Here is a 57,671-nt window from a genome sequence, read left to right as displayed (position 1 = left end):
TTGGTGGTTAGCTTCAAAAACCTTTAGGGCCATTTTCGTGTCACCGCTACCAATCATTTGGCGACCTATTACATGAATCTGAAAGCTATTGGCACCGGGATAAGCTATTGCTGCCTGGAGTTCGGTTTCAGCTTCCTCTTTCCTATCCAGGGCATAGAGTAGCTGTGCTTTGGTACTTAGTGTGTTAAAGTTAGCTTGTCCTATAAAAGGAAGTGCTACAGCATTCTCGGCCCAGGTTAGTGCTTCTTCCAAATTAGTGTTTTGTTGCAGGCAGTAATTAGCTGCTTGATTCCAGCCCTGCCAGTTGAATCCGGCAGTACTTTCCAGTTCTTGCCGCATATTGGCCAAGTAGACTTCCGTCATTTCCGGAACCTTGATCGTAAAAGGCAGTTTTTTGTTTTCCCACCTCATGGCCACGGTGCACTGATCGGGTTGCCGGTCAGTAAAACTATAAGTCAGCCACTGAGCAAAAGGAGCATCTTCTGCTTCTGCTGTTACACGTAGTGCATCTTCACTTTCTTTGTAAAAAAAACTGCCCCAGGCAGTATGATTATGAGATAAAATAATTGTCCAAGGTTGACTTTCTTCCACAATCAGGTGTAAACCATAAGTGCCTGCCTGGATTTTTTGCCCTTGAATCTCTACATCATGGGAGAAGGAAATAGTCGTGTTTTCATTGGCGCCAGCTCGCCATGGCGACGGGTTTTGAAGGCCAAAACCTAAATCCGTCAGGCCATAAGGAACCAACTGCCCCCATATTTGCCCCGTTCGATCCTGCCCATTTGGGCCAGTGACGTTTGGACTGGAATAGTTGATGGTGACTTTGACAAGTGAGCCGATGTATTGCGTTACCTCACATTTTTGATTGTTGCCACTTGGTGGCTGGGTAACTGTTTGAGCCGTAAGGCTAAAACTAAGGAGAAGGAGTGTTGTTAGGAAAAATAGTCGCATACTGATTTGATTTAGTGAACAAGTCGGGTGTAATTTTACTGATGAGGTCGCTTGGTGCTTTCCTCCATTGTATCAATTTATTCAAAAGGACAATAACAATTTTGAAAACGCAACGAAGAGGGTTAAAAAAGAAGTACCATAGCCTTAAGTTGCTACGAACTCATTAAGGAAGAAGTAGAGGGTTTTGAAATAGCGTTTGAAAAAAGTTTTAAGAGTGGTTTGTGTATCTTCGGCAATGCTATCCTGTACAAGGTTTTCCTATAAATGCATAGAAGCTGCTTATAACCCATGAATTACTGTAGCCATTGTGGGGCCCCAGGCCCGGTCTTAGAAGTCCCTCAAGGAGATAATCGCCCACGATTTATCTGCAAATCGTGTGATACGATCCATTATTCCAATCCTAATATTGTAGCGGGGTGCCTGCCAGTCTGGGAAGATAAAGTCTTGCTTTGCCGCCGTGCTATTGCTCCTCAGGAGGGGTACTGGAATGTCCCTAGCGGTTATCTCGAAAATGGAGAAACTGTTGAAGAAGGGGCGATCAGAGAGGTGTGGGAAGAGGCAGAAGCGCGGGTAACGATTCGTGGAGTACACAGCTTGTATAGCCTGCCTCAAATTAACCAGATTTATATTCATTTCCTGGCCGACCTCACTGATGGCAAGTACGGAATAGGCCCTGAAAGTTCCGAGACTCAATTGTTTAGCGAAGCGGAAATTCCCTGGGAAGAGATTGCCTTTACCTCCTCGGTGTTTACCCTCAAAAAGTTTTTTGCTGACCGAGAGGAGGGGCGGCACAATACTCATCTAGGTGTTTATCATCATCCTAAAAAAGATCCGTCAAAATAGAAGGGGAGGAGGACTTTTGCGGAAGCCAATACATATACTGGCCCGCTTTCACCTTGTAGCAGTATTTTGATGTCGCCACTTTGCCTGTGTTCTGCTTCGACCATCACTTGGCGACAGGCTCCACACGGAGCAGCTGGTTGTGCAACAGGCTTTTGAGGGTTTCTGACCCTAATGGCCATTTGTAAAATTTTGGCCTCCGGGTAAGTGGAAATGACAGTAGCCAAGGTGCTGCGTTCGGCGCACAGACACATGGGGTATGCTGCATTCTCGAAGTTGGCGCCTGAAAGAATTTCGCCATTATCGAGCAAAACTGCGGCCCCAACATGGAAATTTGAATAGGGAGCGTAGGCCTTGTCCAATGCTTTCGCTGCTGCGGCTAACAATGCTTGATCTGCTTGGGGTAGCATTTCCGCACTAACGGATTGCCAATTAACTTGAAGACTATGGTTGTGGTTGGGCATAAGATTCTTGTATAGTGGACTGTATAAAATAAAGCGTTCTTAGAGACTGTATTAAATCAGTATTAATTATGGTAGACTTAGCGTAAAAACGAAACTAAGTCCACCATATTATTCCTAAAGGTAGTATCTTACGCCTGATATCCTCAAAAAAAATACTGTTCAGATATGAATAGCATCCTCATCATAGGTGCAGGCCGCTCTTCCGGCGCATTAATCAATTACGTACTCGAAAAAGCCCAGCAGAAAGGGTGGTTTGTCACTGTCGCGGACGCTGATCCTGCTTTGGCTGATGCAAAAGTAAACGGTCATCCCAATGGCCGCCCCGCTTGGTTAGATGTACTCAAAGTCAACGACCGTAAAGAACTCATTAGCAGGGCTGATGTAGTGGTCTCGCTATTGCCTGCCCATTTACACGTAGAAGTTGCTCAGGATTGTATCAAGCTTAATAAGCATCTCATTACAGCTTCTTATGTTTCTAAAGAAATGTATAGTTTAGGTGATGAAGTTCGTGATCGTGAACTCATCTTCATGGGGGAAATGGGCCTCGATCCGGGAATCGACCACATGTCGGCGATGCAAAAGATCGACGAAATCAAGGAAAAAGGAGGGAAGTTGCTTTCGTTCCGCTCGTACACTGGCGGCCTTGTAGCCCCTGAGAGCGACGACAATCCCTGGCATTATAAATTTACCTGGAACCCACGTAACGTCGTACTTGCAGGTCAGGGTACTGCCCAATATTTGCGTAAGAAGAAGTACAAGTTTATTCCGTACAATCGCTTATTTCGTAAGACTTGGAACATAGAGGTGCCGGGTATGGGCCCTTTTGAAGTTTATGCTAATCGTGACAGCCTATTGTATCGCGAACAATATGGCCTTAAGAATATTCCTACCATTTTGCGAGGTACTATCCGATATCCTGGTTATTCTGCGGCCTGGAATGCACTTGTCAAGATTGGTTTGACAGATGCAGATTTTCCTATTCTCAATAGTGATAAACTAACTTACCATTCCCTCATGGAAGCTTTTGCGCCCGAAGGGAATAGCTCTGTGAAAGACCGTATTGCTAGCATGATCAAGGAGAAGCCAAATTCAGACGTAATGAAGAAACTGGAATGGCTTGGTTTGTTTAGCAAACGCAAGATTAACATTCCAAATGCTACGCCTGCTCTGATTTTGGAGAACCTCTTGCTGGAAAAATGGAAGCTGGAGCCTACAGATAAGGACATGATCATTATGCAGCACGAGTTTGTCTACTCACTGAATGGCAAGAAACATAAGCTGATTTCCTCCATGGTGATGAAAGGAGATGGTGAAGATGATACAGCTATGGCCCGGTTGGTTGGGTTGCCGATGGGAATCTTTGTAGGCCTTATTGCAGAAGGTAAGATCAAGTCTACGGGTGTACAGATCCCTGTTATGAAAGAGGTTTACGAACCCGTTCTTGAAGAGCTCAAGCATTATGGGGTAGAATTTACAGAGCAAGAAGAAATACTTAAATAAAATTATTGGGCCGATTTGCTACCATTGAGAATAGCTTGACCAACGCTCGTGCATTCCAGTTATTTCAGCTGATGCGCCAGGGCGGGCTTATTGTTATTGCGGTGGCTTTGGCCAAAGCTCCATTGTCTGTAGCCCAGGTAGGTAACTATGAAATGCTTACCTATCTGGGCTACTTGCTTACCTTTTTCTGGGTGTCTGGTTTCATGCAGGGGTTATTGAGTCAGTATCCGACGTTATCACCTCCTCAACAACAACAGCTTTTCTTTCAGTCTTTTGTTGTGTTTACGGGAATAGGTTTAGGCTTAGCACTACTTCTGCTCTCGGCAGGTAGTTTTTTGTTGCCTTTGTTGGTGCAACGTACCTCCCTTCCTTATTTAGGTATTTTTATCGTCTTTCTGGTTACCAATCTGACGGCCAGCTTGCAGGAGCATTTTTACTTGCTTACCAATCGTAAACTGATCTTGGTTTTATATGGCGCACTTAGTGCTGGTGCCCAGGTGTCAGCGGTGGCATTGCCACTCTTTCTTGGCTACGATTTTGCTTATAGTTTTTGGTCATTGGCGATGGTAGGCATACTTAAGTGGTGCTGGTTACTTTTGTTTGTCATTCGGCGTGGTCGGTGGCATTGGTCTGGTGCAATATTAAACAGTTGGTGGTTAATTTCGTGGCCGTTGGGGCTTTATGCGCTGGTGGCGGGACTGAACCAGTCGTTGGGGCCTTGGCTAGTGGGCTATTTCTTTGCAGGTGATACCGAGGTATTTGCACTTTACCGCTATGGAGCCCGTGAACTTCCACTGCTTTCGGCGTTAGCTGGTGCATTGGGGAGTGCATTGATTCCAGCGATTGCTCATCATCTTCAAAACGGCCTAAAAGACCTTAGGGAAGAGTCTGTAAAGCTGTATCACCTGCTGTTTCCCATAACTATCCTTCTTCTTCTTACTGCGCATTGGTGGTTTCCGCTAGTGTTTTCGGCGGATTACCAGGATAGTGTTCCTTTGTTTCGCACTTTTTTATTACTGACTCCTGCTCACCTGCTTTTTGCGCGTACGGTCTTGGTGGCCAAGCAGGATACGCGTTTGATTCCTTTCTTTGCAGTGGCGAGCTTTTGTTTGCAGTTGTTTTTGGGCTTCCTGTTGGTGCCTGTGCTGGGGCTAAATGGTGTGGCTCTGGCGGCGGTGCTTGCCTTTAGTGCAGAGAAGGCACTACTGATCTTTTATGTACAAAAGAAATATACCCTTTCGTGGTGGGTTTATACGCCTTGGCGGTGGTGGTTGTTTTATAGTGCGGTGCTGCTGGCGGCGTATTTTTTGGTTTCGTAGGTTTTAAAAACACCAAAGGCACCAAGGTTTTTAAACCATATGAGGGATTATAAGGGCATATAAGAAGGGCAGTAAACCAAAAGATTGGTTAACTGGTCTTTATGTTTTTTATTGGTAGATCATCATTTTTTGAACCACATATTACTGCGGAGGTTAAATTCACGATTTTAACACGACGGGGCATAAGGTAAATTCACGAATTCACCCGACAGAAGGGAGGCAGAGCAGGAATTGCCGCGCAGGCCATGAGGCCGGAGCTCGGCGGACGGAGGAGCAGGACGAGGGATGGTAACCGCTCCGAAGGGCAGGGTTTCATACCCTGCATGAAGGAGCGGTGGACAGCCCGGTGCCGTAGGAGCGTTTGCGCAGCAAAGCGAATACCGGCATGGCCCCAAATAATCAGAACAAAATCTATTGATCCTAATTTTTGAAAAGTGGGCAAGCCGGAGGAAAATGTGTAGTTTTGTAGGTCTAATCAACAACCATCAAACAGAACAATTTACATGTCTAAAGTACTCATTATCGGTGCCGGGGGAGTAGGTCGGGTGACGACTATCAAATGTGCTCAACATCCGGACGTCTTTTCGGGGATTATGCTAGCTAGCCGTACCAAATCTAAATGCGACGTTATTGCAGAAGATATTCGGCAGCAGTTAGGTTATACCAATATAGAAACAGCTGCGGTGGATGCCGAAAATGTGCCGGAATTGGTAGCACTTATCCGCTCGTATCAGCCCAAATTGGTGATTCATGTAGCACTTCCTTATCAGGATTTGACTATCATGGATGCTTGCCTGGAAGCTGGTGTGCATTATCTGGATACTGCAAACTACGAACCTAAAGACGAAGCCAAATTTGAGTACAGCTGGCAATGGGCTTACCAGGAACGGTTTAAAGAGGCTGGTTTACTCGCCGTTTTGGGTTGTGGCTTTGACCCTGGTGCTACTAGTATCTTTACTGCACGGGCGGCTAAGCATTTCTTTGACGAAATCCATTACCTGGACATCGTTGATGCAAATGCTGGTGATCATGGCAAAGCTTTTGCTACCAACTTTAACCCCGAGATTAATATTCGCGAGGTTACGCAAAAAGGCCGCTACTGGGAAAATGGCCAGTGGGTAGAAACTGAACCGCACGAAATTATGAAAGTGCTCAACTACCCGGATGTAGGCCCCAAAAATTCCTACCTCATTTACCACGAGGAGCTTGAATCATTGGTGAAAAATTTCCCTACCCTCAAGCGGGCCCGTTTCTGGATGACCTTTGGTGATGAGTACTTGACCCACCTGCGCGTTATTCAGAATATTGGTATGGCGGGTATTGAGCCAGTGATGCACAAAGGTGTGGAAATTATTCCGCTGGAATTCTTGAAGTCTGTATTGCCTGATCCCGGTGATCTGGGCGAAAACTATACGGGCCAGACGAGCATTGGCTGTCGTATTCGTGGCATCAAAGACGGTAAAGAAAAGACTTACTACATCTGGAACAACTGTAGCCATGAAGCGGCTTACAAGGAAACTGGTGCCCAAGGCGTGAGTTATACCACGGGCGTACCTGCGATGACGGGCGCTATGATGGTGGTGACTGGTAAGTGGGGCGGCGTCGGCGTCAAGAACGTTGAAGAGTTCAACCCAGATCCATTCCTGGAAGTATTGGGCAAGCACGGCCTGGAATGGCACGAGGCTCATGATGTGGACTTGGAGCTGTAAAGCTTTTAGTTCGTTTTAAATGAAAACATGAGTCATCCCGAATTTTGGCTAAGGCCAAAATCCAGCCTGACTTTGATTTAGAAAAGGTCATTGAACATCTGAAAAGAATAATTTATCTGACTTTTTGTACGAAACCCCTTGATTTCACTAATAGAAATTAAGGGGTTTCGTTTTTAACGATAAGTTTTGCGGTTGGTCAGCACGGATTTTGATGACAATCAAAATTCGGGATGACTCATATTTGTTTTGTAACGCTAGTTGAAAACTACTGCACCACTATCTTCTTCATTCCTCCCCCGAAGGAGTCTGTATGTAACCTTAGCCAGTAGACGCCAGCCGGGAGATTTAGCGCCAGGGGAGTACGGTAGTTTCCGCTGGGTAAGCTGATGCTTTGCTGGCTCATCTGTTCTCCCAGCGCGTTGAAGATGGTGACTTTACCATCTGTGATAGCGGGCCAGTCGATCACTTCTAGCCAGATTCTATCGCGTGCGGGGTTGGGGTAGAGGTGCCAAGCCGATTGCAGACCTAGCTCTATCAGGTTGGTTGTGGTTACGTTGATGGTATCGGTGATGTCCACGGTTCCACATTCATTTCCTACCGTCAGAATTACTTCGTATTCTCCGGTTTCGAGGTAGGTGTGTACGGGGTTTTCTTCCAGGCTGCTATTGCCGTCGCCGAATAGCCAGCTGTAAGTATCCGCATTGGAGACCGTACTAGTGAATGCTACCATCAAAAGATCATTCTCAGCAGTAAAATCACCTGACGGAGGAGCGCCTACTTCTATGTAATCTGTTTGCGTAAGGACGCTGTTCCCAGATTCGTTGGTGGCAGTCAATTCTACGGAGTAGATGCCTGGTGTATTGTAAATGACGGTTGGGTTTTCTTCCTCAGATGTTGCCGGGTCGGCACCGGGGAATGACCATTGGTAACTCACACCATCGATGGTCTCATTGAGGAACGTAACGCTGAAGGGCGCACAACCCTCTGGAGGCCCCTCGGTGGTAAATGCTACTGAAGGAATGGGGCGCATGACACCGACTTCTTGTGTGAGCGTAGTCGTGCCACATTCGTTGGTCAACTCCAAGGTAACCGTGTAGGTGCCTCCTGTTTCATAGGTGTGGACAGGGTTGGCAGAGGTGTTAGTATTCCCATCTCCAAAGTCCCATGAATAACTGCTGGTATTTTCAACATCACTCATGAATTGAACCTCTAGAAGGTCATTGGTATAAGAAAATTCACCACTTGGTTGAGCGTAGACTTCAATATAAAACTGAGCAACCAGTGTATTGGTGCCTGATTCATTTGTTGCGTTAAGCTGTACGTCGTAAATTCCTGATGTTGAGTAAGTAACCGTGGGGTTTTCTAAGGTGGAGTTGCCCGGTTCGCCACCAGGGAATACCCACATGTAAGAGTTGGCATCAGCGCTTTGATTAATGAAGTTAACCGTCAGTGGCGCACAACCTTGTTGGGAATCTTCGGTGGTGAAGCTCACTTGAGGAATTGGCCGATTTACACCGATTTCCTGCGTTATCACGACCGTTCCACAGTCATTGGTGATGGAAAGGCTCACGGAGTAAGTTCCACCCACATTGTAAGTATGGCTAGGGTTTGGATCCGTACTGGTTTCGCCATCACCGAATTCCCATAAATAGCTATCTGTATTCGTGGTGGTACTTGAAAACTGTGCGGTCAACAAGTCGCTGGTATAACTGAAACTTCCTGCCGCCGATGGGAATACCTCTACCAAACTCTGCGTCTCAGATGTGCTACTGCCTGTTTGGTTAGTGGCCACTAAGGTCACATCGTACACACCCGCCTCAAGGTAGGTAACCGTCGGGTTAGGCAGGGTAGAGGTTTCAGGTACGCCGCCAGGGAAAGTCCATTCATAGGATTCCGCATTGACACTTTGATTGACGTAAGTAACCGTCAATGGCGCGCAGCCGATTGTCGACGCTACGGAGGTGAAGGCGGCTTGTGGTGCTGGCTGCAGAAGGGTGACCTCTTGTGTAATAATCGCTGTACCACATTCATTGCTGATGGTTAAACTTACGGTGTAAGTGCCATTGGTAGCATAGGTGTGCATGGGGTTGGAGGAGGAGCTGGTCATGCCATCTCCGAATTCCCACAAGTAAGTGTTTACATTACTTGTAGTACTGGTAAATTGAGCCGTAAGTTCATCTGTAGTCGTTGAGAAATTGCCACTGGGCCCTGCAAGTACTTCTATATAGTTTTCTTGACTGCCGGTCGCAATCCCGCTCTCATTGCTAGCGATGAGTTGTACCGCATAGCTGCCGGGTGAATCGTAGGTAACCGTCGGGTTTTCATCATTAGAAGTACTGGGTGTCCCACCTGCGAATGTCCATTGATAATTGACGGCGTTTGTACTTTGATTAAGAAATGTGACCGTAAGTGGTGCGCAGCCTTGTGTAGGGTCTAATGTTGTAAATACCACCTCGGGAGCGGGTCTTTGGACGGTAACTTGTTCGGTGATGACCACGGTGCCACAGCCATTGGTAAGCGTCAAACTCACATTGTAAGTGCCGCTGGTGCCGTAGGTGTGTTGTGGGCTTAAGCTGCTGCTAGATGTACCATCTCCAAAGTCCCAGAGGTAGCTGTCTGCATAATCTTCCGTACCGGTAAATTGCACTTCAAGTTGATTTACATCAAAGGAAATGCTACCCACAGGTTCAAAGTCTGCTACTTGAACCACGCTGAAAGTGGTCAATACGACACTACTTACCTCGTTGGTAGCGGTCAGTTGTACCTGATAATCTCCTGGTGTATTGTAGGTGATTACCGGGTTTACATCTGTTGATGAGCTGGGGTTTCCGCCAGGAAAATTCCATAGGTAGGTGTCGGCATTTATACTTTGGTTAATAAAGGTTACCGTTAATGGGGCACAACCTTGTGAAACATCGGTCGTGAAATTTGCTTGTGGCGGTTGCTGTAAGCCAATGGTTTCGATAAAGACGTCGAGTCCACAGCGGGTAGTCACCGTTAATTCTACATCAAAACTACTTCCTGCCGGGAAAGTGTGTTCTGGCGCGTATTCCGTAGAGGTCGTGCCGTCGCCAAATTCCCAAAAGTATTCGGTATCGGCATGTTCTGGTGCTGTAGGCTGGAACTGGTACGTTAGTCCGTTATTGGTGTAGGTGAATTCAGCAATAGCAAGGTTCGTCGAAAGAATGCTGATTTCTTCTACTCTTTCACAACCATAAAAGTCAGTAGCGGTAACACTGTAGATGGAGGTTGATCCAGGTATGGAAGGTACGTAGATACTCGACGTTGTTTCTCCTGTACTCCATTGGTAATTATCTGCCGGGCTGGCTACAAGCAGGGCCGAATCACCAGGACAAACAATCGTGTCTAAAGACATTAATGCTAATCCTGGCCCAACGACAGTGACGCTGTCTTCGTAAGTACAGCTCAGGTCATTGTAGGTGACAATAACTGGAATGACATTTTCTTCTCCTGGGCTAAGGTTTTCAAATGTTCTTGGGTTTTCTGGAGCTTGCAGGTCCGACCACAAGATGATGGTTTCTCCATTGTTGTCTGGAAAGCTGACTTGCCCAACTGTTGAGGAACAATCATCCACGGTGAACTCATAAACGAATGGTGGTGCCTCAAGGTAATTAGCTGTAAAGTCGAGCGTATCGCTACATCCTTGGGGATCGTACCCGACCAAACGCAATTCAAGGTCATCGTCGATTGGTCCGAAATCCCACAAGTTTTGACTGGGGAAGTAGGAAGGACTAAGCACTTGGCCGGTATTGGCCTCCAGCCATTGATAACTGCTGCCGCCTGCTGCTGTCAGTTGTAGGCGGTTGTCGGCACAGGGGGCTCCAATAAAATAATCGACCTCCAGCGGTAGCGAATCCCGGAAAGAGACCATAATAGAATCACTAATTCGACAGCCATTTTTCCTGATAGTTAGGTAATAAGTGCCATCTTCATACACAAAAGGATCTTGCTCGTTACTGGTAAAGTCATTGGGGCCATCCCAGCTAAAAGTAGCGTTTTCCAAAACGGGCCACACTGCTCCGCGCAATTGGATACTGTCTAAGCTACAACCTGCTATCACTCGGGGCAATACCTCGAAAGGATAGTCAATGTGGACGATGTCTATGACACCGGTATTGCAGTAGCCAAAAGACGGGGCACTAGGTGCTTCGACGAGAATGCCATAATAGCCGGTATCTAATTCGGCAGGAGAAACAAAGGGCATAGTCACTCCGGGGTAGGAGTAAAGCAATTCATCATCGAGGCTAAATACGGATACATCGAAACTACCTAGGTCAGTAAATGGACTGTTTATCACCAAGAAGCCATCCATTTCCCCAGGACAAGAAACAGGTTGTTCATCAATCAGGGCAAACCAAAAGTCGCAATTTTCTATGTTGCAAAGGCTGTTGTCTACATTCAAAGATAGAACCTCATCTAACTGATCATCACAAGTGTTAAACGTCCATGAACCGGAATCTCCATCACCGTTTACTCGGATTTCAATGCTTAAATCGAGGTCAAAGGCTGTAGGGTTTGGTGGACAATCTGCGACGGTGATGTTCCAGCAGAATTCACGAGGAATGGGAGGGATTGAGGAACATTGGCCTTGACCATCCCCCCAGTTATTGCCAGGGTCCCCGTCGTAAGGGAAACCTCCGCATTCTAACCCTTGAGAACTGTCGTAAGCAAATCCAGGTCCAAAGTATTCACCGGTAGAGCAGCTTACCCAAGAATCATACCATTCCCAATATCCTTGGAAATTGCAACTTTGAGGTAGCTCATAGACCAAGCTAGAAAGGTCCCAGCCCTCGCCATGGAAGATTTCTACGGAGTGTACCCAGTTGGTGGCAATAGGGTCCCACTGTTCAATCGTGTAGCAGATATTAACCTCCTGCCCGGGTTGGTAGGTGTTGCCCGGTTGGCTGGGGAGCGGGGAGAAAGAGACACGGTCACTTACCAAGCAACTGGGGTCAATAGAGGGATTTATGTCATTACAATAAAGGGTGGTAATAGTGAAGTTGAAGTTGTTTTGATCGCTGTTGGAGCCACCACTAATTCGTAAAAAATAAGTGACGTCAGAATTCAATTCAACCTCTCCTTGGGCATTGCCATCGCTGCTGCTAGCACAAATTAGCTCTATGCCTTGGCCGCAACTTGCATTTTCAATAACATTGAATTCGGGGGTGTTCAATCCTGTGACGCTGATAGAGATACAAGTATTTTCAGTAGGTGTGAATTTATACCATACATCGGCGCCAAACCCACTGAATAGCCCTCCTGGAGAGCAGTCCATATAGTATGTCGGTAATTCTGGCGTTGCACCAATATTATTACCCTCGAAGGCGTATGTTAGTCCAGGTTGGGAAGGAAAAAAAATCTCGCGTGCTACAGTACAGCTGTCATTGGTAGGTTGTGCCAATAAATCGTTTCCTCCAAATACGTTGAGCAAGAGTGCAAGTAAAAGATACCTGTAGGCATAAGAATGGCCTTGAGACAGGTGGCCTGTCAATGATTTCAAAAACATAGTCGTGTGGTTTGTTATACGTAGAAAAATACCCAGAGAAAAGCTCAGTAAGTCAACTTTTGTAAGCACTATCCATTGTTACTTTTGTCGTAACAATGGCAAGTGTCTATTTAGTTTTGGTTTTTTGGGTGTGGGTACCAGTAAGACCCTGCTAGATGCAAAATCGCTGCTTTATACCAAATAAAAATGGGAGCTGTAGGGATATTATTACCTTTGGGTTAAATGATTAGTAAGCCTTAAAAAATTTATGAATTAGCAATGGATGTAAGTCAATTTCCCTCTCCCGCGTTTATTTTGGAAGAAGAAAAATTAATCGCCAATCTGGAAAAAATAGCGGCAGTTCAAGCTGCTGCTGATATTCATATTATTCTGGCACTCAAGGCTTTTTCAATGTGGCCAATGTTTCCTTTGGTAGGGAAATACCTCACCGGAGCAACGGCTTCTTCGCTAGGAGAAGCTCGCCTTATTTTTGAGGAAATGGGCGTGAAGGCACACACCTATTCTCCGGCGTATTTGCCCGAAGAATTTGGTGAATTATTGACGTATAGCAGTCACCTTACTTTTAACTCCATTGGCCAATATCTTCAATATGAAGACCAGGTCAAAAACAGTGAGGTGTCCGTTGGCTTACGCGTAAATCCCGAGTATTCAGAGGTAGAAACAGACTTGTACAACCCGGCATCGCCCATTGGGCGGCTAGGAGAAACGCGACCTAATATCCCCGATGTTTTGCCGGATGGTATTGAGGGTTTTCACTTTCATACGCTTTGCGAATCTTCCAGTTTTACTTTTGAGCGGACATTAGCGGCTTTTGAAGAGAAGTTTAGCACCTTCTTTCCCCACCTGAAGTGGGTAAACTTTGGAGGCGGCCACCTCATGACACGAGCCGATTATGATCGCGAACATCTAGTGAAGGTATTGAAAGGCTTCAAAAGCCGCTATCCTCACCTTCAAGTCATTATGGAACCAGGTAGCGCGATTGCCTGGCAGACGGGCTTCTTACTCTCACGCGTACTGGATATCATTGAGAATAATGGCACGAAAACAGCCATCCTGGATGTCTCTTTTACGGCTCACATGCCGGATACGCTGGAGATGCCCTATCGGCCAGCCGTACGTAATGCAACAGACCCTGTAGAAGGCAAACCGACCTACCGCCTGGGTGGCGTGAGCTGCCTTGCCGGAGATTACATGACGGAGTACAGTTTCGACAAACCACTAAAAATCGGCGATCGCTTGATCCTGGAGGATATGATCCATTACACGATGGTCAAAACGTCGATGTTTAATGGCGTGAAGCATCCTGATATCGCTGTGTTGCGCCCTTCTGGGCAGTTGGAGGTATTGCGTACTTTTAGCTACGAGGATTTCAAAAGCCGTCTGGGATGAGCAGTATGTTGACCGCCTACCGTAGTTTGGTAAATGACTTGTCTGAAACAGTAGGAGAGGGGGAAGCTCAATCCATTGCTCGCCTATTTTTTGAAGACTTATTTGGCTGGCACCGTGGCCGGAGAGACCGAGATATCTCGCCCAATGAAGAACAATTGTTAGCGAGTAGTAAAGCGCGGTTACTGGCCGGAGAGCCGGTACAGTACATTACCGAGCAAGCTGATTTTTACGGCTTGCGCCTAAAAGTTGGTCCAGGTGTACTGATCCCTCGCCCGGAAACGGAAGAATTGGTGGAATGGGTGTTGGAGGAAAAAGGTAAGAGTAACAAATCACCAAAAATACTGGACATTGGCACCGGCAGTGGCTGCATTCCGCTAGCGATCAAGAAAAACTGGCCCGTTGCTGAAGTGTGGGCGATAGATGTGAGTGAAGAGGCCTTGGCCATTGCTCGCGAAAATGGCGCCCGCCAAGGCTTGGAAGTACACTGGAAACAAGTAAATATTTTGGATTCCACTACTTGGACCGACCTGCCGAAATTTGACATCATCATCAGTAACCCTCCCTACATTCCGCACAAAGAGGCCGTATTAATGCCAGATGGTGTCAAACGCTACGAGCCTAATCTAGCCCTCTTTGTGGAGGACGATGATGCGCTGATCTTTTATCGAAAAATCATGGAATTGGCGATTCAGCAGGCGCAAGCTGAAAGTGCACTCTTCTTTGAGTGCAATGAATTCAATGCGCAAGAGGTAGCTACCATGGGGACGACTTTGGGTTTTGAAAATGGCGAGTTGCGCAAGGATTTGCAGGGGAAATGGAGGATGTGGCGAGGGGGGGATAGATAGGTTAAGTTATGCACGCCGTCCACAAGGTAGGCCGGTTCTTATGTCTCGTTAATCTCCAAAATTATAGCCTCGAATCTTCAATATTCTCGTCACTCATTTTACTGGAAACGCCCACTGACTCAGAGCGTATCTGGGTAATAAATCTAGTTGCCTCTAACCCAGGTCTGATGGGATATTTCAATGACTAAAACAGAAACAGGCTGATATTTCTGTAGATAAGAAAACATGATATACTACGACTAGGATAAAAGTCAATTATTTACCAATAATAATAATAATATCCCATCAGATTTGTTAAGAAATAATTCTTAAAGTATGAAACAAGTTTTATTCATATTGATTGGTCTTCCCTTATTTCTAATGGCTCAAGAAAACGATAAGCAACATTGCTATTACATCAAATTCTTAGATTTTTACGGAGTCGATAGCTCTCAAGAAGTAGCGATATGGTCTAACGATGATATTAGTCAATTTTCCCATAGACTTACCGATAGTTATGATGTGACCAATCCTAATTTTCTAATTCCCGTCATCATCGCACAACTTCCTTCCTATCATTCTAATTGTAATGCAAATATAGATACGTCTACTCTCGATAATCTTACGCGGCTTTATGGTCTTCTCAGCAAGACGCCATTTTCTAAGCTATTAAATGCAGATAAGGATACTCAGATCGACAATGTTCGAAATAGCTTCTATCACCTAGTCGAAAAGGACTCGTTAGTCTCTGAAATGTTATTTACTATGGATGATGGCCCTTTTACAGGAGAAAATATATCTGACAGTGTCATCCTGACTGGACCAATCCGCACTGTGCAATTGCCACTTGGAACTTTATCCATATACGAACAACTCAATAAAGTTATTCTAGAGTATAAAGGAACGAGCAATAGAGTGACATGGAGAAAAGCAATAACCTATAACGACAATGAATACCTCTCAGATCTTTTCATTCCTGATGAAATTATCACTACAAGTAGTTTAGCGATAGAGGTTAACATATACTTAAATAAAGAGAAAGTAAGCTTATTTATCAGGAAAACTGGTGGATTTATGTTTTACTTCTATTCTTGGTAACTTAAGATTTGTGCCTTCAGGGTAATGATCTTTGATCTCCCCCCAATTGTTAGGACAACGAAATTGAATCTTTTTTTGAGACCGCCCTTTCGCTTTATACTGGGTAGAATACGAAACCACTAGGCTATTAAATACTGGTCTACTTTAGCCTATATTTCTCCCAAATGATAAATGCGTCGCACCCGAAACTGGTTTTGGTTTGCCCCCTTACAAACCGAACTGTAGAAAGTCCGATTTGTAGGGGCGCAAACGACTGACACCAAAATATACTATTATGAAAAACTTAGATTATCGCACCAAGTATGGATTAATCTATTTTTTAATTCTATTTTTCACATCAAATATAGAAGCACAATCCGCATCTAATTTAAGCAACCAATCTAAAGAAATCAGTATACAACTATTATATGGGCGAACACCTGCTTTAGATTTTGAAAGAAATTACCCCGTGCTACAGCCTGGAAAAGGAGACGCAGTCTCTGATGGGTCTGCTTTATTTGCGTTATGTGCAAATTTTTCAAAAACCGTCCGAAAAAACTTAATGTGGGATATCGGGCTTGAAACAGGGCTTAATTCTTACCAACTACGCGTCATTGCTGATGAAGAGTTTTTAGACCTTGGATGGGAACAGCCCTATGTCAGCGAATTAACGTTCTATGATGTACTCTATTCATCAGCAATACTAAGTTTTCGATACAATATCCCTTTAACACAAAAGAATTTGATTTTCTTAAAAGCTGGTGTGAGAACAAGTTTCTTTTTGCCGATTGTTGCAGATATTCAATTTAGAGCCTCCCCTCAGCCGAATCAGAGCTTTAATATTTTTTCTACTACAGTTCAGTATAATGAAAAAAACAATGTTATTATTTCCCCTAATTTAAGTGTCGGATATTCCCACAAGCTGCCTGAATCCAAGATTTCACTAAACACTGTAATCAATACGTCATTTTCCAGAAAAGAAATCCTCGCTGGAAATTATCGAATCAACGGCGATCAAGAGACACTTGAAGGTAGGTTGTCAAAAAAAATGATGCTCTTAACTCTAGGCGTAGGTGTTAGCTATAGTTTTCAATAAATAAAGTTATTCTTTGCAGTAGCGCTGTATACATAAAATAGCTTATCTTAAGATTCAGAGAGAGCGCGTTAAAAAGGAGCTACTCAGTCGCCCGACTGCTGTAGCACCTTTGCTTTCTATTGCCATTCCAACTTGAACTACAAATATCCAAGATAAGCGACAACAGAGACATCAAAGGGTGAAGGGGGTAATGCTTTCGCCTTATACTGGGTAAAAGGCAAAAATTCAGCGTAAAGCTATTGCTCACTTTTCTGCAATGATTTTCTAAGGAAGGTAAGCTTGATCCTATGGCTATTCCCTGCGCTAGGGGTAGTAGCCAGCCCCGCAACGCGGGGAGCCCGACCAGCGGAAGGGCCGAGTGAGCAGCGAGTGGCGAATGACCCGACCCCGATCATCGGGAGGGGGAGCGCCCTTTTTTAAGTGGGAAGTCAGAGGTGGGAAGTCGGAAGTAAGGTGGTATATGCCAAAGTTGGAAGGGTGTAAGCGTAGGCTGTACAATCTGATGTTAAAAGGAGTGAGACGCTTTTAGGCCTGTGTTCACGACCCACCCTCTAGCTCCCTCCCTTTGTGATGGAGGGAGAACTTTGATTCGTAAAGTGTTGATTATCAATAAAATTAAGTGATGCGGAAAGCCCCTCGCCTGGCTAGGGAGGGGTTGGGGTGGGTCGTGAATTAAAGCTAAATACGTCTCAGCCCAAACAGGTACAGATTGAACAGCCTAGGTGTAAGCGTTGGGTGGCCGAATGTAGGAATCATCCGCAACTGGCACTAAAAAGTCGGAGTTCGGAAGTGGGAAGTATTTGGCCCCAACTTTTGCACCCTTACACTTTTACATTAACAAACAAACCATCAAACCAACACTAAACCACATCCATCCCCATTATCCGCTCCTCCAGCTGCTCAATCAACTCCTCTAAATTCCAAGCATCTTCGATACGGAAGTCTCCAACTTGAGTACGACGAAGTTCCGTCAAATGAGCACCACTGTCGAGTACTTGCCCCATATCGTGGGCGAGCGATCGTACATAGGTACCTTTAGAACACTGCAAGCGAAAGCTCACATCGGGAATCTCGATATTGGTAAGTTCAAACTCGTGGATGTGAACGGTACGTGCCTTGATTTCAATAACCTCACCTTTACGTGCTCGCTTGTAGAGCGGTTGCCCATCGACTTTGATGGCCGAAAACATGGGAGGTACTTGCTGGATGGTGCCCATAAATTGCTGACGAGCGGCCTCCAGGCTTTCTGGTGTGATATGCTTGTAGGGGAATTCGCGATCTACGTCTGTTTCAGAATCGTAGGAAGGCGTGGTACCACCTAGGCGGAAAGTACCTGTATATTCCTTGCCTAATCCCTGAAAGTCGGTAAGCTTTTTGGTGAACTTACCGGTGCAGATGATGAGTAAGCCAGTAGCTAGTGGGTCGAGTGTGCCCGCATGGCCTACTTTGATGCGTTTAATACCGGTAATCCGCTTTAGTCGATGCCGGATTTTATTCACAACATCAAAAGAGGTCCAGCCTTGCGGCTTATCCACCAAGAGGGTTGTACCCGCTTGAAAATCCATCAACTTTACGGAAGGAGGTTCAGTTTCGTTCATCCTATTAATCTGGTTAAAGCGCCCAAGCTATCATGGCAATAGCAGCTATGATAAAGCAATAGATGGCAAAATAGGTTAATTGACTGTTTTTCACAAGTTTAATCATCCACTGGCAAGCAAACAGGCCAGTAATGAAAGCTGCTGCGAAGCCAATCATCAGCGGAAGAAGGTTAGGCGTTTCCACAAAATCACCATCCAAGACATCTTTAGCGATCTTACCTAAAATTAGTGGAACGACCATCAAAAAGGAAAAGCGTGCTGCTTTTTCTCGGTCAATACCAAGTAATACAGAAGTGCTAATCGTAGCCCCGGAACGTGAGATGCCAGGAATAATGGCGATGGCTTGAGCAATACCTATGAGTAAGGCATGTGACCAGCCTACCTCTTTGTCTGTTATCTTAGCCCGATCTGCCATGAATAGCAAGAGGCCAGTAATGACCAACATCCCTGCTACGAGTGGAATTTGTTGAGCAAACAATTGCTCAATTGCATCCTCAAACAGAAGTCCGACCAGTGCAGCTGGAATCATTGATAAGATAACCTTTCCACTAAAACGACTTGCTTCGTTGTTCTCGAAAGCAAACAGTCCTCGGAAGATTTCCATGATGTCTTTCCGGAAAATGACAATAGTACTCAAGGCTGTAGCAGCATGAAGGACAATGGTCATCAGTAGACTTTCTTCGGCAGCACTGGTGTCTCCAAGAAAGAATTTTGCGAGCNNGATGCCCGCTACTACTCACCGGCAGAAACTCGGTTAATCCCTGAATGATACCAAGCAGGGCAGCTTGTAAAAATTCCAAGAAGAATTATTTTTTGAAAATTGCATATACTTCTACAACCAGACCGGCGAGAATTACGATAGGAGCCAAAACAGTTCGGCGGAAGCTATAGATAATATCTTCTTCCCAAACATCAGCGCTGGGCATGTGACCGCCGCTCATGAGCATCATCCCTATTAGTACCAATGCAAAACCTACGCCCATCCAAATATAGGTATCGCGATTAAAGGTAAATTCACGTTGGGTAGAGGCTGTACTACTGCTGCGGGTACGGGCAGTGGCAGGGCTGCGATCAGAATCTTTAGAAGTTGTGCTTACAACAACTTTCTTCTTGCTAGGCTTATTACTCATTGATTATTTTTCCTTGATATTGCGCAAAAAATATATTGAATATTCTCTGGTGTTTCTCAATTGGGCAAAGGTACACGTTTTTTAGTAGAGTTCATCTTCCCGCATTCGCAGGTACTTTCTTACGACGACATAGGTGCTAAGCCAGTTGATGACCATTCCTAAAATAATGAGCCCTGCAAATAAACTAGCGAAAGCCAGTGGGTGCTGAAGTGCTCTAATTTCAGGGATCTGCTGTTGAAACCAAAATTGCAGCAAAAGGAGTAGCCCAATGGCAAGCAGCGCACTTAGTAAGCCGTGCCAGAGTGATTTTCGTAAATAGGGCCGCGAGATAAACTCCCAACGAGCGCCTACCAATTCCTGTGTTTTTATGAGAAAACGATTGGCATACAGAGCCAGGCGGATGGTGTTGTGAATGACCGTAAGGGCCAGCAAGACAAAAAGAGCGGCTATACCTAATAAAATCCAACTGATCCTTTTGATGTTTCGTGTCAACTGATCAATGAGGCTTTCCTGATAGTAAACGTCGTTGATGATCGGGTCTTTAATGAGTACTTCGCGGATGCGTTGAAGGCTGTCCGGTGTAAGGTAAAGCGCACCTACGTTGAAAGTGTAAACATCATACAGCGGGTTGGGCAAATCCAGGCTCAGGAGGTCCTCGCCGAGGTCGTCGCTCATCAATTCCAGGGCCTCCTCCCGCGAAGTGAACTCTACGGATTGAGGGATCACAAATGAACTTTTACTAAGCTTGTTTTCCAGTGCCAGTCTTGCAGAATCTGCTGGGGTATTGGTCAGCTCAACAATGATGTCAACTTGTTCTTTGAGGACTTTGGTCAGTCGTTGGCTCTGTAGCAGGAGTAGCCCAAAGAAGCCTAATAGAAAAAGTACGGCAGCTACACTGATGATGGTGTAGAGGTAATTTGGCCGATGTTGAGGTGGTTGCTGTTGCGGCTTACTCATGGAGCAAATGTAGGAAAATTGAAGGACTAAGGAACAGCACGAAAACAAAAACACACTTTGTTTTCTGTGCAATGCTAATGCTTATTGGTGTGAGATTTATCGAGCGGCAAAGAGACGCCTAGTTTCCCAAACATCCGGGCGATGCGAAAACGCCGGAAATAAGCACCTTCTTCTTTGGTTACCGCGTACTTATCTCTACGCAGCCAAGCCTCGCAGAAGCCATACATGACCGCCAAGCCTGAAATGATAAATGGCCGATGACGAGTGGCCGTTTTGGCCGCAGAAATCAGGCTGATCCAAAAACCATAACGAAGGCGATAGAAGCTGTAGCCAATGCGCACTTGGATTTTTACCAAACCGGTTTTAGTGCCTAAGGGGCGGTAGTGTTTGATGGGCAAAGACTCATCAACCTTCACTTCCCAGCCATGGTATTGCAGGAGGATTTCGTCTGCTGAATCCCAGCCGATGGTAGACCGTATGCCATTGATATCCTCAAATGCGGCTTTGCGCCATGCTTTGAACGCCCCTTTTACATGGTCGCGATCAGAGATGTTTTCGTAGACCCATTTCCCATTTTTCTCTGTCAGGAGTTGCCCGCCGGCAAGCCCCACTTTAGGGTGTTTTTTGAAGATATTGGTGATTTTCTCGAAATAGTCAGGCGCTAATATGATATCGGCGTCCAGTTTTACCAAAAAATCATAGGATGCAACAGGAATGGCGTTGTAGCCATGATAGAAGGCGTTCACGATTTTAGCGCCCCCAGCGTAGCCTTTGTCCTGTGAAAGGTGAACGGGGTGAATCCAGAGATGCACTTTAGCATATTCATCAATAATTTCTTTTGTGCGATCACTGGAACCGTCATTGACGACCATCAGTGCGGCAGGCAAGTGTGTTTGTTGAATAATGCAATCAATGGTTGCGGGTAAGAATTCCTCCTCGTTGTAAGCAGGGATGATAACGATATACTGCATATTCCTTGATAAGGCGAAAAAACTAAAGGTTTATCTCCGAAATTTGTACCAAATTTGCTGGGTCAGAATAATCGTACTGAATGATCTTTTCAGGTCCAATGACGAGTAACTTGTCATTGAGTACAATCACATCATTCGCATGAATATTGGTCAGCTGGCTAATGGTATTCACTTGGTTAACATCGCTGATATCGAGGATTTTTAGCCCGTTAGCTCCTTCACAAAGAAAGAGCACGTCGCCAGCCAAACCCAAACCTCGCGGGTCATTCATCGGATAGGAGGCTACTGGATTGGGGTTTTGGATATCCTGGACATTGTAAATATTCAGTACATCTTCGGTGACCAAAGGTCGGAACAATCCAGCACAACTTTGAATGCGTAAGGTTACGAAAGCAAATTCATCATTGGCGACGACAGGGTCACAGCCGACGACGTGGTCAACCTGGGAGCGAAATACGGGTTCTCCTGTGCTGCTGATTTCATAGATGCTCATGCCCGAAGTTGAACCCAGAAACAACAAATCATCTAGGGGAAAAATGGTTTCCTGCCCTTCGTTTAAGCTGACCTCCCCTTGAGGCGTTAACCCACCGTTTTCTTCTGTTTTAAACCACTTGAGCGTAGTTACCTCCAAAGTGTAAAGGTAATCACCAACGACGGTGAAACGTGCCAGTGATCCACCCTGCCCTGTAGAGCTGCTACTGTTTAGCGTAGCCGCTGAATCGTTGGAACAGGCTAATAGGGCAAAACAGAAGAAAAAATAAATTATGTATTTCATCAAAATATTATTTAGTTAGACCTTCGGTTTTTTGCCGAAAGTTGTCAAGGGATGCGTGGCGATACAATCGCCACTTTGAGTAGTGTGTAGAGAGATCGTTTACTGCCTCTCTACTCTTTACCATGAGGGCGCGAAGCAGCCCGAGAGCCCTCTGCAGACTTTTGCTGGTGGCAAATTCGAGCCTATTCCCGCCAGCATTCCGGTTCACGTATTGTCGTTTCAAACCAGCCAACCACTTGGCCAAGATTTGGATCAACGCATTCAAAATACCCGATGTAATTTTCGGGAAAATCACTGCCGGTAACCTGATAAACATTGGCTAACCGCTCTACGACCTCAATATCGGTAAGGTCGCTGATATTGATACCTACCAAATCATTGACATTATTGGCATAGAGAATCCCATTGCGGATGGCGAGGTCAGAATTTCCGGCAATTTGCAGAAAAGCTTCGGCTTTAGGTTGTGTCGGATCACTATTGTCGAAGATATGGATGCCTCGCCCGCGCTCGGTGGCATAGATAAAGGGGGACTTGTAGTAAATCTTCCCCAGGTTTTCGATGCTTTGAGGGGCGAGTATTTGTATATCTTGCCAATCATCACTGGCATAAATAGGAGCAAGGCCAATGACTTCTGCTGGAATGGTCTGGCGCTCCTGGATACACGCGTTTAGAAGCAAGGCAAAGAAACAACAACAAGTAAAAATTCTCATAACCTAGATTTTTCAACGGTGAAATTACGGTAAAATATGTAGATGAACACAAGATGCTTTTGCATTCCTTGAGGTAGCTCAGCAGGGATACAAAGCGGCAAGGATAAAGAGGTTTCGATGTAAAAAAAATAACCATTTGCACGTTAGCACAAATGGTCAATTCAATAAATTAATTTCTGCCGGTTTTTCGGGTGTCAGTAGAGGCGTAAAACAATGGGTAGTGTTGCTCCGAAATGAATTTGGTTTATAAACCGGGGCGCATTTCTAAAGGAGCTTTTCAGCAACAAAACTAAAATTAAACTAAAAACGTCCTTTCTAGGATCATTTCGTTTGTTTTAGCAAAGTTTTAACGCTTTTGTCAGCTGTATTGCTGCTTGATGCCCTTGCATCAAAGTGAATTTAACCATTGATCTATATCTAAGGCCGTTTTGTAGGCCGTTCGCTTTAAGTACAAATTACGCAGAATTATATCCTTATACAGTTCTTCCTGCTCGCTCTCGTATTGTTGTCGGGCTTCTCGTTCGGCCTCTGGATAATATTCCAGCCAATAATCTACTCGTTGCTGTAAGAATGTCAGATAATCAGTATAGCGGTCGGCATCTACATTATTTTGTAAGCTCAAAATAGCCAACTGTAAAACACGGATGTCAATGGATTGATGTCTTATAAGTGTTTCCAGGTAGACCTTCAGCTTTTCTTTCGCAATTAAATTATCGGTATGTATCAAATAGTCATCAACCACTCGGAGCAGCATTTCTTGAATTTGGTTGGAATACTGTTGCTCCAAAGACCAATTCGGTGTCATTTGTAGTAGATACTCATCAGACCAAGCTACTACTTCTTGCCAATTTTCATCGGGGTTAGGATAATTTTTTCTGATCTGATTATAATACAAACTGATTTCTTGTGGCTTTCGCAATTGAGTTACTCCAAAAAAATCTTTTGTGATGACGCCTGGCTTACCTTTATGCCAGTAATTTTTCACCATGTCGTTAAACTGTCGCTCACGATGAGTTTCATTTAACCCTTCTTTCCAATCACTAGAAAGAGATGGAGATTCTTCTATTTGTAGTTGAACCACATTATCGCTACAGGCAGTGCAACACAAAATGAGGCTTAACGCAAATACAGGATATATAATGTTTTTCATTTTCATTTTCTATTTTTGTTTAACAACCTTGACATTCGAAAACACAGTCTCCCCATAGATTGTCAGGGCAGTCTGTACAATTTGATGTATTGAACCAGCATTCTGAACTACCTCCTGAGCCACCCCCTGAATCACTACTACTACCACCACCACTACTACCACCGCCGGAATCGGCATAAGGGCAACATCCGTGATGACCTAAATCCCAAGTAAGTGGAGGGACAAAATCTGCTGAGTTTCTTATGAATACATTACCTTCTGAATCAGTAATTATCAAATACCAGTCAGTAGTTTTACAGTCACCATCAGGATCATTGAAATAAATCTAGTTAATAAAATCACCAGCTATAAAAGTGCATTCAAAGATGTAATCTCCAGAAGAGCCATCTTGTCCAGAACTATTTACTCCAAGACCAATTAATAAGATAAATGAAAATAGATGTTTTAATTTTATGAGCGCAGTGTTTTTTGTTTTAGAGCTTTGAAAAAAAAATCTTCCGAAGAAGTACATATGGCTATATAAGAGCCAAAATAAAGGATTTTTTTGATTCTACCTCTAAAATATATTTTAAATGTATGTGAAAATATTTGTAAAACAAAATAGGGAAATTGTTTTTTGTAAATCCTAATTTATGTTCTCCAAATATAAAATTTGTAAATTTCATATTGGCAATATAAATGCGTTCCTTTTAAGTCTAGACAAAGGAATAAGGATAATTTTCTGGAATCGTTTATCTTCGCACCTATTTCCTGCTGGCCTACAGGAACTTTTTATGTTGTTCAGGCTTTGTTTTCTTTCAACCAGAAGAATTAACCAATGGATTATCAAGCTCGCGACATTGAGCAGAAATGGCGGCAGCGCTGGGAAACCGAAGGTACATATCATGTATCTAACGAAAGTGACCGTCCGAAATACTACGTTTTAGATATGTTTCCTTATCCTTCGGGGGCAGGGCTACATGTGGGGCACCCGCTGGGGTACATCGCCTCGGATATCTATGCACGCTACAAACGACTACAAGGGTTCAATGTACTGCATCCAATGGGGTATGACTCGTTTGGTTTACCCGCAGAGCAGTATGCAATCCAGACGGGAATTCATCCGGCTATTGCTACTTCAGAAAACATTGACCGTTATCGCCAGCAGTTGGAGAACCTTGGTTTTTCTTTTGACTGGAGCCGGGAAGTACGCACGAGTAGTCCGGAATATTATCGCTGGACCCAATGGATATTCCAGCAGTTATTTAAGCACTATTTTGATAAAGATGCAGGGTGTGCCAAACCCATTACCGAGTTGGTCGAGCGCTTAGCCTCTAAAGGTAATGCTGGGCTTAATGCAGACTGCGAAGAAGAGACGCCGATCATCACTGCTGCAGATTGGAATGCGATGAACGAGCGGGAACAGCAGTTGTTTTTATTGAACTACCGCCTGACTTTTCCTGAAGAGAGTTACGTCAACTGGTGTCCTGCCATGGGAACCGTTTTGTCGAATGACGAAGTTAAAGACGGTGTCAGTGAGCGGGGTGGCTATCCCGTAGAGCGTAAATTGATGGCGCAGTGGAGTATGAGAATTACTGCCTATGCCGACCGTTTATTAGACGGTTTGGATGATATTGACTGGCCGTATAGCTTGAAGGAACAGCAACGCAACTGGATTGGTCGTTCTGTGGGCGCTAGTGTGAAATTTTCCTTGGCGGAAGATGCAGCTACCAAGATCGAAGTGTTTACTACAAGAGTGGATACGATTTATGGAGCAACCTTTATGGTATTGGCGCCTGAGCACGACTTGGTAGATCAGATTACCACCGCTGCTGAACAGGCAAATGTAGACGAATACCGCACTTGGGCAGCTTCTCGCTCGGAGGTAGAGCGTATGGCCGAAGTGAAGAAAGTGACGGGTGCTTTTACGGGAGCTTACTGCATCAATCCGTTCAACGAGCAGCCTATTCCTATTTATATTGCCGATTACGTTTTGGCGGGTTATGGCACTGGTGCCGTAATGGCCGTACCATCTGGTGATCAGCGCGACTGGAATTTTGCTACCCATTTTGATTTGCCAATCATCCCTATTTTGGATGCCCAGCAAAACCTGGAAACAGAAGCTGATGCGACCAAGGAAGGAAAGTATATCAACTCTGGCATGATTAATGGCCTGAGTTATGAAGAAGCAACCCCTAAATTGATTGCCTGGCTTGAGGAGCAAGGTATAGGCAAGGGGAAAGTACAATATCGTTTGCGCAACGCGGTTTTTAGTCGCCAGCGTTACTGGGGAGAGCCTGTGCCCGCTTACTGGAAGGACGATGTGCCTTACTTGGTTGCGGAAGAGGAATTGCCGCTGGTACTTCCTGATGTTGATAAATATTTGCCTACCGAAACCGGTGAACCACCACTAGGACGTGCTGAAAACTGGAAATACCAAGGTAAGTATGATTACGAATTGAGTACCATGCCTGGTTGGGCGGGCTCCTCTTGGTACTGGTACCGCTATATGGACCCTCACAACAGTGATGCATTTGTAGGAAAAGAAGCGGTCGATTACTGGCAGGGGGTAGACCTTTATGTTGGTGGATCAGAGCACGCTGTAGGGCACTTGTTGTACAGCCGTTTCTGGAACCATTTTCTGTCTGATTTGGGACTTGTTCCTCAGAAGGAATATGCTGCCAAGCTGATCAACCAGGGCATGATCCAGGGCGTAATCGAGTATATCTACCTTATCAAAGCAGACGAGGGGGATAGCAGCCGGGTATTTGTATCTGCCGATAAATTAGGTGACTATCCTGATGCTGATTTTGCTCAGATTCCTGTTCACGTTGATTTTGTCAGTGAATACGGGAGGGATGAATCCTATCTGAACGAGGAAGGCATCAAGCAGTTTATCGAATGGCGACCTGATTATTCAGCAGCAACCTTTGTCACCAATGACGCAGGCCATTTGGTGACCAAATCAGAGGTCGGAAAAATGTCGAAGCGCTACTTCAATGTGGTGAACCCTGATGATGTGGTTGCGAAGTACGGCGCCGATTGCTTCCGTATGTTCGAGATGTTCCTTGGCCCGGTTGAGCAAGCTAAACCATGGAATACGAATAGTATTAGCGGAACGAGCCGGTTCTTAAATAGTTTCTGGCGCTTGTTCTATAATCGTGACGAATGGGTAGTGAATGAGGACCAGCCTACGAAAGAGGAGCTGAAGAGTTTGCATACTGCCATCAAGAAAGTAACAGAAGACGTAGAGCGTTTTTCATTTAATACTTGTGTGAGTGCCTTTATGGTAGCGACCAATGAACTTGGTAAAGCCAAATGCCACAAGCGCGCTATTCTGGAACCACTTTTAGTACTGATGGCTCCATTTGCGGTACATATGTGCGAGGAGCTATGGGAAAAGCTGGGACACACGACCAGTGTACACCACGCCGCCTGGCCAGTGCTGGAGGAAAAGTGGCTGATCGAGGAGAATATTACTTATCCTATTGCTATTAATGGCAAGACGCGAGCTACTGTTGATTTTCCTGCCGACTCGACCAAGGCTGATCTAGAAGCTGCCGCACCTGGTTTGGAAGAGATCCAAAAATACTTGGAAGAGAAAACGATACGTAAGATTATCGTTGTACCAGGTCGGATGATTAACATCGTAGTAGGGTAGAAGACGTTCGCGGAAAATAACTAAGTAGGATAGAACACAGATCAAACGGATAGAACAGATTAACACGGATTTCTTTTAAAGAAAAAACCGTGTTAATCTTGTTGAATCCTGTTAAATCCGCGTTCTATCCTTTTTTATAGTAGCTGACCTGACCACATTAAACCGTCTGCAAGATATCGTACTGTGTTACAATCTGCCAAGTACCTGCCTGGGTTTTGGTGATCACAGCAGGAATACGCTTGTTGAGGTAAGGACGTAACTGGCTCAATGGAGTTTCGCACTGTACTACCGGGAAAGGATCATCCATGATATCGGAAACGGGTTTCTCCCCATTGTTGAGCGGGTTGTCAAGAAGGAATGACAGGACGGTACTTTCTGTTAGTCCACCAATGATTTCTTCTCCTTCCATCACAGGAAGTTGAGAAATATCCTTGTCCTTCATGATTTGGAATGCCTGGCGTACCGTCTGGTCTTTCTGTACAGCAATGAAGTCCTCGGCTTTACGACTTTTAATGAGGTCTACTACCCGTAATTCGGTATCCAGGAAGCCGCGTTCCCTCATCCAATCGTCGTTGTAGATTTTACCAACGTAGCGGCTGCCGTGGTCGTGAATAATAACGACAACTACATCTTCTGGCGTAAGTTCATCCTTTAATTGAATTAAGCCTGCCATTGCTGATCCAGCAGAATAGCCAAGTAGTAAACCTTCTTCTCTTGCTAATCGACGGGCCATTACAGCGCCATCTTTATCGCTTACTTTCTCGAAATGGTCAATGATGTCGAAGTCAACATTTTTGGGTAAAATATCTTCGCCAATCCCTTCGGTGATATAAGGGTAGATTTCTTTTTCGTCGAATTCACCCGTTTCGTGGTACTTTTTAAAGACAGACCCGTAAGTGTCGATACCCCAAACTTTGATATTCGGGTTTTGTTCTTTGAGGTAACGGCCTGTACCTGAGATGGTGCCACCAGTACCCACACCTACAATCATGTGGGTGATCTTTCCTTCTGTTTGCTTCCAGATCTCTGGTCCGGTACTCTCGTAATGCGCCAGTCTGTTAGAAAGGTTGTCGTATTGGTTAAACCAATAACTGTTAGGGATTTCCTTGCTTAGGCGTTCGGCGATTGAGTAGTAGGACCGAGGGTCGTCTGGGGTAACATTTGTAGGACAAACAATTACCTCAGCCCCCAGTGCTTTGAGAAGGTCAATTTTTTCTTTTGATTGCTTATCACTGGTGGTGAAAATAGAACGGTATCCTTTTACACAACCAGCAATTGCTAATCCCATTCCTGTATTGCCAGAGGTACATTCAATAATTGTTCCACCTGGTTTCAGTTTGCCAGCGGCTTCAGCATCTTCGAGCATCTTCAGTGCCATGCGGTCCTTGATAGAGTGGCCGGGGTTAAAGGTCTCTACTTTCATCAGCACGAGCGCGGGAACGTCGGCGGTAACTTTGTTGATCTTAACCAATGGGGTATTGCCAATGGTATGTAGAATGTTTTCTTGGTATTGCATTTGGTAAGTTCCTTTTTTGCATTAATCCGGCCCAAAGACACTTTAAGCGAGATTTGGCTGCAAAGGTAAAATTTTCCTCTTACTCTTACATTCACATAGAAAAAAGACAAAGGGCTTCCCGAGTATTTAACCCGGGAAGCCCTGTTTTTGGCCTGCGTTTGCTAACCAGTTTTATCAGTAAAGACTAGCTTAGTCTATTACCATAAACTTTGTACTAGCTTTGGAAGTGGTATTGGCATTTATGAGGAAATACATCCCTGTTGGTAAATTACCAGCTTCAAAAGCTTGTCTACTTCCTCCCATCAATGAAAACGTATTTACGATCTGCCCCTGACTGTTCACCAATTGGAAAGTCATCAGTTGGTTAGGAAACTGGGTTAGGTCAATTTCCATATGCTCTCCGGTTTTTACCAGGTTTGGATAGATGGCAATGGTAGGAGTACCAATATTACCCTTAAAGTTAACGGAGATGATTTTACTATAATTCGTTGTTCCGTCGAAATCGACTTGTCGAAGGCGATAGTAGTTGATACCGTTAAGCGGAGCAGTGTCTTCCAGTTGGTAGCGGATAGCGCTATTGCTATCACCTGCACCTTGCTTTCTGCCAATTTCGGTAAATAATTTAGCGTCAGTACTACGTTCTACAGCTATATAGTCGTTGTCGATTTCGGTAGCTGTTTCCCATTCGAGCATTACGCTTTTTTCTTTGCTAAGAGCAGTGAAACTTGTTAGTTCGATGGGGAGAATAGCGGCGGCACAGATGTCAATCAAAGTCAGCGAAACATCAATGCCACTTGCATTGATAGTGGCGGAAGCAACATCTGGAAAAGCATTAGAAAAAGAAACATTTGGCCCAGCTACAGTGACTGTGTCCCCAAGGATATTCTCCCATAGCTGACCAGCTCCTGCGCCTCCGATGGTAACAGTACAGGCTCCAGCAAGGTTAAAGGTGGTTTGCGCAGGATCATTCATATTGATGCCATTGTCAGTAATACTTCCTGCGCCATTAGAGAAAGAGCTGCTATTTGTACGGAAAAAACCATCATTAACGGATGTGCCTGATGCGCCTGTAAATACACCTGGCAGCATGGGGAAATTAGAGACAATCAGGCCATTGTTGGTAAAGGTCCAAAGGTTTACATTGATGCGCCCGTCACCGGTATTGATTGTACCTGTAGGGCCATTGATGGTAGTTCCTTTTGTAAAGAATAATTGATTGGGGTTACCGTTACTAAGGGTAATCAGACCATTGTTGGTAAGCGTTGTAGCACCTCCTGTTCCTGGAAAAACATAAACCGCTCTACTAGTTCCAAGGGTATTAGCACCTCCATCAATTTCAATAATTCCAGTATTGATAAAAGTACCGATTGCGGAATTGGATCCAACAGATAAGCCATTGTTTCCCGTTGCTGCACCATCCTTAACGGTGAGGTTCATCGTACCATCATTCGTAAAGCTACCACCGAGGGCATCTACGGCATCATCAGTCATGGCACCTATTGTGATTACACCTAAGCTCTGGTTGTTGAAGATTCCGCTTGAGAAAACACCATCATTAGTTGTATTGAGTACATCACTGATTTCGATCAGGCCATTGTTGGTGAAAGTCCCTGTTGTTTGGTTGTTGATACCACTACTGTTAACACTAATGATATTGATCGAACCAGTATTGGTAAAAGTGCCAGAATTATCGATGCCGTCTTGGCTTGCTGCAAGAATAGTTAGACTCCCGTTATTATTAAATGTTGCTCCATCGACCAAGTTGATGCCGTCTTTAGCACAAGATACCAAGGATACGATTCCGTTATTAGTAAAAACAAAGCTACTGTTTTGGAGGTTGATCCCTCGTTCACCAGTAATGAAAATAGAGCCACCTGCATCGACGGTTACTGCTGCATTTGCAGCGCCACTGAAGTTTACGATTCCGTGTTCGGTTGCTGGAGCATTGATGGTGAGCGTTCGTGTGTCAGGTATGACCAATGTAGCATTGGCATTCATCCGGATGGCATGCTCTGTTGTAACACCGTCACCGACTAGAATGTCTAAATCGAGGGTGAGTACAGTGCCTGCGCCACTAACTAATATTTGAGCAGGAGGTATTACTGCTCCAGTACTTATAACCGTCACTGTTTGGTTGAAAACAACAAGGCCACCTGCGATTGGAATTATATCGGTGTCCCAGTTGAGTGGATTGTTCCAGTCGTTATCCATGGCGTCGCCATCCCAAGTTTGGGAATGAATACTGGAAAAAGAGCATAGGATTGTCAGTAAGAAAAAGAAATTTTTCATAGGGATGTGTAGTTTTGGGAAGTTGTTGCTTATGTTTTTCTCTGTGTATGTTAATGTAAAATTAACATTCTTTAGCGAGGTTGTGTCACTCGTTTATACATTAATTAAAATATAATACATTGTATTGCTTAGTGCTTTTTTTACACCAAGGGGGCTCAATAATGTTTCAAATGCACATAGAAACGGTCATCTCTAACCCCCAGTGCTTTTGCAGCTAATGGAGATACGACGACTACTGTATTACGATCATATACGCGCTCGGGTAGTCTGCCGCTTACTTTGAGATACATGGTTTGGCGAGTCAGCGGATTGTAGACCTCGACCAAACTATTTACAGGAGCACTACGGTGTAGGCAGAAGAACCCGGAGTTGTCATCGAGGTCGCGTGGCCAGGTAGCTGCACCTCTTTCTTCTGTAATTCGCCGGTCAGCAGAGCGCCGGAAATATTCCAGTTTAAGAGGATGATTCATCTGCGCGTATGGGCCTCCTCGTACTTCGCGCCATTCCGCAGGAATACCTTGGGTGGATACCCAGCCAATGCGTAATAGCTGACCTGGTTTTAAACCATTGGATAACTCCGGGTTTTGGAGCATCAGCCATTCTGGGGGAATTTCGAAAGTACGTTTGCAAATACCATACACTGTTTCTCCACGCTGTACGCGGTAATAAACCAAGGCCAGGCCAGGGAGCATTGCCGGAGGCGGTACCTGCCGAATGATAGCCTTCAAAGGCAATGGAATACTTAATTGATCACCCGGGTCGTATTTTGCACTGACATGCGGGTTGTAGGCATAAAGCTCCTGGAGGGTTAGTCCGTAAAACTTGGCCAGTGAAAAAAGCGTTTGCTTGGTTTTGATTTTATGGGTGAACATCACTTCTCCCATTGGGTGCAAATAAGTGAAAAGCGTATCAGTTGACGAAAGGTAGGGAACAGTGTCTTGCTGCGCCTGTAGTGGGAAATATCCAAGCAGCGAGAAGACCAACAGGAGTGTTAAGCGCATAGGGTGTATTTTGTTTTCTCTTAGTCTCGGCAAATATAAGGGGAATGACTATTTTTAACGCTATGAAGTTTACTGCTATTATCCCCGCTCGTTTTGCATCCACTCGTTTTCCAGGTAAACCCCTCGCGCTTATTGGTGGTAAACCCATGATTCAGCGTGTATATGAGCAAGCAGAATCTTGTGAGCTATTTTCTAAAGTCGTCGTAGCTACAGATGATGAACGAATAAGTAATGCCGTAGAGCACTTTGGCGGGCAAGTCATGATGACGCGTTCGGATCATATTAGTGGAACGGACAGGATTGCAGAAGTTGCAGCAAATTTACCGGATACGGACGTGGTCATAAATATTCAAGGCGACGAACCTTTTGTGCGTGTTGAACAATTGAAGCAATTGTGCTCTTTTTTTGATCAGCCTGAAGTTGCTATTGCAACCCTTGCTCATCCAATCGTAGCACCTGAAATGATTGTTGACCCCAACGTAGTCAAAGCAGTCTTTGCGCCTAGCGGCAGAGCTTTGTATTTTAGTCGAGCGCCAATTCCTTATCTGCGTGGTGTAGATCAGTTGGAATGGGTGAAAGAAGGTAAGCATTTTCAACATTTAGGTCTGTATGCCTATCGAAAAGAAGTCTTATTGAAGCTAACAGAATTGTCCCCTGCTCCATTAGAAGAAGCGGAGTCCTTGGAGCAGTTACGTTGGCTGACCGCTGGTTATTCTATCTTTGTGGGGGTGACACCGTACAAATCTTTAGGTATCGATACTCCTGAAGATTTGGTTAAAGCGGAAAAATATTGGGAGCAAAACAAAAATAGATAAGCTATGAAATTAGAGAAAATCTCAGATTACGCGGTTATCGTTATTGCCTTGTCGGCCCTTTTTGTATCTATTTGGCAGGTTCGGCTAGGGCATCAGCATAATAAACTCTCGGTAAAACCATATTTGGATCATCATATAGTTCAGGCAGACTCTATGATGGTTGTTAGTTTTTCCAATAATGGATTTGGCCCTGCAATTATCAAAGAGATTTCCTTTTTTTCTAATGGTCAAAAATTTGATACCCTGGAAGAGTACCTGAAGTCTTCCGGAGAAATCAAGAATAGGAAAGGTAGCTACAATTACGGTGAGGGTACTATTGTGGCAAGTAATAGCGACAACCTAGTGGTAAAGCTGGTAGGCACACAGCTAAGAGATGTGGAGGTACGAATACGCTACATTGATATTTATGAAGAAGAAGGGCAATTTAATTTTTCGTTTTAGACTAATTAACTTTCCCCTAACTCAATTGCTCTTGCTAATGCCGCCTGCGCTCCTGCTACAATATCCTCTTGTACCAGTCGATCTTGATAAGTTTGCATAGCTGCCTCGGTGGTACCGCCTCGAGAGCTGACTTTAGCAATCCATTCACTGCAAGAGAAATTACTTTTGTTATAAAGGTCAACGGTTCCACGAAAGGTTTGGCTAACCAATAACTCGGCCTCTGAATCATTGAACCCCATTCCACGAGCTGCTTTCATCATCGCATCCATGAAGTAAAAAACATAGGCTGGCCCACTACCACTGATAGCTGTTGTTGCATCAATGGCACTTTCTTGCTCGACATAAATAGTTTTCCCCGTAGTATTGAGAAGGTTTTGAACCATCACTAGTTCAATTCTTGTCACCTCATCACTGGCCGTATATGCGGTCATTCCCATGCCAATTTGCGCAGGAAGATTAGGCATCGCTCGAATGATTTTACTAGCATTGAGCCCCTGGGCGATGGTACTTATCTTGACACCAGCCATGATGGATAAATAAACCTGTTGTTTTTCAACGAGAGGTCTTAATACGCCAAAGAGGGTAGGAGCATCTTGAGGTTTTACGGCCAGAATAATTAAATCTGCCAAGCCCAGGCAATCCTTAGGCTCGCTGAAGACAGAACCAATATTCAGTTGAGCCAATTGGACGGCCTTTTCCGGAGATTTCTCCAGAATCATCATGTCCTCTTTTTGGGTGATATGTGAACGCAAAAAACTTTGAGCGTAAGTAAGGCCCATATTGCCTCCTCCGATAACAAGTATCTTCATAAGAATTCAGAAAATTTAAACAGTGAATGGCTAGGGGCTGCAAAGGTATAATTTTCGAAGGTTTGCGAGCCAATAAACATTTATGTAATTTTATTGTTAGCTTACGTCCACAACATTTTTGCGAGTATCATTATAACCTATGAAATTAGAGGAGGCTATTCAGCAGACGAAGTTCATCAGTGAGCATCAGAAAGTTCATCTTAATATACTGTTCTCCGCTTCATGGCTAAGCCAGCGCAGCATTGCTATATTAAAGCCTTATGGATTAACCTGGCAACAATTCAATGTATTGCGCATACTGCGCGGTCGCCATCCTGAACCGGCTACAGTCAAGTTGCTAACCGAGCGAATGATCGATAAAATGTCTAATGCGAGTCGTTTAGTCGATAAATTACTGGCTAAAGGCTTAGTCGTTCGAGTGACATCTAAGGAAGATCGTCGTCGAGTAGATGTTAGTATTACCGACTCGGGGCTTAAACTATTGGAAGAAGCTAGTGCCGAACTGGAAAATGAAATGAGGTTTGAAAAAGGTTATTTGAGTTGCGCTGAAGCTGAAGAGCTAAACCGTTTGTTGGATAAAATGCGTACGCTTCAGGAAGAAGCGGAATAGCCTATTTAAAATAGTTGTTAACTTTCGGCTTCGTCCATATTCATTTGTGCTTCCTCCCATTCTTCCATAGCTACGGTTAGCTCGTCTTTCTTCTTTTGGTGAAGGGCTATCTTATCCTGAGCATCACTTTGAGAATAAAAATCGGGATCGGACATTAGGGTCTCTAATTTTTCGATATCATTTTCCAGGCGTTCTACTTTTTTCTCCGCATTTGATAGTGCACGGGTAAGCTTTTTACGCTCTTCGTAAGATAACTCTACTTTAGGTTGACTAGTTACTGTAGCCTCTTCTGCTAATCCAGTATTATTGGATTTGCTTAGCTCTACCTCCCGCATGTTCGCCATTTGGCGTTTCTCGAGAAAGAAATTGATGTCTCCCAGGTGATTATGAAGGTGATGATCTCGAAATTCGATCGTACGGTCGGTCAAATCGGCGAGGAATTCCCGATCGTGACTCACGACTATAAGTGTACCATCATATTCTATAAGGGCCTGTTTGAGGACATCTTTAGAAATGATATCAAGGTGGTTGGTAGGTTCATCCAGTACCAAAAGATTAAAAGGACGCAAGAGCAAGGCCGCCAGCGCAAGGCGGGCCCTTTCTCCACCGGATAAAACAGACACCTTTTTGTCAACATCCTCTCCACTAAAAAGGAATGCTCCAAGTACACTACGTAATTTGGTCCGCATCTCTGGGGGCGAGGAATTTTCTAGGGTTTCTAAAAGCGTAAGGTCTCCTTTTAAGGCTTCCGACTGATTCTGGGCGTAATAACCGATAGATACGTTATGGCCCAATTTGATCTCTCCACTGGTTGCGGGGATTTCGTCGATAAGAATTTTTGCAAGGGTGGTCTTCCCTTGTCCATTTTGGCCCACAAAAGCAACTCGATCACCACGATCTAGCTTTAAACTGATATTATCAAGTACTTTTAACTTGCCATATTTTTTGCTGATACCCTTACCGTCTACGACTACAGTACCTGATCGTGGCGCTGGCGGAAAGCGCAGAACCATTGCTTTGGTATCGGCCTCGTCAATCTCCACCCGCTCCATCTTGTCGAGCTGCTTTTGCATCGATTGGGCCAGCTTCGTTTTAGTGGCTTTCGCCATAAAGCGGTTGATGGTTTTCTCCCGTTGAGCAATTACCTTCTGCTGATTGGCATAAGCCGAACCCAGTTTTTCACGTCTTTCTTCCCGTAGCTCTATGTACTTAGAATAGTGGGCTTTATAGTCATATAATTTACCCAGCTCAACCTCTACGGTACGTTTAGTCACATTGTCAAGGAATTGCTTATCGTGGGAAATGACGACAACTGACCCAGGGTAAGTTTGTAAAAAGTCTTCCAACCAAATGATAGACTCAATATCAAGGTGGTTGGTAGGTTCATCAAGCAAGAGGTAATCTGGTTGCGCAAGCAGCATTTTGGCCAGCTCAATACGCATCTTCCACCCACCACTGAACTCGTCTGTTAAGCGAATGAAATCCCCTTGTGCAAATCCCAGGCCTTTAAGAACCATTTCTGCTTGTGCCTGCATTCGATCACCGCCTAGAAAAAGGAATCGATCGTTGAGGGTCGAGAAATCTTCCAGCATTTTCAGGTACGAATCCGTTTCGTAATCCGTACGGACAGCCATCTCCTTGTTGATCTCGGCCAGTCGCGCTTCAATTTTTCGTACTTCCGCAAAGGCAGAGAGCGTCTCTTCCATGACGGATTTGCCCTGCGGAATGTTCATCTCTTGGTGCAAAAAACCAATGGTGCGATCAGAAGGGATACTGAGGGTGCCTTCATCTGACCTTTGATAACTCGCGATAATTTTTAGTAAAGTGGATTTTCCAGCACCATTGCGGCCAACGAGCCCAATTTTATCTTTGTCTCCAATCACCAAAGTGACTCGATCCAAGAGGATTCGGTTGCCGTACTGTACATAAATATCGCTGAGGGTAATCATATTGCTGAATTTGCGGCTGCAAAAGTACGGGATTGCGTAGACTTATTCAGGTTAAGGAGAGGGATTTTATAGAGGAGGAGTGGTGGTGAGGAGGTATAGCGGCCCCAAGTGGAGGGCCCACCCTCCTGCCAGATCGCCAAAACCACCCCCTGACCCAATGGCCATAAAGGGCGTGCGTCATCATCTGCTCCTTTTCAGAAGCAGCCAAGCAATACGCAAAAATAAAACCGCTGAATGCTCTATTGACGATAGAGGTATTAACCTTCGATTGGAATCACCAGCGTCACCTGGTGAAGTAGAATGTAAATATAATTAAAAGTTTTATTAAATTGAAATTAAAACAAAAAAAATGAACAACTAAGCTTTGCATAGGTATGCCTTCTGCGTCAGCAAAAGTCCTTAGAGGTCGGCGAAAAATAAGTTACCCATTTCAGGCTAGAAATTTTGGTGTTGAACAAGGCGCGCAGAACGAGCATAGTCAAAGCTACGCAAGTGATAAGCAACGAAGTTCAGCGCCGAAAGATCAGCATTAAAGGGAGGAATTTATTTTTCGCCGATCCCTGAGAGGGTATTCGGATTGCTTGGCGCCCTCAGTGTAACCTAGAAGGACTTCTATGGCAAGGGTAGAGGGAGATCAAGCCATTAAACAGTAATTTTCAACTTCGATTATAAAAGCCGATGTCGGAAAATGTATCAGTTGTTTCTACTAAACTTTTAGTAAAATCTCTATGTGCTCTATGGCATTCCGATGAATGCCGAAAGTTTAGTTTAGATGTTATTGTTTTGCTGCCTTGATCTCATGAAAGAAAATATCATCATTGGGCACATCAAAGCTCAGTCCCGTGACTTTTCGGTTATTGTCCAACTCAAATTGTACCGTTCCAAAATCAAACCACGCATGAGTTTGTTCCCAGTTAATTAACCAGGTGTCGTAGTGCCAATGACTAAGCGTAGCATTGAGTTGCGGGGCGGTTAGGAAATTTAGTTGCATGGCTTCGCCCTGTTGTTTTACTTCTATTTTACCGTACATTGGGTCATCATAAACACCTAAGTAGGCCGCCGTAGATAGGCTAGGGGAGGTGTTTAGCACGCGAGCATCAAGTCGCTTCTGATGGCGGTCTTCCCAAGCTTGGTCGCCTCTTTTTTGCCGATCAACAGCAGCTGACAACCAGTTCTCTGTAGAGATACCCAAATAGCTATTGATGATGTAGTTGGTCAACGCTGAAGACAAGCCTGTCATACTATTGGTAAAAACTACTACGCCCAAGTTGTCATCCGGTGCCATCATCACCTGCGAGTACATCCCGTCATAGCCTCCCCCATGGTTAACCAAGCGGTGTCCTTCTCGCATCCGTAAAAACCATCCAAGACCAGCACTCGTAAACGAGGTACCCCCCGCAAGTGGATTGTGAGGCCGCCAAGTGGTAGCCGTCAGCCCTTCCGGAAAAAGGGCCTTTCCTTGCCATTGCCCATCGGCCATTTGTAGTTCTAGCCATTTTAGCATATCTGTAGCGCTGGAGATAATGCCACCGGCCGCACCCATATTGTCCCAGTTGACGTACGGAATAGGCTGGTTGTCATGGCGACTCAAATGCGGGCTTGCTACATTGTCTAGCTTTGCCAGTGGTGTCACCGAGGTTTGCGTTCTGTCCATACCCAATGGCTGCAAAAAGTTCTCCTGCACATATTCGCCCCAACTTTTACCAGTTACTGCCTTGATAACTTCTCCGGCAGTGATGAACATCAGGTTCGTATACCCATAGCCCGACCTCCATTCATACGCCTGAGGCAAGTGCATAATCTGACGGATAACCTGCTCGGCACTCAGTGCACTTTTATACCAAATTACATCACCACTAAAAGTACCTAGCCCAGCCCGATGACAAAGCAGGTCACGCACCATCATGTGGTTAGATACGTAGTCGTCATATACCTCGAAATAGGGGAGGTAGTCGCGTACTGGCGCGTCCAAATCCAGCTTACCCTCCATATGAAGTTTTACGATGCTACTAGAAACAAAGGCCTTGGTGTTAGAGGCAATTGCAAACAAAGTATTCCCATCTACCGCTTCAACTTTTCCAGCTGTACGGGTACCAAAACCCTCCGCCATCACTATTTTACCGTCTTTAATAACCCCAACCGAAAAACCGGGTACGTCAAATGCCGTCAGCGCTTCCTGTGCAGCTGCACGGAAATCTTCAGCCGTTTGAGCAATCGTAAAAAACGGAACCAGCAAGCCTAATAACAACATATTGGCAAAACGAAGGAAGGGAAAGCTTTTCATCGATGCAGTATTTTTTCCAAAAATAGAAAAAGACTACCACTCAAAGTAATTTTTAAAACTTGGTAGGCGATTTTGTAAACGATTGTATGGGCACTGCCCCGCCTTTTGCGGGGCCGCTACGCTTCGTAGCTCGTTATTCACTCGGCCCCAGCAAAACCTGGGTCTGCCAGCCTTCGGCCGCCACTACTGCGCATCGCTAGTGCATAACCTCCTCTTTTAAGTGACCTTATAATCTCTTTTGGGATTCACTAGTATAGCCTGCCCCTGTAATCCCTTACATTTCCTCACATGGTTCAAAAAAAAAGCTAGGCAACACTAATCTATTTTCCCAAGCCAATCGATAAATCAATCTTCGCGCTCAAGCCTACGAACGGACGGATGTAAGCATCCTTAAACTCGGGCTCTGTAGCGGTAGCGGCGGTCGTCTTTTCAAGGAAAGTAGCTCCCATATTGAAGTGTACAAACTCAAAAAGCTTATAGTCTAGCCCCAAATATAAAGGCCGTCCGACAAGCAAACCACTAATTTCGTTGCCTTTGTCATCATTAAGGTTGTTAAGAAAGACGCCCATGCTTACCGAGGCATTTCTTAAAAAACGAGGAGCAATAGTACTGTTGCTTAAAGGAAATGACAGGCCTGCATAAGGCGAATTGTCGTACGAAATGTTATCGTTTTTATCGTCTAGGTAAACCAATCCATATCCCACATTTAAAGCAAAGGAACCCTTCTTGTCAGTCGTCGGGTAATCGTCTACGTAGCGGGTGAAGGCCAGTTTACTCCATGATTTATTCATGATCCCTTCTACTTCTTTGCGAACACTCGCTTGTGCGCTCTTGATAGCGCTAAGCAACGTCGAGTTTGTCTCCTCAGCAGCTCCTTCTTTTTTAGGAGTTGCTAAAGTAGCCATACTTGCCAACTGCTGCTCAATAGCTCCCGAAAGTTGAACCGCCGATTGGTCACTCTTGAAACGGTACTCACGTAGTGCCTCGCGGATAAGCTCTTCCAGTTCGGTCACCATCTTGTCAGGTTTGTCTGTAGCTTTTATGCCATTGCCGTCAGTTTTGAAGCTGGCCGCCAGGTAAGCATCCGTTTGGGACATTACACGTTCGGCCAAAGCTTGCATATCAGACTGGTCAATACTGGTATAAAAGTCGAATTGGATGTCATACTGAGCAGAAGCACGTAAAGGATAGTTGGCGCTGAGACTGTAGGTTCGATTCTTTTCGTTGTCAAAATCTATCCAGGTTGTCTCGTAGAGTGGGCTCTTGCCATTTTTTGCAGGGAGAATACGAATAGCAATCAGATCAACACCAGTAGGAACTTCACCCGTAAAAACCAGTGGTTTCTCAGCAGGTAGGGCCTGCCCTTCATTGAAGTAGTTTTTTTCGATATCGTAATTTACCGACGTGAACTGTCCGAAAAGGCTGCTGATCCCCAAAGAGAAAAGAGTTATTGTTGTTGCTAATGCTTTCATTTTGACTTGCGCTTATTGCCGGAATGCCGGTGTCTTTATACACCTTTAAATATTTAAAGGTGTATAAAGACGCAATTTTAAGTAACGGTCACCTTTGACAGCTTTACTAGACGATGGAAGATGAAATCCCCATATACATAGGGTATCTAACCTGAGGGCAAAAAACAGGTTTCGCTACGCGACCAAGAAGTAACAGCGAAGTAAAACATAAGGTTAGGTTGGTTGATCAATGCGCAGGCCAACAGGCCGAAGCTCGCCGGAGGGACGAGGAGGACAAGGGATGTACGGAAGCGATAGCGACAAGCAGCCCGGTGCCGAGGAACGATGGCATGGCCCCAATGTAATTCCTCAATATGGTTCAAAAACCTTGGTGGTGAAAAAACAAAAAAAACGAAGCCTCGTCTCCGAAGCCCCGTTTTCAAAAATTCTCAAATCGTTTTTCTTAATCTAAATAATCGTCGATATGCGATCACTGATTTTTTGGATGCGCAGACTGTGATTTTCGGTGTCTTCTACGATATCGGCGATGATGTCACCAAGTTCAGAACAAGTACATTTGATTTTAGGCTTCAGGTCTTCCGTCCCTAGCCCTTTTTCCATTACTTGGGCTACGGCCTCTCTGACTTGCTCTGCTTCTTTGTGGAGTTCCAGGCTATCTAAAAGCATGGCTGCTGACAGAATGGTCGCCAAAGGGTTGGCACGATCTTCGCCAGCCGCCTCTGGATAAGAGCCGTGAATGGGCTCAAACAAGGAAGTATGGCTCCCTACAGAAGACGAGGGCAGCATACCCAGCGAGCCAGCTAATACACTGGATGCATCAGAAAGAATATCACCAAACATATTGCTGGTAATAATAACGTCGAATTGTGCCGGATAGAGGATGAGCTGCATAGCGGCGTTATCCACAAACATATAGTTGACCGTTACCTCAGGATACTCTGGGGCCATTTTTTGCACTACTTCCCGCCATAGTCGGCTTGATTCCAGTACATTGGCTTTGTCTACCAGCATGAGCTGCTTACGGCGGTTCATCGCTTCTTGGAAGCCGATCCGGGCAATACGCTCAATCTCGTATGCGGAATATGTACAGGTGTCAAAAGCCGTTAGCTTATCTTCACTTCTACCTCGTTCGCCAAAATAAATGCCGCCAGTCAGCTCCCGCACGATTAACATATCTACACCTTCTACGCGCTCTGGCCGCAAGGGACACAAATCACGCAAGCTGGGATAGATGGTTACAGGACGCAAGTTTGCGTACAAGCCCAGCGTCTTCCGCAGTTTCAACAACCCTTGCTCGGGACGTACTTTGGCACTGGGATCGTTATCGTATTTTGGATGGCCGATAGAGCCAAACAAAACAGCATCAGACTCTAAGCAGGTCGCTATGGTCTCTTCCGGCAGCGGGTCGCCGGTTTGATCAATAGCAATAGCCCCTACCAAGGCATGGCAGTATCTAAAGGTGTGACCATAGCGTTGGCCAACAGCATCTAGTACCTTTATAGCTTGAGCAACCACCTCTGGTCCTATTCCGTCTCCCGAAAGGACGGCAATTTTATACTTTTTCATAAGCTTCTATTTCTTCCTGCTGACTCAATAGGAAGTCGATGTCATCATAGCCTTTCAGAAGGCAATTCTTTTTGTAAGGATCAATGTCAAAAGTAGCACTGGCACCGTTGGCATCAATTTGAAAATTCTGATCTTCAAGAGAAACCGTAAAGGTAGCACCAGGGTCTTGTTCGATAGCCTGGAAAATTTGATCTAAAAAATCAGGACTTACCACTACTGGTAGAATACCATTATTCAAGGCATTACCACGGAATATATCCGCAAAAAAGCTGGAAACAACAACGCGCAACCCATAGTCGCCAATGGCCCAGGCAGCATGCTCGCGACTCGATCCACAGCCAAAGTTTTTTCCTGCCACAAGAATTTCCCCTCGGTAAGTAGGATTGTTGAGGACAAAATCCTTCTTGGGCTGGCCCTCGCGATCAAAACGCCAGTCACAGAAAAGGTTGTCACCGAATCCCTCCCGAGTGGTTGCTTTCAAAAAGCGCGCCGGAATAATCTGATCCGTATCCACATCCTCAATAGGAAGTGGAATGGCCGTGCTTTTTATAGTCGTAAATGCTTGCATAAACAATTTTTATATTGAATTCTGGTAGGTTTTGACAAAGTCAAAACCTACCAGAATCATGATTTAATCTTAAATGTCCTTATAATCTCTTATATGGTTCAAAATAAACCCCCTCCTTAGGTGGTTCAAATCCCTATCAAGCCAATACGCCCGCCTGTTTACTTACATCTACAATCTCACCTGCAATGGCAGCGGCAGCAGCAGTCAGTGGGCTTGCCAAGATAGTGCGTGCTCCGGGGCCTTGCCGTCCTTCGAAGTTGCGATTGCTGGTAGAAACACAGTACATGCCTGCGGGCACCTTGTCTTCGTTCATACCAAGGCATGCGGAGCAGCCCGCTTGACGAAACTCAAAACCAGCAGCGATGAATACCTTATCTAAGCCTTCCGCCTGCGCTTGTAGTGCTATTTGCTGCGAACCGGGTACAATCATAGCTTTGACATGGGAAGCGACTTTTTGCCCTTCAATTAAGGCAGCAGCCATCCGCAAGTCTTCCATGCGAGAATTGGTACAGGAACCGATAAACACATAATCAATGCGTTGGCCCAATAGCGACTGACCGGGCTGGACATCCATGTAGGTCAGTGATTTCTGAAAGGTTGCTTCACTTTCTCCGGCTTTAGCTTGCTCCGGAATCTGTGCCGCTACGCCCATCCCCATGCCAGGGTTGGTGCCGTAAGTGATCATGGGCTGAATGTCTTCGGCCCGGAAATTGTATTCTTTATCAAAAGTAGCTTCCGTGTCAGTGGGGAGGGATTTCCAATAGGCAAGTTGCTTGTCCCAATCTGCATCCTTAGGGGCAAATTCGCGGCCTTTTACATAAGCAAATGTAGTCTCGTCTGGTGCAATCAATCCTCCACGAGCGCCCATCTCAATACTCATATTGCAAATGGTCATCCGGCCTTCCATGCTGAGGTTGCGAATAGCAGAGCCCGCATACTCTACAAAGTAGCCAGTGCCTCCACCTACACCTAGTTGGGCAATAATATAGAGAATGATGTCTTTGGCGACAACCCCAGGTGCCAGTTCTCCATCAACGGAAATACGCATTTTCTTAGGCTTGCGCTGCAAGACGCACTGGGTGGCCATCACTTGTTCTACCTGGCTGGTTCCAATGCCGAAGGCAATACCACCAAAAGCACCGTGGGTACTGGTGTGGCTATCTCCGCAAACAATGGTCATACCGGGCAACGTAATACCCAGCTCAGGGCCAATAACATGGACAATACCTTGGTATTTGTGGCCCAACCCGTAAAGGTTGACGCCGAATTCGGCACAGTTCTGAGTAAGGGCATCTACCTGTTTCCGCGAAAGCGGCTCTTCAATAGGTAAATGCTGGTTGATAGTTGGTACGTTGTGATCAGCCGTAGCAATGGTTTGTGCTGGACGAAATACCGGCAATCCACGCTCACGAAGGCCAGCAAATGCTTGCGGACTGGTGACCTCGTGGATAAAGTGGCGATCGATGTACAAAATTTGTTGATCTCCTTCGATGGTTTTCACTACGTGGCGATCCCAAATTTTGTCAAACAAAGTCTTAGCCATTATTATTGGTTAGGTTTTTTTAATGAATACGAGGACTCAATGTCCTATCAGGAAGTACTATGCTGTTATCTGCTCGCGCTTAAGGATTTCTTCCAAATCCTCATCATTGACTTCCTTCTTGACGTCAGCAACTTGTACAAATTGGGCATAAGCAATGTCCAATTCTACTTTGCTCAGGTTGTGGCCGATGTTTTTAAAACGGTAGGCCAAGGCTGCACGGCCACTACGGGCGGTGAGCACAATCTTACTGGTATCAACACCCACTTCTTTGGGATCAATGATTTCGTAAGTATCCCTGCGCTTGATGACACCATCCTGGTGAATACCGCTAGAGTGAGCAAAAGCATTGGCTCCTACAATAGCTTTGTTAGGTTGTACTGGCATACCCATACTTTCACTCACCAAACGGCTGGTTTGGTTGAGTAACTTGGAATTGACCTTCGAGTCCAGGTTTAGATAAGGGTGCTGACGCATAATCATGACGACTTCTTCCAAGGAGGTATTGCCAGCTCTTTCGCCTACGCCATTAATGGTACATTCGATCTGCCGAGCGCCATGCTGAATGCCTGCAATGGAATTAGCAGTTGCCAGACCAAGGTCATTGTGGCAGTGGGTAGACAATACGACGTTTTCGATGCCTTTTACATTATCTCTGAGGAAAGCAATTTTTGCACCATATTCTTCGGGAAGGCAATAGCCTGTTGTATCTGGAATGTTCAGTACGGTAGCACCTGCTTTGATTACAGCTTCGCAAACTCGTGCAAGGTATTCGTTATCTGTGCGTCCTGCATCCTCTGCGTAGAATTCTATGTCTTCTACAAACTTCTTTGCATATTTTACAGCATGGATCGCCCGTTCCAGGATTTTATCCTGGGTAGAACGCAGCTTATGCTGGATATGAGATTGTGAAGTACCAATACCCGTATGAATACGCGGATGCTTGGCATAAACCAAAGCTTCTGCAGCTCGCTTGATGTCGGCGTCTACTGCTCTGGATAGGGCGCAAATACGGGCATTCTTAATCACTTTACTGATTTCAACTACGGAGTTGAAATCTCCGGGGCTTGAAATCGGGAAGCCAGCTTCGATGATATCTACCCCTAGGGCTTCCAGCTGTAGCGCAATTTCTATTTTTTGCGGAGTGGCTAATTTACAGCCAGGAACTTGCTCGCCATCGCGCAAGGTGGTGTCGAAGATAAAAATATGCTCTGTTGCCATAGGAATAGAAATAATTCTAAGTTTGTATGTTTGTATAATTCAAAGATATTTGGATATGGCTATCTTCGATAGTTAAAATAGTCAAGTAGTACAAGATGCTATTAGACTTGTTTTTGATTTAAAATATTGTTTATCAGGGGTTTAGTAAAGGTAAAATTACAATGCCAAAGCAGAAAACAGATGATTTACTCCAACTGATTCTTTCGCTAACCAGAGCAGAAAAGCGACACTTTCGTTTATTTGTTAAACGAAACCAGTCGTCTAATGATATTCTCTTTCTTCAGCTCTTTGATCATTTGGATAAACACCAGGAGTATGATGAGCCTACACTGCTAAAGAAAATACCGGATATTAAGAAGACTCAATTGAGTAATCTCAAAGCACATCTTTATAAGCAATTGCTTACTAGTCTGCGATTACTGAGTAAAAATTACAATGAAGATATTGAGATCAGAGAGGCTATTGATTATGCTCGGGTTCTCTATAATAAAGGCTTGTACCAGCAAGCGCTTGATATTTTGGATAAGGCAAAACAAAAAGCGCGCCTAGCTAAATTTGATACGCTAACGCTGGAAATTTTAGAATTTGAAAAAAGAATTGAAGGCCAGTATGTTACGGGGAGCATGGAAGGACGGGCAGATGCTTTGAGCCAAGAGGCGGCAGAGCTTACTGAGCTTTTACATCGTACGAATCAATTTTCCAACCTGAGTTTACAAATGTATGCTCTTTACCTAAAGGTGGGATACGTGCGCAATCAAAAAGAGTATGATTTTGCACAAGTAACTTTTGATGCACAACTTCCAAATGTTGATTATCACGAATTGGATTTCTGGAGCAAAGTTTATCATAGCAAAGCTCATTATTGGTATCACCACATGCGCCAGGATTTTCCGCAATGTTTCCGTTACAGTGAGCGTTGGCTAGCCTTGTTTGATGGTTCTCCGAATTCTATACGACTTCACCCTGCGGAATATCTAAAGGGCTTGCACAAGTTGTTGAATGCGCTCTTTAATACCTTGCAGTACCAGCGCTTTTGTGAAGTCATGCAAATATTGGAGGCTTTTCCTGACCAGTACGACATGAGCAAAAACAAGAATATAGAGGGCCTCTATTACTTGTTCTGGTATATTCATCAAATAAAATTCCACTTTTTACAAGGTACTTTTACCGAGGGAATTGTGTTGGTGGAACCACTCATGAAGATCATAGAGGAGGAAACTTATTACTGGGATAACCGCCGGGTATTGGTCTTTTATTACCGTATAGCCTGTCTTTATTTTGGTAGCGGAAATAACAGTAAAGCCATTGATTACCTCAATCTGATTATTAATCAGAAAAACCCTGATTACCGGGAAGACATTCAGAGTTTTGCTCGTATTCTTAATCTTATCGCCCACTTTGAATTAGGTAATCGCCAGTTGGTAGAGTATCAGGTGAAATCTGTCTACCGCTTCCTGGCTAAGCAGGAAGAACTGAATGAGGTTCAAAAAGAAATCTTTTTCTTTATTCGTAAGACACCTCGCATCAGGACGGATGAGCTGCATATAGAGTTTGTTCGCCTAAAAGATACCCTCTCCAAATTAGAAGGTAGACCATTTGTGCGCCGCCCTTTCCTTTATCTGGATATCATTTCGTGGCTGGAAAGCAAAATAGAGGGGATTCCGGTGCAAGAAGTTATCCGTCGGAAATTTATGGCGCGTGAGGAAAAAACGTAGAACAGTGAGCTGGGCTTTGCCGAAGGCATCCTCCAGAGCTGCCCGGCAGAAAATCGACTGGATATTGCAGAGTAACCAGCTATGCCAAAGTTCATATTACGTTTTCTGCCGATCAAAGCTACCTAACAGTTAGGTATATATTAGGGATTGTTGCTCTTTGGGAGGAGTAGAATTTGTCTAAGGAATTGGGGCGTTCTACATTTGAGCTACTATTTAGATTTAGTTTAAATAAAAGCAACCAAATGAATTTCCGTTTAATCACCCTACTTTCTTTGTTAAGTGTGACCACTTTTTTTGCCTGTGACGACGATGATCAAGGCCCTTCAATAAATGTACCTGATACTTACGAATTTTCTCGTAATAATGAATCTTCCGTTAGTTTTTCTGGCCAAACGGATCGTATCCTGATGGGAGAGGAGCTGATTGCGGCAATGAAGGATTTTTCCTTCACAGCTCAGCAGTTGCAGGATATGTATACAAACCCAGACGGTGTTGACCCCTTTGCCAATGCAGACTTGAATGCCTCAACCAAGAGTATCCAATCTAAAGTAGCTGCATCGGTTGATTATTTTTCTACCAATACTGTTGCTGCTGCGACCATTAAAGAAGATTTTACCAACTGGCTAAATGCGCAAGTCAGTGAAGTATTTCCTGCCAACCAACAACTTGCAACAGCTGGTACGCCTGGGCAAATTGCTGACGGTAGCAGTGTCCGTTACGTTAATGCACAAGGCCTAGAGTACAATCAAATGGTCAATAAAAGCCTTATTGGTGCTTTAATGATGGACCAGATGCTCAACAACTACCTCAGTACTGCGGTGCTAGACGAAGCAAGTAACCGTACGGAAAATGATAACGAAACGACCGTCGAAGGAGAAAGTTATACCAATATGGAACACAAGTGGGATGAAGCTTACGGTTACCTTTACGGTTTATCGGCCAACCCTGCTGAGCCTAATCTGACGATTGGTGATGATGATAATTTCCTTAACGAATATGTCGGTCGTGTTGCGAGTGATCCTGATTTTATGACCATCGCCGATGATATTTATGAAGCTTTCAAGCTGGGCAGAGCGGCCATCGTTGCCGGAGACTACAAGCTTCGTGATGAGCAAGCAGCCATTATTCGGGACCAGGTCTCTAAAGTAATTGCGGTTCGTGGAGTCTATTATTTGCAACAAGGCAAAAAAGCTTTAGAAACAACACCCGTTGCTTATGGTGGGGTGTTTCATGACTTGTCGGAAGCATACGGATTTATCTATAGCTTGCAGTTTTCCCGTCGTGGAGATGCTCAAACACCGTATTTTGATAACTCAGAAGTACAAGCTTTCTTGACCGACTTGCTGGGGGATGGAACCAATGGTTTGTGGGACGTAACACCTGCTACTATTGACGCTATTTCTACTGCTATTGCGACAGCTTTTGGTTTTGAAGTAGCGGAGGCTGCTGAGTAAAAAAGATTGGCATCTGCTGTAGCTATCCGGCGATTGGTTAAAGTTATTTTTTGACTTTAACCGATCGCCGGGTTTTGGGTTTTTAGAATTTTGAAAATAGTACCATGAAAAATTTATTATTACTCCTCCTTCTCACAATAACTGCTTTTTCTTGTGGAGAAGACGATAACGCCCAACCTAGTGACAACTTTGATCGGCAAGCGATGCTTACTCACTGGGCTGATAACATAATCATTCCCGGCTATGTGGCTTTTACAGCATCAACCACAGATTTGCAAGAAGCTGCTGATGCTTTTATCGCTAACCCGGAGTTGGGAACCTTGTCAGCGCTGCGTAGCGCCTGGGAAACTGCGTATCTGGACTGGCAAAAAGTAGCCATGTATGAAATTGGTAAAGCGGAAGAATTGCTTCTGACCAATAATCTCAACATCTACCCGGTCGATGTGGCGGCCTTGGATGCTAATATAAATAGCGGTACCTATAACCTGGAGTTACCTTCAACGAATGATCAGCAAGGTTTTCCGGCACTGGATTATTTGCTTTATGGCCTAGCTGATGAAGCAGCTGCATTGGTCAACTTATATGCTGATAATGAGAACTATCGTTTGTATCTGCGAGCAGTTGCGAATAGAATCAACACGCTTTCCCAAGCGGTATTGGACGATTGGACAGACCGCTACAGAGACGAATTTATTGCAAATGATGGCAACTCTGCTACCGCCTCTGTAGATCGTTTTGTGAACGACTACATTTTCTTCTACGAAAAACACTTGCGTGCAGGCAAAATAGGAATTCCTGCTGGCGTTTTTTCGGGCGCTCCTCTTGATAATACTGTAGAGGCCTACTACCGGCGCGACTTCTCCAAAGAATTGCTACTGGCCAGTTTTGATGCCGTCCAGGATTTTTTCAACGGGAAGTCTTTTGATGGGAGCAGCACTGGCCCTGGTTTAGCTGCTTACCTTACGGAGTTGAATGCCGAAAAAAATGGCTTGCCGCTAGCGGAAGTCATCAACGAACAGTTCAACCTAACTCGCGTACAGGCAGCGTTGCTGGCCGATGATTTTACGGAACAAATAGCCACCGACAATGCGGTTATGTTGGCCACCTATGATCAGTTACAAATCAATGTGATTAACCTCAAGGTGGACATGCTGCAAAAGCTGAATATCAACGTTGATTATGTCGATGCCGATGGGGATTAAGGAAAGGCTATCGACTTATTTTCAATCTACTACGAGTGCTGCTCCGCTGGCTGTTTTTCGGATCTTTTTTGGCATTTTAATGCTGATTAGTCTGGCTCGCTTCGCTGCATTAGGCTGGATTGAAAAGTTGTACTTGGAGCCATCGTTTCATTTTACTTTTTACGGTTTTGGTTGGGTCAAACCATTGGGCGGGTATACTTACCTGCTCTTTGTGCTTTGTGGGCTAGCAGCATTGATGATCACTTTGGGGTACCGCTACCGACTGGCAGTGGCTGTCTTTTTCTGTTCGTTTACCTACATCGAGTTGATGGATAAAACGACTTACCTCAATCATTACTACTTTGTTAGCGTAATGAGTTTTTTGCTGTTTTTTCTACCAGCTGCTGCTTATTACTCGTTGGATGTGCGCCGAAAGTCGGAGCCAGCGCCGTTGGTGCCTCGCTGGTCAATTGATGCAATTAAGCTCTTACTGGCTATCGTCTACTTTTATGCAGGCCTGGCTAAGCTTAATTCAGATTGGCTTTTGGAGGCCAAACCACTCCGTATTTGGTTGGCTACCAAAGACAGTATTCCCTTGATTGGGAGTTTGTTAAAGGAAACCTGGGTGGCCTATGCCTTTAGCTGGTCCGGGGCTTTTTATGATCTGTTTATCCCTTTTTTGTTGTGGTATCGACCCACCAGAGGCTTGGCGTTTGTAGCGGTAGTGATTTTTCATTTACTTACGCGAATTCTCTTTCCCATCGGCATGTTTCCTTATATCATGATAGTGAGTACTTTGATCTTTTTTGGGCCAGCAGTTCACGAAAGAATATTGAGAGCAATCACTAGGCTAGGGGAGTGGCTGGGAATGGTGCCAGTTTCTTCAAGCGTCTCCAAAGTCCCTCTACCCTCTAGCCATAGTGGCGATGCAATCGCCACGAATCCCTCTACCCTTAAGATTGGCATTCTCACCTGCTTCTTCGCGCTGCAACTATTGATTCCCTTCCGCTATCAGCTCTACCCAGGCGAGCTGTTTTGGACAGAGCAGGGCTTCCGTTTTTCCTGGCGAGTGATGCTTATGGAAAAAGCAGGGTATGCCCAATTCAAAGTTGTAGATGGGGAGTCGGGCCGCCAGTTCTACGTAGACAACAGTGAGTTCCTCAACCCTTTTCAGGAGAAGCAAATGGCTTTTCAGCCGGATTTTATCCTGGAATATGCACATTATCTGGCGGAAACTTATCGAGAGAGAGGTCTCAAGTCACCGCAAGTATACGTAGAGAGCTACGTGGCGCTCAATGGCCGTGGTAGTCAACCTTTTGTTGATCCTACCGTTGATCTGGCACAAGTTGAAATTTCTTTAAAGCATAAAAACTGGCTGTTGCCTTTTAGTGATGAAATCAAAGGATTTTAACCTTCATCATATTCTCTCTTTGGAGGCTGTTTATAAATATGTATCTGATAAATAATTATCTAAATGTATCTACTTGGTAATCAGATTTTAAAAAACCTCTGCGCCTCTGCGCCTCTGCACGAGACAACTTATTTTGGACGCATTCTCTCTTTGGGCTTGCTGCTTTGTTGCTTGCTGGCCGGAAATTTGTATGGACAACACTCCTTTAGTGGGCGCGTAATAAACGCGGCTACTGACGAACCCATCATAGGTGCAGAACTATTCATTTCAGGTATAAGTAGGACAGCGGTTACAGATCGAAAAGGGACTTTTACCATTACTGAATTACCGAATGACACCTACACGGTTTACCTTTTTTTAGAAGGATACAATACCATTGAAGAGCAGCTGGTGGTCAAAGATCAGGATGTTGTGCAAGATTTCCGTCTAACAGACCTACAAGTGCAACTTTCGGCAGTAGTCGTACGTGAAGAACAGGAACGCATCTACGCCCTCAAGCGCTTGCGAGCGGTAGAAGGGACGGCCATTTACGCGGGCAAAAAGACAGAAGTTATCCTGCTGGAGCAATTGACAGTCAACGCGGCAGCCAACAACGCCCGCCAAATCTACGGCCAGGTAAGTGGACTGAATATCCAGGAAGCCAACGACGCTGGCCTACAACTCAATATTGGCGGGCGTGGCCTGGATCCTAACCGCTCCGCCAGCTTCAATACCCGGCAAAATGGCTACGATATCAGTGCCGATGTACTAGGCTACCCCGAGAGTTACTACACCCCGCCAGCAGAGGCTTTGGGAGAGATTCAAATTATTCGTGGTGCGGCCTCTTTACAGTATGGTACCCAGTTTGGAGGGCTCGTGAATTTTGTTTTCAAAAAGCCATCCTCTGAAAAAATTGCACTAACCAGCCGACAAACCGTAGGTTCCTTTGGTCTGCGAACCACCTTCAATAGCTTGTCTGGCACCTTGGGGAAGTTCAGTTATTACACCTTTTATAACTATAAACAAGGAGACGGCTTTCGGGACAACGCCGATTTTAAATCCCATAATTTCTATGCTCATCTAGGCTACCAGTTTACACCCAAAACTAAGCTTGCCCTAGAAGTGACCTACCTTGATTACCTGGCGCATCAGGCGGGAGGCTTGACGGATGCTCAGTTTTACCGCGATCCTGCCTTTAGCAACCGTACCCGCAATTGGTTTGCCGTCGATTGGTTATTGTATGCGCTGCGATTGAATCACAAGTTTTCGGTCAATACCGATCTTTCTGTCCAGTTTTTTGGATTAGATGCCAGCCGTAAGGCGGTAGGTTTTCGTACCAATCGGGTGAGTCAGGTAGATGACCTTTCCGCTCCGCGTGATTTGCTGATCGGTGAATTCAACAACTGGGGCGTAGAAACCCGCTTACTGAATCGTTATAAAATCGGTAGTCGTGATGCTGTTTTTCTGATTGGCAATAAATACTATCATTCCACCAACGAAGCTTTTCAAGGCCCCGGTACTAATGGTAGCGATGCTGATTTTCTGTCTGCTCTGGAGGAGTTTCCTACTTATGACGCGCAGTCAGACTTTACTTTCCCCAACCGCAACCTGGCATTTTTTATTGAAAATATCTTTTACTTACGTGAAAACCTCTCCTTGACACCCGGCTTGCGCTATGAATACATCCACACCCGCAGTGAGGGCGGTTTTCGGGCTATTGATCGCGATCTGGCAGGTAATCCCATCCGTGATCAATACTTTGAAGACAACCGAGATTTTGCACGTAATATCTTCCTCGCTGGGCTAGGGCTTAGTTATAAACCACAACCCAATACGGAATGGTATCTCAATTTCTCCCAAAATTTTCGCTCCGTCACTTTCTCTGATATCCGCGTTGTAAACCCTTCCGATCAGGTAGACCCCAATATCAGCGATGAGCGTGGCTTTACTGCGGATATTGGCTGGCGCGGCCGTTTGGAGAAGGTAGCTTTCGAGATCGGTGGCTTTGGCTTGTTGTACGACGATCGGTTGGGTGCTGTGCTGCGGCCTCGTACGCGTGTCACCGCTGAAGGTGTGACAATAGAAGTCCCCGGCCCACCAGTACGCTGGCGGGGCAATATCGGGCAAGCTTTCATCTTTGGCCTCGAAGGCCTACTGGATTGGAACTTACTGGGCACTTTCTCACAAGAAAATAAACCAGAAGCACAGCTAAACTATTTCATCAACCTGGCCCTTACGCACTCGGAATATTTTGCTTCCAAAATCCCCAACGTAGCAGGTAAGCGGGTGGAGTTTATGCCAGCTGTCAATGTGAAGACTGGCTTGCGTTTTGGTTATAAAAACCTGCTGGGGTCTCTCCAATACACCTACCTCTCTGAGCAGTATACCGATGCAACCAATGCTCCACAAAATAAGCAAGATAACCTCAGCGGTATCATTGGTTCTATTCCTGCTTACAGTATTTTAGATATGAGCCTGTCTTACCGTTTTTGCAAATGGTTGAAAGTGGAAGCCAACGTAAACAACTTGCTGAATAACAGCTACTTTACCCGGCGCACTACAGGCTACCCCGGGCCGGGAATTATCCCTTCTGCGCCGAGGGCTTATGTGGCGACTTTGGTGATGGAGTTTTAATGACAGTACGGGATACGGCAATTGTGATCAAGATTACTGAATTAAGGCGTTTTCTTCCCCAGCTTTGTTGAAAATAAAAGCTTTATGGGAGAAAGTAACACCTTATTGTACGTGATCGCCACGATTGTTATCCTGCACATCGTAGCGGGTATTGGATTTTTGATTTACAAGATCGGTACCGCCCCCGCTGTTGATCGTTCTAAGGAAGAGGAGGAAGGATTGGAATAGGGTAAATTCATGAATTTACCCGCCGACCAGGTTAAATTCACAAATTTAACACGCAGAGACGACCAACCCAACCATTCAACAAATAAACCCCTAAACAAAAAGCCCCCCACGCCAAAGCGTAGAGGGCTAATTTTTTTATGGGGGTAAAGCTACGAATCCTCGCGGCTCAACGCCATGATTTTTACATCATGCCGCCCATTCCACCCATGCCGCCAGGCATACCACCAGGCATACCGCCGCCGCCTTCTGGTTCAGGCTTATCGTTGATGACACACTCGGTCGTCAGTACCATACCAGCGATAGAAGACGCATTCTCCAAAGCAATACGAGTAACTTTGGTTGGGTCAATTACCCCTGCTTTCTTCAGGTCTTCAAACACATCGGTACGAGCATTGTAGCCGTAGCTGCCTTTGCCGTTGCTTACGTTCTGTAGAATCACACTACCTTCTACACCAGCGTTGTCCGAAATGGTGCGTAGAGGAGATTCGAGTGATTTACGAACGATATTGATACCAATGGTCTGGTCTTCGTTGTCGCCTTTCATACCTTCCAGTGAAGAGATGGCACGTACAAGCGCAACACCACCACCAGCAACGATGCCTTCTTCTACCGCTGCGCGGGTAGCGTGGAGCGCATCATCTACACGGTCTTTCTTTTCTTTCATCTCTACTTCGGTAGGCGCGCCTACGTAAAGTACAGCTACACCACCAGACAACTTAGCAAGACGCTCCTGGAGCTTCTCACGATCGTAATCAGAGGTGGTAGACTCGATTTGAGCTTTGATCTGATTGATCCGAGCTGTAATCAAATCATCAGTACCAGCACCGTCTACGATGGTGGTATTGTCTTTGTCAACGGTGATCTTCTCCGCCTGACCAAGGTGCTCCAGCTCTACGCTGTCTAGCTTGTAGCCTTTCTCTTCGCTGATCACGGTACCGCCAGTCAATACAGCGATGTCTTCCAACATTGCTTTACGACGATCACCAAAACCAGGAGCCTTAACAGCAACGATCTTCAACTGTGCGCGTAGGCGGTTGACAACCAATACGCCTAATGCCTGACTTTCGATATCCTCGGCAATCACCAATAGTGGGCGACCAGCTTGTACAACTTTTTCTAGAATTGGAACGATATCCTGCATATTGCTGATCTTCTTGTCGTGGATCAGAATGTAAGGATTATCATACTCTGTGATCATGTTTTCAGCATCGGTCACGAAGTAAGGAGACAAGTAGCCGCGGTCAAACTGCATACCCAATACTTCCTCTACGTAAGTGTCAGTACCTTTTGCTTCTTCTACCGTGATCACACCGTCCTTGCTTACGCGCTTCATAGCGTCAGCGATGAGGGTACCAATCTCGTTATCGTTATTAGCAGAAATTGATGCTACTTGCTTGATTTTCTCGAAGTCATCACCAATTACTTCGCTCTGTTCCTTCAGGTTGGCAATAACAGCTTTCACTGCCTTGTCCATACCGCGCTTCAGGTCCATTGGGTTAGCACCTGCAGTAACATTCTTCAAACCTGCACCGATCATAGCCTGTGCCAAAACAGTGGCAGTAGTCGTACCATCACCCGCAATATCAGCGGTTTTGCTGGCTACTTCCTTTACCATCTGAGCGCCCATATTTGCTACGGCGTCTTCCAGTTCGATCTCTTTGGCAACGGTTACACCATCCTTGGTGATTTGTGGTGCGCCAAAGCTTTTCTGAATAACAACGTTACGACCTTTAGGTCCTAGCGTTACTTTTACTGCGTTCGCCAGGGCATCTACGCCATTGCGTAGTTTCTCCCGTGCTTCTCTGTCAAAGCTAATTTCCTTAGCCATATCTATAATGTGTTTTGAATTTTTTTTGGAAAAATCTGAGCATTAGCAAGCAAACAGGTAGCAAAACCGGTTTCTAATACCAATGATCTCGAAGTTTGATGTGAGCGTTGTTAAAAGCTTACAGAATGATCAGAACGTCGTCTTCGCGCATGATGAGGTAGTCCTCGCCTTCGAAGTTGATTTCCTGGCCAGCGTATTTGCCGTAGAGAACGACATCGCCGATTTGTACGGTCATCAAGTTGCCGTCCTTACCAGGACCAACTGCTACAACCTCGCCACGCTGGGGCTTTTCCTTGGCTGTATCCGGAATAATGATACCACCTTTAGTGGTTTCCTCTGCCGTAGCTGGCTTGATCACTACTCGGTCGTTGATGGGCTTCATAAATGAATAAGTTTGATTATCGATTGAAATAATTTATTAATTGGGAAGTTGCCATGATGACAACACCGATCTATTAGCATAATACGTGCCAAATACGCCTAAGCTGACAAAGCGACAGTTTGACGGTAAATGCGGCAGAGGTTTGCAATTTTGACCGTGAAATTTTGACAGGACACTATGTGGTAAGGAGGTGTTTTTGGGCGCTCCCCTGCGGGTCAGGCTATCCGCTCTTATGTGCTCGTGCCTGGCAGCACTGCGCGCATACCGCTTCTATCCTTAGCGCATTTCTTGGGGGCTGCTAGTAGGTTCCCCGTCATTTATGCCGGGGTCGACTTGCAAAGTCGGGGTAGAAAACGGCTCCGCTAGAGGGACCGATTATCAGCGCCTGGGGAGGATGTGAGGCTGCTTTGGTTATGATTGATTTCACCTGGCGCCACAAAAAAAGCCTGACCGAAGATTCGATCAGGCTTTTTATGCTTGTGACGAGTAGGCTTAGAGGCCCATCGCGTCAGTTGCAGAGCTATCTGCTACCAGTGAAGTGATAATACACAGCGCGAATAGTGCAATAGCCAAGTACCAAGTTACCTTTTCAATGAAGTCCGTAGACTTGGCAGCACCAAATACCTGGTTAGCTGAACTACCACCGAAAGTAGAATCAATTCCACCTCCTTTGGGGTTTTGAATGAGAACGGCTCCCATCAGTAACAAGCATACCAGAGCGGTCAGAATTGTTAATCCGGTGATCATATATTATTGTTTTAGTTTCAGTTCTTCAATTGTGGCCGCAAAGTAACGGCTTTTTTCTGGATATAACAAGCTTAAACGTTCATAGATTTTTATGGCTTTGCGGTACTGCCCCTGACGGGTCAGTAGCTTGGCCAGGGTTTCCGAAGCAAGGTTAGCCTGGTCCTGTACACTCTGCTTGGCCATCTCCTTTGCTTTTGCAGGGTTTTCCTCTTCTTTAATACTCCGCAAAGACCGTTGGCGAAGCTTGTCCCAGCGGCTTCCGGGGCCTTTACGTTGGCGTTGCCAGCTGGCAAAATTTTCTTTCGCTTTTGGCGCCAAAGGTGTACCTCCTAGTAGCGACCCGCTGATGAGCGTCTGGAGGAGAGAAGCAGAGATTTCAAATTCGGAATTGGGAGGTGGGAGGT

General features: G+C 45.1%; 43 protein-coding genes and 3 pseudogenes (1 of these 46 running past the window's edge). 18 read left to right on the top strand and 28 right to left on the bottom strand.

Annotated features, from left to right (window positions below; genetic code table 11):
• Nucleotides 1-951: the 5' portion of a DUF2911 domain-containing protein gene (locus tag ACRBG0_RS18650; protein ID WP_431488373.1), read on the bottom strand. Its footprint begins 180 nt before the window's first position; 951 of the gene's 1,131 nt are visible here — the first part of the coding sequence; the start codon lies at nucleotides 949-951; its stop codon lies off the left edge, out of view.
• A 288-nt stretch (nucleotides 952-1,239) separates the two neighbouring features.
• Here ACRBG0_RS18650 and ACRBG0_RS18645 point away from each other — a divergent pair, with 288 nt between their 5' ends.
• Nucleotides 1,240-1,794 (top strand): NUDIX hydrolase, encoded by a 555-nt coding sequence (locus ACRBG0_RS18645; protein ID WP_431488372.1) that lies wholly within the window; start codon nucleotides 1,240-1,242, stop codon nucleotides 1,792-1,794.
• On the opposite strand, the gene cdd is transcribed toward ACRBG0_RS18645, so the two are convergent.
• Nucleotides 1,767-2,255, bottom strand: coding sequence for a cytidine deaminase (gene cdd / locus ACRBG0_RS18640; RefSeq protein WP_431488371.1), 489 nt, complete (start codon nucleotides 2,253-2,255; stop codon nucleotides 1,767-1,769). The genes ACRBG0_RS18645 and cdd overlap by 28 nt on opposite strands.
• Before the next feature lie 165 nt (nucleotides 2,256-2,420).
• On the opposite strand from cdd, the gene ACRBG0_RS18635 reads away from it, so the two are divergent.
• From ACRBG0_RS18635 to ACRBG0_RS18625, 3 genes are all read left to right on the top strand, one after another.
• Nucleotides 2,421-3,755, top strand: a complete 1,335-nt coding sequence (locus ACRBG0_RS18635; RefSeq protein ID WP_431488370.1) for a saccharopine dehydrogenase C-terminal domain-containing protein — start codon at nucleotides 2,421-2,423, stop codon at nucleotides 3,753-3,755.
• A gap of 5 nt (nucleotides 3,756-3,760) precedes the next feature.
• Nucleotides 3,761-5,074: a lipopolysaccharide biosynthesis protein gene (locus ACRBG0_RS18630; RefSeq protein ID WP_431488369.1), complete on the top strand. Its 1,314-nt coding sequence runs from the start codon at nucleotides 3,761-3,763 to the stop codon at nucleotides 5,072-5,074.
• 503 nt (nucleotides 5,075-5,577) lie between these two features.
• The gene (locus tag ACRBG0_RS18625) at nucleotides 5,578-6,783 is read left to right on the top strand and encodes a saccharopine dehydrogenase family protein (RefSeq protein WP_431488368.1); all 1,206 of its coding nucleotides are present in this window, start codon (nucleotides 5,578-5,580) and stop codon (nucleotides 6,781-6,783) included.
• 265 nt (nucleotides 6,784-7,048) lie between these two features.
• On the opposite strand, the gene ACRBG0_RS18620 is transcribed toward ACRBG0_RS18625, so the two are convergent.
• Complete coding sequence (locus ACRBG0_RS18620) at nucleotides 7,049-12,310, bottom strand: PKD domain-containing protein (protein ID WP_431488367.1); 5,262 nt, start codon at nucleotides 12,308-12,310, stop codon at nucleotides 7,049-7,051.
• 258 nt (nucleotides 12,311-12,568) lie between these two features.
• Between ACRBG0_RS18620 and nspC the strand changes: the two genes are divergently transcribed.
• The 4 genes from nspC (at nucleotide 12,569) to ACRBG0_RS18600 (ending at nucleotide 16,696) form a co-directional block, all read left to right on the top strand.
• Complete coding sequence (gene nspC, locus ACRBG0_RS18615) at nucleotides 12,569-13,699, top strand: carboxynorspermidine decarboxylase (protein WP_431488366.1); 1,131 nt, start codon at nucleotides 12,569-12,571, stop codon at nucleotides 13,697-13,699.
• Nucleotides 13,696-14,544: a peptide chain release factor N(5)-glutamine methyltransferase gene (prmC, locus tag ACRBG0_RS18610; protein WP_431488365.1), complete on the top strand. Its 849-nt coding sequence runs from the start codon at nucleotides 13,696-13,698 to the stop codon at nucleotides 14,542-14,544. Before nspC ends, prmC begins: the two co-directional genes overlap by 4 nt.
• Before the next feature lie 315 nt (nucleotides 14,545-14,859).
• Nucleotides 14,860-15,621, top strand: coding sequence for a hypothetical protein (locus ACRBG0_RS18605; RefSeq protein WP_431488364.1), 762 nt, complete (start codon nucleotides 14,860-14,862; stop codon nucleotides 15,619-15,621).
• A 274-nt stretch (nucleotides 15,622-15,895) separates the two neighbouring features.
• Nucleotides 15,896-16,696 carry a hypothetical protein gene (locus tag ACRBG0_RS18600; protein WP_431488363.1) on the top strand — a complete coding sequence of 267 codons (801 nt, stop codon included), beginning with the start codon at nucleotides 15,896-15,898 and terminating at the stop codon, nucleotides 16,694-16,696.
• Nucleotides 16,697-17,556: 860 nt separating this feature from the next.
• Here ACRBG0_RS18600 and truB read toward each other — a convergent pair.
• From truB to ACRBG0_RS18550, 10 genes and pseudogenes are all read right to left on the bottom strand, one after another.
• Complete coding sequence (gene truB / locus ACRBG0_RS18595) at nucleotides 17,557-18,294, bottom strand: tRNA pseudouridine(55) synthase TruB (protein ID WP_431488362.1); 738 nt, start codon at nucleotides 18,292-18,294, stop codon at nucleotides 17,557-17,559.
• A 13-nt stretch (nucleotides 18,295-18,307) separates the two neighbouring features.
• Nucleotides 18,308-19,013 (bottom strand): annotated as a pseudogene (locus ACRBG0_RS18590) (undecaprenyl-diphosphate phosphatase); the annotation flags it as partial.
• Nucleotides 19,014-19,015: 2 nt separating this feature from the next.
• Nucleotides 19,016-19,073 (bottom strand): annotated as a pseudogene (locus tag ACRBG0_RS18585) (undecaprenyl-diphosphate phosphatase); the annotation flags it as partial.
• A 27-nt stretch (nucleotides 19,074-19,100) separates the two neighbouring features.
• A complete protein-coding gene (locus tag ACRBG0_RS18580; protein WP_431488361.1) occupies nucleotides 19,101-19,424 on the bottom strand; it encodes a DUF3098 domain-containing protein in 324 nt (107 codons plus the stop codon).
• A gap of 81 nt (nucleotides 19,425-19,505) precedes the next feature.
• A complete protein-coding gene (locus tag ACRBG0_RS18575) occupies nucleotides 19,506-20,381 on the bottom strand; it encodes a cell division protein FtsX (protein ID WP_431488360.1) in 876 nt (291 codons plus the stop codon).
• 74 nt (nucleotides 20,382-20,455) lie between these two features.
• Nucleotides 20,456-21,352, bottom strand: coding sequence for a glycosyltransferase (locus tag ACRBG0_RS18570; RefSeq protein WP_431488359.1), 897 nt, complete (start codon nucleotides 21,350-21,352; stop codon nucleotides 20,456-20,458).
• Nucleotides 21,353-21,374: 22 nt separating this feature from the next.
• Nucleotides 21,375-22,127, bottom strand: a complete 753-nt coding sequence (locus ACRBG0_RS18565) for a hypothetical protein (protein WP_431488358.1) — start codon at nucleotides 22,125-22,127, stop codon at nucleotides 21,375-21,377.
• Between the two features lie 182 nt (nucleotides 22,128-22,309).
• Complete coding sequence (locus ACRBG0_RS18560; RefSeq protein ID WP_431488357.1) at nucleotides 22,310-22,837, bottom strand: hypothetical protein; 528 nt, start codon at nucleotides 22,835-22,837, stop codon at nucleotides 22,310-22,312.
• A 388-nt stretch (nucleotides 22,838-23,225) separates the two neighbouring features.
• Nucleotides 23,226-23,987 carry a hypothetical protein gene (locus tag ACRBG0_RS18555; protein ID WP_431488356.1) on the bottom strand — a complete coding sequence of 254 codons (762 nt, stop codon included), beginning with the start codon at nucleotides 23,985-23,987 and terminating at the stop codon, nucleotides 23,226-23,228.
• Nucleotides 23,988-24,006: 19 nt separating this feature from the next.
• Nucleotides 24,007-24,264 (bottom strand): hypothetical protein, encoded by a 258-nt coding sequence (locus ACRBG0_RS18550; protein ID WP_431488355.1) that lies wholly within the window; start codon nucleotides 24,262-24,264, stop codon nucleotides 24,007-24,009.
• Between the two features lie 540 nt (nucleotides 24,265-24,804).
• Between ACRBG0_RS18550 and leuS the strand changes: the two genes are divergently transcribed.
• A complete protein-coding gene (leuS, locus tag ACRBG0_RS18545; RefSeq protein ID WP_431488354.1) occupies nucleotides 24,805-27,627 on the top strand; it encodes a leucine--tRNA ligase in 2,823 nt (940 codons plus the stop codon).
• A gap of 157 nt (nucleotides 27,628-27,784) precedes the next feature.
• Here the strand turns inward: leuS and ACRBG0_RS18540 are convergent, their stop codons facing one another.
• The 3 genes from ACRBG0_RS18540 to ACRBG0_RS18530 form a co-directional block, all read right to left on the bottom strand.
• Complete coding sequence (locus tag ACRBG0_RS18540) at nucleotides 27,785-29,143, bottom strand: pyridoxal-phosphate dependent enzyme (protein ID WP_431488353.1); 1,359 nt, start codon at nucleotides 29,141-29,143, stop codon at nucleotides 27,785-27,787.
• Between the two features lie 189 nt (nucleotides 29,144-29,332).
• Nucleotides 29,333-31,432 (bottom strand): hypothetical protein, encoded by a 2,100-nt coding sequence (locus ACRBG0_RS18535; RefSeq protein ID WP_431488352.1) that lies wholly within the window; start codon nucleotides 31,430-31,432, stop codon nucleotides 29,333-29,335.
• A gap of 155 nt (nucleotides 31,433-31,587) precedes the next feature.
• Nucleotides 31,588-32,433, bottom strand: a complete 846-nt coding sequence (locus tag ACRBG0_RS18530; protein WP_020534214.1) for a LysM peptidoglycan-binding domain-containing protein — start codon at nucleotides 32,431-32,433, stop codon at nucleotides 31,588-31,590.
• 44 nt (nucleotides 32,434-32,477) lie between these two features.
• Between ACRBG0_RS18530 and kdsB the strand changes: the two genes are divergently transcribed.
• The gene (gene kdsB, locus ACRBG0_RS18525) at nucleotides 32,478-33,248 is read left to right on the top strand and encodes a 3-deoxy-manno-octulosonate cytidylyltransferase (RefSeq protein ID WP_431488351.1); all 771 of its coding nucleotides are present in this window, start codon (nucleotides 32,478-32,480) and stop codon (nucleotides 33,246-33,248) included.
• A 3-nt stretch (nucleotides 33,249-33,251) separates the two neighbouring features.
• Nucleotides 33,252-33,689: a hypothetical protein gene (locus tag ACRBG0_RS18520; protein WP_431488350.1), complete on the top strand. Its 438-nt coding sequence runs from the start codon at nucleotides 33,252-33,254 to the stop codon at nucleotides 33,687-33,689.
• A 5-nt stretch (nucleotides 33,690-33,694) separates the two neighbouring features.
• Here the strand turns inward: ACRBG0_RS18520 and proC are convergent, their stop codons facing one another.
• Nucleotides 33,695-34,498, bottom strand: coding sequence for a pyrroline-5-carboxylate reductase (proC, locus tag ACRBG0_RS18515; protein WP_431488349.1), 804 nt, complete (start codon nucleotides 34,496-34,498; stop codon nucleotides 33,695-33,697).
• Nucleotides 34,499-34,637: 139 nt separating this feature from the next.
• Between proC and ACRBG0_RS18510 the strand changes: the two genes are divergently transcribed.
• On the top strand, nucleotides 34,638-35,108 hold the full coding sequence (locus ACRBG0_RS18510) for a MarR family winged helix-turn-helix transcriptional regulator (RefSeq protein WP_431488348.1): 471 nt from the start codon (nucleotides 34,638-34,640) through the stop codon (nucleotides 35,106-35,108).
• A gap of 17 nt (nucleotides 35,109-35,125) precedes the next feature.
• On the opposite strand, the gene ACRBG0_RS18505 is transcribed toward ACRBG0_RS18510, so the two are convergent.
• The 7 genes from ACRBG0_RS18505 to ACRBG0_RS18475 all read right to left on the bottom strand — a co-directional run bounded on the left by ACRBG0_RS18505 (nucleotide 35,126) and on the right by ACRBG0_RS18475 (nucleotide 45,708).
• The gene (locus ACRBG0_RS18505) at nucleotides 35,126-37,057 is read right to left on the bottom strand and encodes an ABC-F family ATP-binding cassette domain-containing protein (protein ID WP_431488347.1); all 1,932 of its coding nucleotides are present in this window, start codon (nucleotides 37,055-37,057) and stop codon (nucleotides 35,126-35,128) included.
• Between the two features lie 775 nt (nucleotides 37,058-37,832).
• Nucleotides 37,833-39,341 carry a serine hydrolase gene (locus ACRBG0_RS18500; RefSeq protein ID WP_431488346.1) on the bottom strand — a complete coding sequence of 503 codons (1,509 nt, stop codon included), beginning with the start codon at nucleotides 39,339-39,341 and terminating at the stop codon, nucleotides 37,833-37,835.
• Nucleotides 39,342-39,661: 320 nt separating this feature from the next.
• The gene (locus ACRBG0_RS18495; protein WP_431488345.1) at nucleotides 39,662-40,813 is read right to left on the bottom strand and encodes a hypothetical protein; all 1,152 of its coding nucleotides are present in this window, start codon (nucleotides 40,811-40,813) and stop codon (nucleotides 39,662-39,664) included.
• A gap of 447 nt (nucleotides 40,814-41,260) precedes the next feature.
• The gene (gene leuB, locus ACRBG0_RS18490) at nucleotides 41,261-42,379 is read right to left on the bottom strand and encodes a 3-isopropylmalate dehydrogenase (protein ID WP_431488344.1); all 1,119 of its coding nucleotides are present in this window, start codon (nucleotides 42,377-42,379) and stop codon (nucleotides 41,261-41,263) included.
• Nucleotides 42,366-42,947: a 3-isopropylmalate dehydratase small subunit gene (leuD, locus tag ACRBG0_RS18485; protein WP_431488343.1), complete on the bottom strand. Its 582-nt coding sequence runs from the start codon at nucleotides 42,945-42,947 to the stop codon at nucleotides 42,366-42,368. The genes leuB and leuD overlap by 14 nt, the downstream gene beginning before the upstream one ends.
• A 136-nt stretch (nucleotides 42,948-43,083) precedes the next feature.
• The gene (gene leuC, locus ACRBG0_RS18480) at nucleotides 43,084-44,490 is read right to left on the bottom strand and encodes a 3-isopropylmalate dehydratase large subunit (RefSeq protein ID WP_431488342.1); all 1,407 of its coding nucleotides are present in this window, start codon (nucleotides 44,488-44,490) and stop codon (nucleotides 43,084-43,086) included.
• 57 nt (nucleotides 44,491-44,547) lie between these two features.
• Nucleotides 44,548-45,708: a 2-isopropylmalate synthase gene (locus ACRBG0_RS18475; RefSeq protein WP_431488341.1), complete on the bottom strand. Its 1,161-nt coding sequence runs from the start codon at nucleotides 45,706-45,708 to the stop codon at nucleotides 44,548-44,550.
• A 161-nt stretch (nucleotides 45,709-45,869) separates the two neighbouring features.
• Here ACRBG0_RS18475 and ACRBG0_RS18470 point away from each other — a divergent pair, with 161 nt between their 5' ends.
• The 6 genes from ACRBG0_RS18470 (at nucleotide 45,870) to ACRBG0_RS18445 (ending at nucleotide 54,310) form a co-directional block, all read left to right on the top strand.
• Nucleotides 45,870-47,423, top strand: coding sequence for a hypothetical protein (locus ACRBG0_RS18470; protein WP_431488340.1), 1,554 nt, complete (start codon nucleotides 45,870-45,872; stop codon nucleotides 47,421-47,423).
• A gap of 242 nt (nucleotides 47,424-47,665) precedes the next feature.
• Nucleotides 47,666-48,877: a DUF4856 domain-containing protein gene (locus tag ACRBG0_RS18465; RefSeq protein ID WP_431488339.1), complete on the top strand. Its 1,212-nt coding sequence runs from the start codon at nucleotides 47,666-47,668 to the stop codon at nucleotides 48,875-48,877.
• A gap of 104 nt (nucleotides 48,878-48,981) precedes the next feature.
• A complete protein-coding gene (locus tag ACRBG0_RS18460; RefSeq protein ID WP_431488338.1) occupies nucleotides 48,982-50,079 on the top strand; it encodes an imelysin family protein in 1,098 nt (365 codons plus the stop codon).
• Nucleotides 50,057-51,469 (top strand): HTTM domain-containing protein, encoded by a 1,413-nt coding sequence (locus ACRBG0_RS18455; protein ID WP_431488337.1) that lies wholly within the window; start codon nucleotides 50,057-50,059, stop codon nucleotides 51,467-51,469. The genes ACRBG0_RS18460 and ACRBG0_RS18455 overlap by 23 nt, the downstream gene beginning before the upstream one ends.
• Before the next feature lie 63 nt (nucleotides 51,470-51,532).
• Nucleotides 51,533-54,082 (top strand): TonB-dependent receptor domain-containing protein, encoded by a 2,550-nt coding sequence (locus ACRBG0_RS18450; RefSeq protein WP_431488336.1) that lies wholly within the window; start codon nucleotides 51,533-51,535, stop codon nucleotides 54,080-54,082.
• A gap of 84 nt (nucleotides 54,083-54,166) precedes the next feature.
• Entirely contained in the window at nucleotides 54,167-54,310 is a 144-nt protein-coding gene (locus ACRBG0_RS18445) for a hypothetical protein (protein WP_431488335.1), read from the top strand.
• 181 nt (nucleotides 54,311-54,491) lie between these two features.
• Here the strand turns inward: ACRBG0_RS18445 and groL are convergent, their stop codons facing one another.
• The 4 genes and pseudogenes from groL to ACRBG0_RS18425 form a co-directional block, all read right to left on the bottom strand.
• A complete protein-coding gene (groL, locus tag ACRBG0_RS18440; RefSeq protein WP_431488334.1) occupies nucleotides 54,492-56,138 on the bottom strand; it encodes a chaperonin GroEL in 1,647 nt (548 codons plus the stop codon).
• Nucleotides 56,139-56,256: 118 nt separating this feature from the next.
• On the bottom strand, nucleotides 56,257-56,520 hold the full coding sequence (locus tag ACRBG0_RS18435; protein WP_020534183.1) for a co-chaperone GroES: 264 nt from the start codon (nucleotides 56,518-56,520) through the stop codon (nucleotides 56,257-56,259).
• Nucleotides 56,521-57,012: 492 nt separating this feature from the next.
• Nucleotides 57,013-57,267: a preprotein translocase subunit SecG gene (gene secG, locus ACRBG0_RS18430; protein ID WP_020534185.1), complete on the bottom strand. Its 255-nt coding sequence runs from the start codon at nucleotides 57,265-57,267 to the stop codon at nucleotides 57,013-57,015.
• A gap of 3 nt (nucleotides 57,268-57,270) precedes the next feature.
• Nucleotides 57,271-57,671: pseudogene (locus tag ACRBG0_RS18425) on the bottom strand (hypothetical protein); the annotation flags it as partial.

The sequence above is a fragment of the Lewinella sp. genome (assembly GCF_050633125.1).
Lineage (GTDB): Bacteria > Bacteroidota > Bacteroidia > Chitinophagales > Saprospiraceae > Lewinella.
The sequence above is the reverse complement of the archived record's forward strand: the minus strand, read 5'-3'. Positions and strand labels throughout refer to the sequence as shown.

Bases quoted from the DNA above. Each gene is read 5' to 3' on its own strand.
- proC (WP_431488349.1), bottom strand. From the start codon at position 34,498: ATGAAGATACTTGTTATCGGAGGAGGCAATATGGGCCTTACTTACGCT.
- ACRBG0_RS18565 (WP_431488358.1), bottom strand. From the start codon at position 22,127: ATGAAATACATAATTTATTTTTTCTTCTGTTTTGCCCTATTAGCCTGT.
- ACRBG0_RS18455 (WP_431488337.1), top strand. From the start codon at position 50,057: ATGTCGATGCCGATGGGGATTAAGGAAAGGCTATCGACTTATTTTCAA.
- ACRBG0_RS18470 (WP_431488340.1), top strand. From the start codon at position 45,870: ATGCCAAAGCAGAAAACAGATGATTTACTCCAACTGATTCTTTCGCTA.
- secG (WP_020534185.1), bottom strand. From the start codon at position 57,267: ATGATCACCGGATTAACAATTCTGACCGCTCTGGTATGCTTGTTACTG.
- ACRBG0_RS18600 (WP_431488363.1), top strand. From the start codon at position 15,896: ATGAAAAACTTAGATTATCGCACCAAGTATGGATTAATCTATTTTTTA.
- ACRBG0_RS18520 (WP_431488350.1), top strand. From the start codon at position 33,252: ATGAAATTAGAGAAAATCTCAGATTACGCGGTTATCGTTATTGCCTTG.
- ACRBG0_RS18495 (WP_431488345.1), bottom strand. From the start codon at position 40,813: ATGAAAGCATTAGCAACAACAATAACTCTTTTCTCTTTGGGGATCAGC.
- nspC (WP_431488366.1), top strand. From the start codon at position 12,569: ATGGATGTAAGTCAATTTCCCTCTCCCGCGTTTATTTTGGAAGAAGAA.
- ACRBG0_RS18500 (WP_431488346.1), bottom strand. From the start codon at position 39,341: ATGAAAAGCTTTCCCTTCCTTCGTTTTGCCAATATGTTGTTATTAGGC.
- ACRBG0_RS18540 (WP_431488353.1), bottom strand. From the start codon at position 29,143: ATGCAATACCAAGAAAACATTCTACATACCATTGGCAATACCCCATTG.
- truB (WP_431488362.1), bottom strand. From the start codon at position 18,294: ATGAACGAAACTGAACCTCCTTCCGTAAAGTTGATGGATTTTCAAGCG.
- ACRBG0_RS18445 (WP_431488335.1), top strand. From the start codon at position 54,167: ATGGGAGAAAGTAACACCTTATTGTACGTGATCGCCACGATTGTTATC.
- ACRBG0_RS18465 (WP_431488339.1), top strand. From the start codon at position 47,666: ATGAATTTCCGTTTAATCACCCTACTTTCTTTGTTAAGTGTGACCACT.
- ACRBG0_RS18645 (WP_431488372.1), top strand. From the start codon at position 1,240: ATGAATTACTGTAGCCATTGTGGGGCCCCAGGCCCGGTCTTAGAAGTC.
- ACRBG0_RS18450 (WP_431488336.1), top strand. From the start codon at position 51,533: ATGTATCTACTTGGTAATCAGATTTTAAAAAACCTCTGCGCCTCTGCG.
- groL (WP_431488334.1), bottom strand. From the start codon at position 56,138: ATGGCTAAGGAAATTAGCTTTGACAGAGAAGCACGGGAGAAACTACGC.
- leuS (WP_431488354.1), top strand. From the start codon at position 24,805: ATGGATTATCAAGCTCGCGACATTGAGCAGAAATGGCGGCAGCGCTGG.
- ACRBG0_RS18505 (WP_431488347.1), bottom strand. From the start codon at position 37,057: ATGATTACCCTCAGCGATATTTATGTACAGTACGGCAACCGAATCCTC.
- ACRBG0_RS18535 (WP_431488352.1), bottom strand. From the start codon at position 31,432: ATGAAAAATTTCTTTTTCTTACTGACAATCCTATGCTCTTTTTCCAGT.
- ACRBG0_RS18605 (WP_431488364.1), top strand. From the start codon at position 14,860: ATGAAACAAGTTTTATTCATATTGATTGGTCTTCCCTTATTTCTAATG.
- ACRBG0_RS18560 (WP_431488357.1), bottom strand. From the start codon at position 22,837: ATGAGAATTTTTACTTGTTGTTGTTTCTTTGCCTTGCTTCTAAACGCG.
- kdsB (WP_431488351.1), top strand. From the start codon at position 32,478: ATGACTATTTTTAACGCTATGAAGTTTACTGCTATTATCCCCGCTCGT.
- ACRBG0_RS18460 (WP_431488338.1), top strand. From the start codon at position 48,982: ATGAAAAATTTATTATTACTCCTCCTTCTCACAATAACTGCTTTTTCT.
- ACRBG0_RS18510 (WP_431488348.1), top strand. From the start codon at position 34,638: ATGAAATTAGAGGAGGCTATTCAGCAGACGAAGTTCATCAGTGAGCAT.
- ACRBG0_RS18620 (WP_431488367.1), bottom strand. From the start codon at position 12,310: ATGTTTTTGAAATCATTGACAGGCCACCTGTCTCAAGGCCATTCTTAT.
- ACRBG0_RS18580 (WP_431488361.1), bottom strand. From the start codon at position 19,424: ATGAGTAATAAGCCTAGCAAGAAGAAAGTTGTTGTAAGCACAACTTCT.
- ACRBG0_RS18475 (WP_431488341.1), bottom strand. From the start codon at position 45,708: ATGGCAACAGAGCATATTTTTATCTTCGACACCACCTTGCGCGATGGC.
- ACRBG0_RS18555 (WP_431488356.1), bottom strand. From the start codon at position 23,987: ATGAAAAACATTATATATCCTGTATTTGCGTTAAGCCTCATTTTGTGT.
- ACRBG0_RS18435 (WP_020534183.1), bottom strand. From the start codon at position 56,520: ATGAAGCCCATCAACGACCGAGTAGTGATCAAGCCAGCTACGGCAGAG.
- ACRBG0_RS18530 (WP_020534214.1), bottom strand. From the start codon at position 32,433: ATGCGCTTAACACTCCTGTTGGTCTTCTCGCTGCTTGGATATTTCCCA.
- leuC (WP_431488342.1), bottom strand. From the start codon at position 44,490: ATGGCTAAGACTTTGTTTGACAAAATTTGGGATCGCCACGTAGTGAAA.
- ACRBG0_RS18625 (WP_431488368.1), top strand. From the start codon at position 5,578: ATGTCTAAAGTACTCATTATCGGTGCCGGGGGAGTAGGTCGGGTGACG.
- prmC (WP_431488365.1), top strand. From the start codon at position 13,696: ATGAGCAGTATGTTGACCGCCTACCGTAGTTTGGTAAATGACTTGTCT.
- leuD (WP_431488343.1), bottom strand. From the start codon at position 42,947: ATGCAAGCATTTACGACTATAAAAAGCACGGCCATTCCACTTCCTATT.
- leuB (WP_431488344.1), bottom strand. From the start codon at position 42,379: ATGAAAAAGTATAAAATTGCCGTCCTTTCGGGAGACGGAATAGGACCA.
- ACRBG0_RS18575 (WP_431488360.1), bottom strand. From the start codon at position 20,381: ATGAGTAAGCCGCAACAGCAACCACCTCAACATCGGCCAAATTACCTC.
- ACRBG0_RS18635 (WP_431488370.1), top strand. From the start codon at position 2,421: ATGAATAGCATCCTCATCATAGGTGCAGGCCGCTCTTCCGGCGCATTA.
- cdd (WP_431488371.1), bottom strand. From the start codon at position 2,255: ATGCCCAACCACAACCATAGTCTTCAAGTTAATTGGCAATCCGTTAGT.
- ACRBG0_RS18570 (WP_431488359.1), bottom strand. From the start codon at position 21,352: ATGCAGTATATCGTTATCATCCCTGCTTACAACGAGGAGGAATTCTTA.